49 protein-coding genes (2 of these 49 running past the window's edge) are annotated in these 57671 nt (G+C 61.6%); 30 read left to right on the forward strand and 19 right to left on the reverse strand.

Annotation, left to right across the window (positions count from 1 at the left end; genetic code table 11):
* The 3 genes in view from ACR9ZN_RS07780 to ACR9ZN_RS07790 are tightly spaced (at most 3 nt apart) and all read right to left on the reverse strand, a layout consistent with a single transcriptional unit that may run on beyond the window.
* On the reverse strand, positions 1-263 hold the 5' end (the start) of the coding sequence (locus ACR9ZN_RS07780; protein ID WP_434959958.1) for an ABC transporter ATP-binding protein. Its footprint begins 541 nt before the window's first position; only the first 263 of its 804 coding nucleotides appear in the window; the start codon lies at positions 261-263; its stop codon lies beyond the left edge, outside the window.
* A complete protein-coding gene (locus ACR9ZN_RS07785; RefSeq protein WP_454816933.1) occupies positions 260-1447 on the reverse strand; it encodes a branched-chain amino acid ABC transporter permease in 1188 nt (395 codons plus the stop codon). Before ACR9ZN_RS07785 ends, ACR9ZN_RS07780 begins: the two co-directional genes overlap by 4 nt.
* A 3-nt stretch (positions 1448-1450) precedes the next feature.
* A complete protein-coding gene (locus ACR9ZN_RS07790) occupies positions 1451-2368 on the reverse strand; it encodes a branched-chain amino acid ABC transporter permease (protein WP_434959956.1) in 918 nt (305 codons plus the stop codon).
* Between the two features lie 255 nt (positions 2369-2623).
* Between ACR9ZN_RS07790 and ACR9ZN_RS07795 the strand changes: the two genes are divergently transcribed.
* The 8 genes from ACR9ZN_RS07795 to ACR9ZN_RS07830 all read left to right on the forward strand — a co-directional run bounded on the left by ACR9ZN_RS07795 (position 2624) and on the right by ACR9ZN_RS07830 (position 10265).
* Positions 2624-3760, forward strand: coding sequence for a branched-chain amino acid ABC transporter substrate-binding protein (locus tag ACR9ZN_RS07795; protein WP_481271833.1), 1137 nt, complete (start codon positions 2624-2626; stop codon positions 3758-3760).
* A gap of 186 nt (positions 3761-3946) precedes the next feature.
* Complete coding sequence (locus tag ACR9ZN_RS07800; protein WP_441771590.1) at positions 3947-5401, forward strand: 4-hydroxyphenylacetate 3-hydroxylase family protein; 1455 nt, start codon at positions 3947-3949, stop codon at positions 5399-5401.
* A gap of 23 nt (positions 5402-5424) precedes the next feature.
* On the forward strand, positions 5425-5844 hold the full coding sequence (locus ACR9ZN_RS07805) for a RidA family protein (RefSeq protein ID WP_210249950.1): 420 nt from the start codon (positions 5425-5427) through the stop codon (positions 5842-5844).
* 11 nt (positions 5845-5855) lie between these two features.
* Entirely contained in the window at positions 5856-6533 is a 678-nt protein-coding gene (locus ACR9ZN_RS07810; protein ID WP_481271834.1) for a DUF1028 domain-containing protein, read from the forward strand.
* 62 nt (positions 6534-6595) lie between these two features.
* Positions 6596-7765 carry an acetylornithine deacetylase gene (argE, locus tag ACR9ZN_RS07815; RefSeq protein ID WP_454816926.1) on the forward strand — a complete coding sequence of 390 codons (1170 nt, stop codon included), beginning with the start codon at positions 6596-6598 and terminating at the stop codon, positions 7763-7765.
* A 188-nt stretch (positions 7766-7953) separates the two neighbouring features.
* A complete protein-coding gene (locus tag ACR9ZN_RS07820; RefSeq protein ID WP_454816924.1) occupies positions 7954-8907 on the forward strand; it encodes a LysR family transcriptional regulator in 954 nt (317 codons plus the stop codon).
* Positions 8908-9091: 184 nt separating this feature from the next.
* Entirely contained in the window at positions 9092-9835 is a 744-nt protein-coding gene (locus tag ACR9ZN_RS07825; RefSeq protein WP_481271835.1) for a glutathione S-transferase family protein, read from the forward strand.
* Entirely contained in the window at positions 9828-10265 is a 438-nt protein-coding gene (locus ACR9ZN_RS07830; RefSeq protein ID WP_454816920.1) for an acyl-CoA thioesterase, read from the forward strand. The genes ACR9ZN_RS07825 and ACR9ZN_RS07830 overlap by 8 nt, the downstream gene beginning before the upstream one ends.
* 50 nt (positions 10266-10315) lie before the next feature.
* On the opposite strand, the gene ACR9ZN_RS07835 is transcribed toward ACR9ZN_RS07830, so the two are convergent.
* From ACR9ZN_RS07835 to ACR9ZN_RS07855, 5 genes are all read right to left on the reverse strand, one after another.
* Positions 10316-11410: an RHE_PE00001 family protein gene (locus ACR9ZN_RS07835; RefSeq protein WP_454816918.1), complete on the reverse strand. Its 1095-nt coding sequence runs from the start codon at positions 11408-11410 to the stop codon at positions 10316-10318.
* A 364-nt stretch (positions 11411-11774) separates the two neighbouring features.
* Positions 11775-13001 carry a plasmid replication protein RepC gene (repC, locus tag ACR9ZN_RS07840; RefSeq protein ID WP_481271836.1) on the reverse strand — a complete coding sequence of 409 codons (1227 nt, stop codon included), beginning with the start codon at positions 12999-13001 and terminating at the stop codon, positions 11775-11777.
* Positions 13002-13155: 154 nt separating this feature from the next.
* Positions 13156-14148, reverse strand: a complete 993-nt coding sequence (gene repB, locus ACR9ZN_RS07845; protein ID WP_454816914.1) for a plasmid partitioning protein RepB — start codon at positions 14146-14148, stop codon at positions 13156-13158.
* Positions 14149-14227: 79 nt separating this feature from the next.
* A complete protein-coding gene (gene repA, locus ACR9ZN_RS07850; protein WP_434959945.1) occupies positions 14228-15439 on the reverse strand; it encodes a plasmid partitioning protein RepA in 1212 nt (403 codons plus the stop codon).
* Positions 15440-16260: 821 nt separating this feature from the next.
* Entirely contained in the window at positions 16261-17070 is an 810-nt protein-coding gene (locus ACR9ZN_RS07855) for an alpha/beta fold hydrolase (RefSeq protein ID WP_454819248.1), read from the reverse strand.
* An 80-nt stretch (positions 17071-17150) separates the two neighbouring features.
* On the opposite strand from ACR9ZN_RS07855, the gene ACR9ZN_RS07860 reads away from it, so the two are divergent.
* Positions 17151-17759 (forward strand): CGNR zinc finger domain-containing protein, encoded by a 609-nt coding sequence (locus tag ACR9ZN_RS07860; protein WP_481271837.1) that lies wholly within the window; start codon positions 17151-17153, stop codon positions 17757-17759.
* Positions 17760-17941: 182 nt separating this feature from the next.
* On the opposite strand, the gene ACR9ZN_RS07865 is transcribed toward ACR9ZN_RS07860, so the two are convergent.
* From ACR9ZN_RS07865 to ACR9ZN_RS07875, 3 genes are all read right to left on the reverse strand, one after another.
* The gene (locus ACR9ZN_RS07865) at positions 17942-19216 is read right to left on the reverse strand and encodes a porin (RefSeq protein ID WP_441771586.1); all 1275 of its coding nucleotides are present in this window, start codon (positions 19214-19216) and stop codon (positions 17942-17944) included.
* Between the two features lie 606 nt (positions 19217-19822).
* On the reverse strand, positions 19823-20086 hold the full coding sequence (locus ACR9ZN_RS07870) for a hypothetical protein (protein WP_434959941.1): 264 nt from the start codon (positions 20084-20086) through the stop codon (positions 19823-19825).
* Between the two features lie 105 nt (positions 20087-20191).
* A complete protein-coding gene (locus ACR9ZN_RS07875) occupies positions 20192-20968 on the reverse strand; it encodes a LuxR C-terminal-related transcriptional regulator (protein ID WP_481271838.1) in 777 nt (258 codons plus the stop codon).
* Positions 20969-21418: 450 nt separating this feature from the next.
* Here ACR9ZN_RS07875 and ACR9ZN_RS07880 point away from each other — a divergent pair, with 450 nt between their 5' ends.
* The 11 genes from ACR9ZN_RS07880 (at position 21419) to ACR9ZN_RS07930 (ending at position 34424) form a co-directional block, all read left to right on the forward strand.
* Positions 21419-22171, forward strand: coding sequence for a DUF899 family protein (locus ACR9ZN_RS07880; protein ID WP_481271839.1), 753 nt, complete (start codon positions 21419-21421; stop codon positions 22169-22171).
* Positions 22172-22398: 227 nt separating this feature from the next.
* Positions 22399-23589 carry an aminotransferase class V-fold PLP-dependent enzyme gene (locus ACR9ZN_RS07885; protein ID WP_481271840.1) on the forward strand — a complete coding sequence of 397 codons (1191 nt, stop codon included), beginning with the start codon at positions 22399-22401 and terminating at the stop codon, positions 23587-23589.
* A 215-nt stretch (positions 23590-23804) separates the two neighbouring features.
* Positions 23805-24770, forward strand: a complete 966-nt coding sequence (locus ACR9ZN_RS07890; protein ID WP_441771583.1) for an HpcH/HpaI aldolase/citrate lyase family protein — start codon at positions 23805-23807, stop codon at positions 24768-24770.
* A 13-nt stretch (positions 24771-24783) separates the two neighbouring features.
* Positions 24784-25968, forward strand: a complete 1185-nt coding sequence (locus ACR9ZN_RS07895; protein WP_434959936.1) for a malate--CoA ligase subunit beta — start codon at positions 24784-24786, stop codon at positions 25966-25968.
* Positions 25969-25980: 12 nt separating this feature from the next.
* The gene (sucD, locus tag ACR9ZN_RS07900; RefSeq protein WP_434959935.1) at positions 25981-26877 is read left to right on the forward strand and encodes a succinate--CoA ligase subunit alpha; all 897 of its coding nucleotides are present in this window, start codon (positions 25981-25983) and stop codon (positions 26875-26877) included.
* 292 nt (positions 26878-27169) lie between these two features.
* Positions 27170-28141 (forward strand): 2-hydroxyacid dehydrogenase, encoded by a 972-nt coding sequence (locus tag ACR9ZN_RS07905; RefSeq protein WP_454819234.1) that lies wholly within the window; start codon positions 27170-27172, stop codon positions 28139-28141.
* A gap of 220 nt (positions 28142-28361) precedes the next feature.
* Positions 28362-29528, forward strand: a complete 1167-nt coding sequence (locus ACR9ZN_RS07910; RefSeq protein ID WP_481271841.1) for an aminotransferase class V-fold PLP-dependent enzyme — start codon at positions 28362-28364, stop codon at positions 29526-29528.
* Positions 29529-29594: 66 nt separating this feature from the next.
* Entirely contained in the window at positions 29595-30047 is a 453-nt protein-coding gene (locus ACR9ZN_RS07915; protein ID WP_434959932.1) for a cupin domain-containing protein, read from the forward strand.
* 79 nt (positions 30048-30126) lie between these two features.
* The gene (locus tag ACR9ZN_RS07920; RefSeq protein WP_434959931.1) at positions 30127-30954 is read left to right on the forward strand and encodes an alpha/beta hydrolase; all 828 of its coding nucleotides are present in this window, start codon (positions 30127-30129) and stop codon (positions 30952-30954) included.
* A 472-nt stretch (positions 30955-31426) separates the two neighbouring features.
* Positions 31427-32071 carry a LuxR C-terminal-related transcriptional regulator gene (locus ACR9ZN_RS07925; RefSeq protein WP_434961309.1) on the forward strand — a complete coding sequence of 215 codons (645 nt, stop codon included), beginning with the start codon at positions 31427-31429 and terminating at the stop codon, positions 32069-32071.
* 736 nt (positions 32072-32807) lie between these two features.
* Positions 32808-34424, forward strand: a complete 1617-nt coding sequence (locus tag ACR9ZN_RS07930; protein ID WP_454819231.1) for a GMC family oxidoreductase — start codon at positions 32808-32810, stop codon at positions 34422-34424.
* A 27-nt stretch (positions 34425-34451) separates the two neighbouring features.
* Here the strand turns inward: ACR9ZN_RS07930 and pdxR are convergent, their stop codons facing one another.
* Positions 34452-35945, reverse strand: a complete 1494-nt coding sequence (gene pdxR, locus ACR9ZN_RS07935; protein ID WP_481271842.1) for a MocR-like pyridoxine biosynthesis transcription factor PdxR — start codon at positions 35943-35945, stop codon at positions 34452-34454.
* 375 nt (positions 35946-36320) lie between these two features.
* On the opposite strand from pdxR, the gene ACR9ZN_RS07940 reads away from it, so the two are divergent.
* The 7 genes from ACR9ZN_RS07940 (at position 36321) to ACR9ZN_RS07970 (ending at position 44193) form a co-directional block, all read left to right on the forward strand.
* Positions 36321-37424: a mandelate racemase/muconate lactonizing enzyme family protein gene (locus tag ACR9ZN_RS07940; RefSeq protein ID WP_481271843.1), complete on the forward strand. Its 1104-nt coding sequence runs from the start codon at positions 36321-36323 to the stop codon at positions 37422-37424.
* On the forward strand, positions 37421-38902 hold the full coding sequence (locus ACR9ZN_RS07945) for an aldehyde dehydrogenase family protein (protein WP_481271844.1): 1482 nt from the start codon (positions 37421-37423) through the stop codon (positions 38900-38902). The genes ACR9ZN_RS07940 and ACR9ZN_RS07945 overlap by 4 nt, the downstream gene beginning before the upstream one ends.
* 129 nt (positions 38903-39031) lie before the next feature.
* Positions 39032-40111: an extracellular solute-binding protein gene (locus ACR9ZN_RS07950; RefSeq protein WP_434959926.1), complete on the forward strand. Its 1080-nt coding sequence runs from the start codon at positions 39032-39034 to the stop codon at positions 40109-40111.
* A gap of 77 nt (positions 40112-40188) precedes the next feature.
* Complete coding sequence (locus ACR9ZN_RS07955; protein ID WP_481271845.1) at positions 40189-41265, forward strand: ABC transporter ATP-binding protein; 1077 nt, start codon at positions 40189-40191, stop codon at positions 41263-41265.
* A gap of 5 nt (positions 41266-41270) precedes the next feature.
* Positions 41271-42140: an ABC transporter permease gene (locus tag ACR9ZN_RS07960; RefSeq protein WP_434959924.1), complete on the forward strand. Its 870-nt coding sequence runs from the start codon at positions 41271-41273 to the stop codon at positions 42138-42140.
* A 4-nt stretch (positions 42141-42144) separates the two neighbouring features.
* Positions 42145-43011 (forward strand): ABC transporter permease, encoded by an 867-nt coding sequence (locus ACR9ZN_RS07965; RefSeq protein WP_454819221.1) that lies wholly within the window; start codon positions 42145-42147, stop codon positions 43009-43011.
* A 105-nt stretch (positions 43012-43116) separates the two neighbouring features.
* Entirely contained in the window at positions 43117-44193 is a 1077-nt protein-coding gene (locus ACR9ZN_RS07970; protein WP_454819219.1) for an extracellular solute-binding protein, read from the forward strand.
* 15 nt (positions 44194-44208) lie between these two features.
* On the opposite strand, the gene ACR9ZN_RS07975 is transcribed toward ACR9ZN_RS07970, so the two are convergent.
* Both ACR9ZN_RS07975 and ACR9ZN_RS07980 read right to left on the reverse strand, forming a co-directional pair.
* Positions 44209-45291 (reverse strand): LacI family DNA-binding transcriptional regulator, encoded by a 1083-nt coding sequence (locus ACR9ZN_RS07975; RefSeq protein WP_454819217.1) that lies wholly within the window; start codon positions 45289-45291, stop codon positions 44209-44211.
* 363 nt (positions 45292-45654) lie between these two features.
* Entirely contained in the window at positions 45655-46467 is an 813-nt protein-coding gene (locus ACR9ZN_RS07980) for a response regulator transcription factor (RefSeq protein ID WP_481271846.1), read from the reverse strand.
* A gap of 436 nt (positions 46468-46903) precedes the next feature.
* On the opposite strand from ACR9ZN_RS07980, the gene ACR9ZN_RS07985 reads away from it, so the two are divergent.
* Both ACR9ZN_RS07985 and ACR9ZN_RS07990 read left to right on the forward strand, forming a co-directional pair.
* Positions 46904-48103 carry a DmpA family aminopeptidase gene (locus tag ACR9ZN_RS07985; protein ID WP_481271847.1) on the forward strand — a complete coding sequence of 400 codons (1200 nt, stop codon included), beginning with the start codon at positions 46904-46906 and terminating at the stop codon, positions 48101-48103.
* A gap of 23 nt (positions 48104-48126) precedes the next feature.
* Positions 48127-49239, forward strand: a complete 1113-nt coding sequence (locus ACR9ZN_RS07990) for a branched-chain amino acid ABC transporter substrate-binding protein (RefSeq protein WP_434959918.1) — start codon at positions 48127-48129, stop codon at positions 49237-49239.
* A gap of 96 nt (positions 49240-49335) precedes the next feature.
* On the opposite strand, the gene ACR9ZN_RS07995 is transcribed toward ACR9ZN_RS07990, so the two are convergent.
* Positions 49336-50739: an amidase family protein gene (locus tag ACR9ZN_RS07995; protein ID WP_481271848.1), complete on the reverse strand. Its 1404-nt coding sequence runs from the start codon at positions 50737-50739 to the stop codon at positions 49336-49338.
* Here ACR9ZN_RS07995 and ACR9ZN_RS08000 point away from each other — a divergent pair.
* Complete coding sequence (locus tag ACR9ZN_RS08000; RefSeq protein WP_481271849.1) at positions 50693-51511, forward strand: chorismate mutase; 819 nt, start codon at positions 50693-50695, stop codon at positions 51509-51511. The genes ACR9ZN_RS07995 and ACR9ZN_RS08000 overlap by 47 nt on opposite strands.
* Before the next feature lie 189 nt (positions 51512-51700).
* Here ACR9ZN_RS08000 and ACR9ZN_RS08005 read toward each other — a convergent pair whose 3' ends face one another.
* From ACR9ZN_RS08005 to ACR9ZN_RS08020, 4 genes are all read right to left on the reverse strand, one after another.
* A complete protein-coding gene (locus ACR9ZN_RS08005; RefSeq protein ID WP_156771536.1) occupies positions 51701-51910 on the reverse strand; it encodes a hypothetical protein in 210 nt (69 codons plus the stop codon).
* Positions 51911-52023: 113 nt separating this feature from the next.
* Positions 52024-53085 carry a sulfotransferase family protein gene (locus ACR9ZN_RS08010; RefSeq protein ID WP_454819207.1) on the reverse strand — a complete coding sequence of 354 codons (1062 nt, stop codon included), beginning with the start codon at positions 53083-53085 and terminating at the stop codon, positions 52024-52026.
* An 854-nt stretch (positions 53086-53939) separates the two neighbouring features.
* Positions 53940-57134, reverse strand: a complete 3195-nt coding sequence (locus ACR9ZN_RS08015; protein WP_434959913.1) for an efflux RND transporter permease subunit — start codon at positions 57132-57134, stop codon at positions 53940-53942.
* A 1-nt stretch (position 57135) separates the two neighbouring features.
* Positions 57136-57671 carry the end of an efflux RND transporter periplasmic adaptor subunit gene (locus ACR9ZN_RS08020; protein WP_434959912.1) on the reverse strand. It continues 589 nt past the right edge of the window, so 536 of the gene's 1125 nt are visible here — the last part of the coding sequence; the start codon falls outside the window, past its right edge; the stop codon is at positions 57136-57138.

The following is a 57671-nucleotide window of genomic DNA, read 5'->3' on the forward strand; positions in this document are numbered from 1 at the left end:
GTGATGCCGGCGGCTGCGATGCGGTGGGCGGGGTTGCCGGTAATGTCGCGTCCTTCCAGCGCCACCGTGCCCTTGGAGGGCCGGTAGATGCCGGTGATGACGTTGAACAAGGTGGACTTGCCCGCCCCGTTCGGCCCGATGATGCACAGGATCTCCGAGCGATCGAGCCGGAGGTCGACCCCGTCCACCGCCGTCAGCCCGCCGAATTTGATGGTCAGGTCCCGGGTCTCCAGAAGCGTCTGGTTTATGACCGGCTCCCTCATGGCTGGCCCCCATAGTTGCGCGCGCGCTGCGGGAAGAGGCCCTGGGGCCGCAGGATCAGGAAGGCGATCACGATGATGCTGACGAAGAGCAGGCGGTAGTCGGAGAACACCCTGAGCTTTTCAGGCAGCAGCGTCAGCAGGAAGGCACCGATGATCACGCCGAGCGTGTTGTCCATGCCACCCACGATCACCATGGTCATGATGGTGACCGACACCACGAAGGTGAAATTGTCGGGCGAAATGTAGCTCACATAGAAGGCGTAGACGGTGCCGGCGAAGGCGGCGAGGAAGGCATCGACGCCGAAGGCCAGGATCTTGTACCAGACCACGTTGATGCCCTGGCAGCGCGCCGCGAGCGGGTCGGCCCTCAAGGCATTCCAGGCCAGGCCCACCCGGCTGTGGTGGAGGCGTCCCGCCGAGAGGATGGCAAGACCCACCAGCGCCGCCGAAAGATAGTAGAAATTGGCCTGGCTCGGCAGCTTGTAGCCGAAGACATAGAGCGGCTTGATGAAGGAATGCCCGAAGAAGGTCGGCGCGGGAATGCCAACCAGGCCGTTGGGCCCTCCTGTCCACGACAGGTTGTTGAGCAATTGCTGGACGACGATGCCGAAGGCGATGGTTACCAGGGCAAGGTAGCTTTCCTTGGTCCGCATGGAGGGGAAGCCGAGCGCAAAGCCGAACAAGGTCGCCACCACCGCCGAGATCGGCAGGGTCAGCCAGAAGGAAATGCCGAAATTGATCGCTAGCAGCGCCGAAGTATAGGCACCAATGCCATAGGAGGCGCCCGTTGCGAAGTTCGGAATATTGGCGCTGCCGAGCTGAAAATTGAGGGCGAGCGCCAGCACCGAATAAAGCTGGGCAACGATGAGCAGATGCAGCGCGTAGCTGCTGCCCTGCATGAAGAAGGGAAACGCCAGGACGATGGCGATGCCGAGGACGGTGGCGCTGGTGCGATAGCGCCGGAAGGCCACGATGATATGCTCCTCGATCTGCGGCCTGAACTGCAGGGCGGCGAAGCCGGCCCCGAGCAAGGCCAACAGGGCGACGATGATCGAGGTCCGTTCGGCCAGGAGCAAGGTGCCGAGCAGAACGGCCCCGATGAGTTCGACGCCGAGAACGGTAGCCAAGGCGCCGAAGGAAGTGCCGGCGCGCGCCTGCGATAGATTATGCGTGGTGGCGGCCATGGCTCACACCTTCTCGAAGACAGGCTTGCCGAGCAGGCCCGAGGGTTTGAACACCAGCACGCAGATCACCAGGACGAAAATGCACACCAGGCGATAGGAGGCTCCATCCGCCAGCAAAGCCTGCGCCAGCATCTCGATGCCGGCGATCAGGAGACTGCCGAGGATGGCGCCCTGCATCGAGCCGAGGCCCCCGATCACGGCCGCCGAAAAGCCGATCAGGCCGAGCTGGATGCCGAAATCGAAGCGCACCACGCCGGCATGGCTGGCATAGAACAGGCCACCGATAGCGCCGACCGCCGAGGCGAGCAGGAAGGTGGCGGCGAACATCCGGCTCGGATTGATCGCCATCAGGCGCGCCGTGTTGCGGTCTTCGGCGACGGCCCGGATGCGCATGCCAAGCGGCGTATGCCGCATCAGGGCAAACAGGACCGCCACCATCGCGATGCAGAGGACAATCACGGTGAGGCTGAAGGCCGGTACTGTCAGGCCAAAGAGCGAGATTTCGCCCGTCACCAAAGCGGGAAACGGCTTGGGGTTGCTGCCTTGCGGATAGAAAGTGCGGATCAGCTCGCGCACCACGGTGCCGAGCGCCACGGTGGCGACCAGGGCCATCATGGCCGGGGCGTTGCGAAAGCGGCGGATCACCAGCCAGTCGAGCAGCACGCCGAGCAGGCCGACAAAGGCGATCGCGATCAGGCAGGCAATCAGGGCGGCCGGCACGGTATCGAAGCCCAGCATGCCGCCGGTCAGGATCTGGATCATCGCCAGGGCGACGAAGGGCGCGGTGATCGAGACGTCACCATGCGAGAAATGGATGACATTGAGCACGCCGAACAGCAGGCTGAACCCCAAGGCCACCAATGCATAGATACTGGCCAGCACCAGCCAGTTGAGCAGATATTGCGCGAGCAGCGCATCCATAGAATTCCCCTCCCGCCTCGTTTGCCGAGTGTCCGGTCTTCTTTTCTAGGCATAGGCGGGGCAGCGATGAAAGCCGGCGCTGCTTAGGCATTTCTGAGGCAGTGCTTCAAAAATTGCGACTTCTCGCTTTCGCAAAAACTTCGCACCCTTGCCTTCGTCCTCGGACAAAGCCGACCGGCCACGGACTCTCAAACAAGAAGACAAGTCCAGGCATCCCACCCGTGGTCCGGCGTACCATCGAGCAAGGGAATAGACATGACCATCTTCAACGCACGCCGGCGCCGCCTTCTCGGCAGTGTGCTGCTGCTGGCGACCGCCATGGCGTCACTGCCGACGCTGGCCTTCGCCAAGGATACCATCAAGCTCGGCTTCCTCGGCCCGCTCAGCGGTGGCAACGCGCCCCAGGGCCTGGGCGCCCGCAATGGCTTCCTGCTCGCCATCAAGCAGGTCAATGAGGGCAATTATCCCTATACGGTCGAAGGCGTGGCGCTCGATGATGCGTCCGACCCGCAGACCGGCGTGTCGGCCGCCATGAAGCTGGCTAACGATTCAGCGGTGGTGGCGGCCACGGGCCATTGGAACAGCCCTGTGGCGCTCGCCACCATCCCGGTCTTCCATCGCTTCGAGATGCCGATGATCGTGTGGGGCGCCATCGGCCCGAAGATCACCGAGCAGAACCTGGCCGAGATCACCCGCGTCACGCCCACGCTCGTGGCCGAGAACAAGCCGCTGGCGGACTGGGCCTTCAAGACGCTGGGCGCCAAGAAGATCGCCATCGTGGCCGATACCTCCGACTATGGCGTCTCCAATGCCGATGTCTTCAAGAAGTTCTTCGGCGATGCCGGCGGCCAGACCTCCTCGACCGACCTGCTGCCTGTTGGCACCACGGATTTTCGCACCATCCTCACCCGCATCAAGGGCGAAGCGCCGGATGCCATCTATTTTGGCGGCGTCATCACCGAGGCCGGCATCCTGCGCAAGCAGATGGCCGAACTCGGCCTGACCACGCCGATGATCGGCATCTCCGGCTTCTACGACCCCGAATTCATCGCGGTTGCCGGCAAGGCCGCCGAGGGCACCATGGTGAGCTATCCGGCTTCCCAGTCGAACCCTGCCCTGACCAAGATGGAGGCCGACTACAAGGCCCAGAACTACGCCGAGGCGCCCAGCCCTTACACCAAATATGCCTATGAGGCGACGCAGATCCTCCTGAAGGTGATCGCCGACAACGGCATCGAGGACAAGGCCAAGCTGGCGCAGGCCATCCGCTCGATCAAGCATGACGGCGTGCTGGGAACTACCTCGTTCGACGATCACGGCCAGACCCAGATCCCGGTCGAGATCGAGATCAAGGTCGTCAAGGACGGCGCCTGGACCACCAAGACCAATTAACCGGCTGTCGCTCACCGGTGTCGGCCGCAATGGCCGGCACCACCAACCTGCCGCATCACGGGGCGAGCCCTGCCTGCCCTGATCGACGGTTCGCGCCTTCAACGAGGCGCCCAAGCAAAGCGGGTCTCACCCGCCGCACACCTCGCGACATGCCTTCATGTCGCTGAAAACTTCGAAGGAAAGACGATGCTCAGAACGGGGCAGCAATACAGGGATTCGATCCGGGACGGCCGGCGTATCTGGATCAATGGCGAGCGCGTCAAAGACGTCACCGTCCACCCCCAATTCAAGCCGCTGGTCGACATCCGCGCGCGCATCTACGACCTCGCGCATGAGGACGCCACCCGCGACATCCTCAGCTATGAGGAAAACGGCGAGCGCTATTCCATCGGCCTCAAGCTGCCCCACAGCCAAAGCGATTGGCACGCCAAACGCCTGGCTACCGACACCATCCTGGAGGATGTCGGCGGGGTCGTCACCCGCGTCGGCGACGAGACGGCCGGCGAGATGTGGTCGCTCTATGACGGCCAGGACATCCTGAACGAGGTCGACCCGCGCTTCTCCGTCAATATTCGCAACCACATCCAGCGCGTCGTCGACAGGGACCCCTTCCACGTCTCGGCCAACACCGATCCCAAGGGCGACCGTTCCAAGCGGCCACAGGACCAGGATCCGGACATGCTTCTGCATGTCGTCAAGGAGACCGATGCCGGCATCGTGGTGCGCGGGGCCAAATACGAGACCGCGGCTGCCTATGCCAACCAGGCCTTCACCAAGCCAACCATCGCCAATTGGGGCAATTCGGAACTGTCCGACTATGCCGTCGGCTTCGTATGCGACTTCTCTTCCCCCAATCTGAGCTTCATCGCCCGCACCGGCTTTGCCGGCCGGGCCCCGGCCGAGGACTATCCGCTCGCCAATCGCTTCGATGAGGTCGACTGCCTCGTCATCTACGACAATGTGCTGATCCCCTGGGAGAACGTGCTGTTCTACCAGCACACCAAGGCGGCCGCCTTCATCCGCGCCACGCTGCATCGCTATTCGGCCTTCGCCTTCGTGCAGCGCAATCTCAAGCTCGCCGACATGCTGATCGGCGCGGCCCTGTGGAACGTGCGCCAGACCGGCCTGGAAAACCAGCAGGCGGTCCAGGAAAAGCTGGCGACGCTCGCCTGCTACCGCGAGGGCATCAACGCACATCTGACCGCCTCGATCACCAATGCCGAAAAGAGCCCGGGCGGCCTGATGATGCCCAACCAGTCTCTCTTGATGACGGGGCGCGTGCATGCCTGCTCGCAGCTCCACCACATGATGCATATCGCCCGCGAGCTCTGCGGCGGCCAGATCTGCGTCACGCCCGATGCCGCCAGCTTCGCCGACGAGGAAGCCGGCGTCTGGCTGAAGAAGTACTACACGCTCAACGAGAACTGGGACAGCAACGACCGGCGCAAGCTGCTGGCTTTTGCCCGTGACCTGCTGAACTCCGACTATGCCGGCCACCGTCTCACCTTCCAGCTCTTCGCCCAGTCGCCACCCTTCGCCCATCTCGGTGCCGTCTACCGCAATTTCGACTGGAACGACGCCCTGCGCTTCACCAAGAAATCCGCCGGCCTGTCGGACCGCATCCTCACCGCCCAGCGCTAATTCGGCATCCGGAGTACCCAATCATGATCCACAAGCGTCTTCGTCCCTTCAACACCAAGGACACCTATCCCGAGCAGAAGCTCAACACCGATCTCAGCCAGGGCGTGGTCGCCCGCGGCACCATGGTGTTCCTGCGCGGCCAGGTCTCCCAGGACCTCGACACCCGCGAGAGCCTGCATGTCGGCGATCCCCGGGCCCAGGCCCGCAAGTCCATGGAAAACATCAAGATGCTGCTGGAGGAGGCCGGCAGCGAAATGGCCCATATCTGCCGCATCGTGGTGTATCTGACCGATATCCGCTATCGCGAGGCCGTTTATTTGGAGATGGGCGAGTGGTTCAAGGGCGTCCATCCCTGCTCCACCGGCCTTGTGGTGCCTGCCCTGGCGCGGCCGGAATGGGTGGTCGAGATCGAGGTGACGGCCGTCATCCCCGACGCCGCCTGAGGGAGAGCCCGATGACCTTCTCGATCTCGGCACACTGCGCCCGGACCGGCATGTTCGGCATTGCCGTGTCCTCCTCCTCGCCCTGTGTCGCCGCCCGCTGCGCCCATGCGCGGGCCGGCGTCGGCGTCGTCGCCACGCAGAACATCACCGATCCCCGGCTCGGGCCGAAGGGCCTCGATCTGATGGCGGAGGGACTGTCGGCTGCGGAGGCGCTCGAGTGGCTCAAGGCGAATGCGCCGCATCTCGAGTTTCGCCAGCTCGCTTTGGTCGACAGCCAAGGCCGTACCGCCTCCTTCTCGGGCAGCCGAACGCTCGGTACCCATCGGGTGGTCGAAGGTTCCGGGGTCGCCGCGGCCGGCAACCTGTTATCGTCGCCGGAGGTGCCCGTCGCCATGGTCGCCGCTTTCAATGAGATGGCAGAGCATTCGCTCGGCGATCGCCTGATCGGCGCGATGCGCGCCGCCGTGAAGGCAGGCGGCGAGGAAGGGCCGGTGCATTCGATCGGCATGCTGCTGGTGCGGGACGTCGCCTGGCCGGTCGCCGACCTCAGGGTCGACTGGAGCGAGGGCGATCCGATCGAAGACCTCGACCAGCTTTGGCAGCGCTGGAAGGGTGAGATGGAAGCCTATGTCTCGCGGGCCCTCGACCCGAGCCGGGCGCCGAGCTATGGCGTACCGGGCGATCTCTGACCGGACATGATGATCGGGGCTCGGTCCACAGGACCGGGCCTCCTGCATTTGGCGATGACAGCATGGCAGCCGAACCGACGACTCTGGACATTCTCGCGCGCCTGATCGGTTTTGCGACCCTCAGCCGGCAACCCAACCGCGACCTGATCGGCTATGTGACCGGCCTGCTCGACGGGGCCGGCGTCGGCTGGGACCTCGTCGAGAGCCCGGACGGCACCCGGGCCAATCTGTTCGCGACCATCGGTCCCGCCACCGGCGGCGGGGTCGTCCTCTCCGGCCATACCGACGTGGTGCCGGTCGAAGGCCAGGCCTGGAGCACGGATCCTTTCAGGCTGCATGAACAAGACGGCCGCTATTACGGGCGCGGCACCGCCGACATGAAGGGTTTCGTAGCGGCCGCCCTCGCCGCTGCCCTCTATGCGGCCAGGCGGGATCTCAAAACGCCGCTTCATCTTGCCTTTTCCTATGACGAGGAAATCGGCTGCGTCGGCGTGCGCAGCCTGATCGAGCGGCTGGCGACCAGCCCGATCCGCCCTGCTTTGTGCATCGTCGGCGAGCCGACCGGCATGCGCATTGCGACCGGGCACAAAGGCAAAGTGGCTTTGCGAGCCTGCTGCACCGGCCGCGCCGGCCATTCGGCCCTGGCGCCGACGGCGCTCAACGCCCTGCATCTGGGCGCGGATTTCCTCGGCAGGCTGCGGGCGCGCCAGCGCGACCTCGCCGAGACCGGCAGGCGCGACGATCAGTATGAAATCCCCTACACCACCCTCCATGCCGGGCGCATGAGCGGGGGCCAGGCCCTCAACATCGTCCCCGAATGCTGCGAGATCGAATTCGAGATCCGCAATGTCGCTGGTGATGACCCCCAGGCCATCATTGCCGATCTGAAGGGCGACGCCGAGGCGATCGTCGCCCCCCTGCGTCCCGCCTTTCCGGAAGCAGCCATCGCGATCGACGAGGTCAATGCCTATCCGGGGCTGGAAACCCCCACGGATTCACCGGTGGTGGCACTGCTGCGCCTGATCACGCAGAGCCGGGAGCCAGCTTTCAAGGTGGCCTTCGGCACGGAGGGGGGGCTGTTCCAGGACAGGCTCGGCCTGGCGACGGCGGTATGCGGCCCCGGCTTCATGACACAAGGCCACAAGCCGGACGAATATGTCAGCGCCGATCAACTCGGCCGTTGCGATGCCATGCTCGCCGCGCTGGTTGATCGCCTTGCCGTCGGTCTCTGATCCTAGTCCAGTTTCCGGAGCAGCATGCGAGCGGAGCGGGATCAACGGCTATCGCCTCCCCTTCCGAGCGGCCAGTTGCCGCTTTGACCTGCCGCGCCGAACAGGGAATTTTGTCAAGCAGTATAATCGCGATCCAGGACCTGCAGAACTGGTGTCCATGCCATTGCAGGCCGCGTGAGGAGCAACCCATGCGTTTTACCTTGCGGCAATTGAGCTATTTCGTCGCCGCCGGCGAGACCGGCAGCGTCACCCGGGCGGCAGAGCTGGTGAACATCTCCCAGCCCTCGGTATCGGCGGCGATCTCGCATCTGGAGACCGAATTGGGCGTACAGATCTTCGTGCGCCAGCATGCCCAGGGCCTGTCCTTGACCACGCCGGGTAAACGCCTGCTCCGGGCCGCCAAGGAATCCCTGCGCGCGGCCTATGAACTCTACGACGTCGCCAATGCCGCCGGCTCGATCGTGTCGGGGCCGATCAATGTCGGCTCGTTCCGCACCTTCTCATCGCTGATCATGCCGGAGCTTTGGCGCGGCTTCGTGTCGAAATATCCTGACGCGCAAATGGTGGTGACCGAAGGAAGCGAGGCCGAGTTGCTGGAGGGCTTGCGCTCGGCGCGGATCGACATCGCGCTGACCTATCAGCTCAACCTGACACCGGATATGAGCTTCCAGCCTTTGGCCGAGATGCCCTCCTATGTGCTGCTGGCAGCCGACCACCGTTTTGCCTCACGCGCGAGCGTGCGCCTGGAGGAACTGGCGGACGAACCCTTCATCCTGCTCGACCTTCCCCTCAGCCGCCAATATTTCCTGTCGATGTTCGAGCAGCGCAGCATCACCCCGCGGATCGTCGCCGAGACGGCCAGCCCCTCGACCCTACGGTCCTATGTCGGTGCGGGCCTCGGCTTTTCCATGCTGACGGTGCGGCCGGTGAATATGATGGCGGAAAATGGCCGCCCCCTGGCCTATATCGAACTTGAAGGCAATACGGCCCCGATGGTGATGGGGCTGGCCTGCCTCAAGGACATGCGACGTCCGCGCATCGTCGACGCCTTCGAAGCCCATTGCCGCGAGGTCATCACGGTCGATCATATTCCGGGCATGCGCGGAACCGATTCAGGGCCGTCCCATGTTATAGGCGGCTGAAGCGTTTTGCGATTTGACGGAATCACCTAGAATCGCAAAGACGCGTCTAAATGCGACGTTGGAGCAAACGAGCGTTCAATCATGAACGCGCTTTTCTCTGGGTGCAATCGATCCTGATTCTCCGCCGATGCCTGTCCGGCTCGTCCCGAAACGACTGGATGCAATCTTGTGCATGGGAGATGGCATGAACGAGCCAAGACCTGCCAACGAACCAAGACTCATTCTCTACGAACTCGCCGGATCCGACCCGCAGCTTCGCTTCAGCCCGCATTGCTGGAAGATCCGCATGGCCCTGGCCCATAAGGGTCTTCAGGCCGACCGGCGGCCATGGCGTTTCACCGACAAGGAGGCCATTGCCTTTTCTGGTCAGGGGCTGGTGCCCGTCCTCATCGACGGCGCCCATGTCGTCTCCGATTCCTGGCGTATTGCACTTCACCTCGAAGAGCGCTTTGCCAACAGCCCTGCCCTCTTCGGCGCGCCGCAAGCAGCTGCCGTGACGCGTTTCGTCAATAGCTGGGCCGATACGGCCTTGCTGCCCGCTGTCTCCCGCCTGATCCTGCTCGACATCTACAATGTCCTCGACCAGAAAGACCGGGATTATTTCCGCGCGACCCGGGAACAGCGGTTCGGAAAGACCTTGGAGCAGGTCGTCCAGGACCAGCAGGTCCATCTCGAACGGCTGCGTCACACGCTCACACCCCTGCGCCATTTACTAGGCGGACAGGCCTATCTCGGGGGCAAGCAGCCCAATTACGCTGACTATTGCGTCTTCGGCATGTTCATGTGGGCCCGCTGCACCAGTGCTATCGAGTTCCTGGCGGCTGACGATACGATCTACGCCTGGCGCGAGCGCCTGCTCCACCTCTTCGACGGCCTCGCGCGCCAGGCTCCTCACCACAAGGCCAATCCGGAGTTGCCCAATGCCTGACCTGCCAGTTCCGGCGGACTACGACTTCATGACCACAGACAAGCTGCGCTATGGTGATACGGACCGGCAGGCCCATGTGAACAATGCGGTCTTTGCCACCTTCCTGGAAACAGGCCGGGTCGAGCTTCTTCATGATCTTGCCTCCCCCGTGGCGGACGCCGAAAGCTCCTTCGTGCTGGCCCGTGTCGTCATCGACTTCCGGGCCGAGGTGCTGTGGCCCGGTACGGTGGAAATCGGAACGAAGGTCAGCACTATCGGCCGCAGTTCGATCACGCTCGATCAGGCGGTGTTCCAGAATGGGGTCTGTGTCGCTCAGGGACAAAGTGTCGTGGTGCTCATCGATAACAGTACCCGTCGCTCGCGCCCTCTTTCTGAAGATGCCGTCAAACGCCTGCAGGACCTGGGTACTCCTCGGTCTCGATCGTTGTAGGGAACCCAGGCACTTTGCGGTTGCAGCCGATAAATGGCTGCTGACCACGCCTAGATGATTGCCCAGGCCCGATAGCGCCCTCGTCCGGTGATCTCTCGCACGCCCAGTTCCGCGATGAGATCCTGGGCCGCTCGTGGCGTGATATCGAGCCGCTTGGCAATGAGCTGTGCCGAGGCGAGCGGGGTTGTCAGCATCAGCTCGATCAAGGCCGGCAATTTCGAGGTGGAGCGGCGGCCGGCCAAATGGCGTTCGAGCTGGTGCCGAGCCAGGATCCAGCGGTCGTGATCCTTCAGTCCTTGTTCAGCGGCGGCCGCAATGGCTTCAATGAATGTCAGGAGGCGCGGCCCGGTGCCACGAGCAAATCGGGTCTCGCGCGGTAAAGCGCGCAATCCCACGCACAGGCAGGGCAGATGAGCGCGAGCCTTGTCCCGGGCCCGAAGGATTGCCGCCGCCAACACGCGCCCCAGCCAAGCCGCGGACTGCAAGGGTTCGATGTTCTCCCAGGCGATGATCGCCGCCGCCGCGGCCAGTACCGGCGGCAGATTGTCCAGGCGCTGGATATCGTCGCGCCATTCCTCGAGGCGGGCTTCCTCGTTCCAGTCGGCATCATCGATGTCCGGTTTGCGATTGGAGGGCGATGCGGCCTCTCCGGCCAGCACTGCCGCTGATCGAGAGACGATGGCATCGATTGCGGCGAGCTCGGCGGCCCAGGCCTGGTCTGCTGCCGATTCATCGGGCTCGACGAACGCAGGGTCCCTTTCCCGATGCTTTTGGTCGCGGGGTTCCCAAGAAGTGGGGGCCGATCCGCTTTGGGTGGGCAACTCCCTGCCTAAAAGACCCGCCAGCCCTTCCTGCGTGAGAGCCCAATCGGCAGGTGCGGAAGCAATGCGTCGTCGGGCCCGTAACACGGTGTGGGCACGCGTCAGCTCATGGGTCGGCGTGCGAGCGTCCATCGCCGCGTCATGCAGTACGAGGTCCTCGAGATGAACCAGTTCGCCATCGAGCCACAGGCTGCCGGCCGCGTCATAGAAGTGGGTGCGCGCGATCCAGCCTTCCCGGATGGAGCTGGTGCGTAACCTTTCATCAAGCCGTGCGAGCCTGTCCTCAGCGATCGTGAGCGGGACCGCGATTTCGCTCCAGGGCAACTTGTCGAGCTCTATACCAGCTATTTTCAAAGGCCTGATAACCCTAATGAAAAATCAAATAACGGAACCTAACACAGCTCTAGCCTCCGCCACATCGGGAAGCGTAATTTTCAGCCTTCGTCACTCAAGGGGCGTCGATTCCAACCTTGCCGATATTTAACACCATCCGGCCTTGAACCGAGAGTTGCCCTTCTCCATATCCGAATAGTCGGGAACGCGTCCCCAATCTTCCCCGGTGGGTCGATGGGTTCCCGGGGTTTCCTCCCAAGAGAAACTTCTTGGATGCCTATCCAAGCAACGGCCGGTTTTCCGGCCGTTTTTTTTGGAGTGGACATCGCAGTCCCGTTGAGATTTTGGCACCCATTTAGGCCCCTGGCTTTTGTGGTTCACGTGTGTGGATTTGCGCCATCAGGATGGGCCCGAGCGATAATTGTCCGGCTTCGGCCTTGCGAGTGAGGCTGCGCAAATAGCCACCGGCTGAGTTGATGTTGGCGGCTCTCTGCACAATGCAGGCGATGATGACGGCGGCCTGTGCCTCGCCCATCACGGTTTGCGCCTCCTCCCAGGCGCTCGGACTGATACGCAGGATGGAGCGGGCCAGGGTTGTGGCGCTGAGGAAATCACGCCAATTGGCGATACCGTTGCGGGTATAGTCGAGGATGCCGGGACAGGCTTGCAGGACAGTACCGAGCGTGTAGCTGCTACCGAGCGCTGCGGTGCGGCTTGCAGGTGTCGGTTCCGCATCGAGCCTAGCTGGGGTTACCGGTTCAGAATCAAGAAGGGATTCTGGATTTGATTTCTGTATGTGGCGCTCATTGCTGGACTCAATGGTGCTCACTTGTGCAGTTTTGATCTGTAATTCCAATCGGTTGAGGATGTCGTCGGCGAGCGTGGAGAGCTGGTCTGCCAGCATTTCGAGCTGTTCGAGCGTGGCGCGCCGCGGCATGCCTTCGATGAGATCGCGATATAGGGCGTGCAGGTCGAGCCAGATTTGGCTCTGCTCTTCCGCTGGGTTCTCCGCCATGAGTTCGCGCTGTGCAACGGCAATCATCTTGGAGATGTCGCGCCGGCAGATGGTAATGCGTTCGCGTGCGAGTTTGAGGGATCGGGCGGCGTCCTCCACCTGTGTGGCGAGCCGAATGAACTCGTCGGCGCGGGCAAGCAGCGGGGCGAGGTCGAAGCCATAGGCGAGTTCGATGCTGCCACCGCGGCCTCGGCGGGCATAGCGTTTGCCGTTGGGGCTGTCGCGCCGGATGATCAGGCCGGCTTCGACGAGGATGGCGAGATGGCGCCTCAGCGTCGAGGCTGGCATGCCGTGCGCACGGCGGCTGAGCTGTTCGTTGGAAGGAAAGACGATGATGGCCTCACCCGAGAGCGTGGTTTCGGGATGGAAGGTCAGCAGCGCATTGAGCACGGCCAGTGCGCGCTCGGAGATACCGAGACGCGCCCGTGCCGTGCACAGTGCCTGGTAGATTTCCCACTTCGGAAATGCGCGCGTTGTAGGGCGCGTCTTGGCGATCGCCTGGCTTGCAATCTGGGCAAGCGACAGCGTTCGCCGCCCAAAGGGCGACGTTGCACGATGAATCTGCACTCTCTTTCACCTTATCCAGGCAAAAGAAATCCGCTCGTCGAAGTACGACGCCTGAAACGCTTGACAGTGATTCGCGGAAATGAGATTCTCTGTTTGCTTACGACAGAAAAGGCTTCCGCGCGGCGACGCTCGGGGGCTTTTTTCTTTTGCGGGGTTAATCTCCTGCTTGGTTGCGTTGTTTCGCTTCCCTGAAGGCTTCGTAAAGCGCCTCCAGATTCGACGAAAGGTAGTGGCCGAACTCGCCCGCATCCTTCGATTTGAGCGATAGGCTGAAAGCCTTGCCGGTGTTTCGGTAGCTGGCTGCCACGCGTTTGTCCTGCGGGGACCAATTGCCGACCGATTGTGGTGTCGGTGCTGATCGGGCCGGCTTGCGTGCATGCTGAAGATGCGTCAGCAGCCGGTTGAAACGGGCAGGCGTATCGAGATGGCGAAAGTCCTCGGAAGCGAGAAGCTCTTCGGCCTGGCTGGCGGCACCAGGCCGAAGAAGGAGCTTCTTGAGATCTTCCCAGCGATCGCGGCCGATCGTCTTGGCGGCCCCGATTGCTTCGATAACTGACGAAGGCACGATTTCGGCCACGGATAGCATGCGCGACAGCAGCGTATCGTCGACGGTAAGGGCCGATTTGACCGTGTCCTTGCTTTGCCCCATGGCCAGCAGCCTGGCGGCGAACAACGCCTTCTCGATGAAGGACAAATCGGCTCTGCGGGTGTTTTCCTGACCCTGCGCGATGATATGGGCGATTTCCTCGACATTCTTGACCACAGCACGCACGCTGATGCCGAGTTCCCGCGCTGCGCGCGCCCGCCGATGGCCAAAGACGATCATATAGCGTCCGTCGCTGTCCGGATGGGGGCGGACAAGGATGGGCTGAAGCTGCCCCTCCTTGTCGATTCCCTGGCGGAACAGGGCGAACTCCTCTTCATCATCCTCGATGCGATCGGAGACGAAGGAGGCGTCGAGAAGATGGGGATCGAGCGCCACGATGGTTTCGCCGGCGGTGAGGCGCTTGGCGCTCTCGGCCAGTTCCTCGATCGACAGCATCATGGAGCGCGATGCGCCGCGTGTAGCGTAGTCGGAACGCGTTTCATGCGCCGTTCGATCCGCAGCGGGGCCGGTAATGCTCGCTAGAAGATTCTTGCGTGCCAAAGCGCCCTCCCCTTCTTTCGCTCAACATATTGAAAATATGCGATTTTTTGCCGATCTGCACGGCTGTCAAAAATCAGGTTCATCGCCGACCCCATGCCTTGTGGACCAGAGTGGTGATCTCCTCATTCACGGCATTGAGAGCCTCGATCGCACGGTCATAGGTCGATCGGATGAATTGGGAGCGGTCGACCTCGTACAAGGTTTGATTGGTGATGCCGGCATCCGAAATCGCCGTGGATTTCAGCATCGGACTTTTCAGCATCTGTAGGGGAAACAGGGCCTGCATGAAGCCGACCATCTGGGTCTGCGGCCCGTCTATGGGTTCGAAACGCGTAACCAGATACCGGAACCATTGCAGGCGCACTTCCGCCCCCGCCTTGCTGATCGAGCGCAGTACGCCGCCCAGCATCAACAGGAACTGGCTCATCGACATGACGTCGAGCATCTGGGGGTGAATGGTGATCAGCACCGAGGTCGATGCCGTCAGCGCCGTCAAGGTAAGATAACCGAGCTGTGGCGGACAATCGATCACGACGACGTCGTAGCGGTCCTCTACCTCCTTCAGCGCGTTGGTGATGCGCGTGAAGAACAGGCGCCCGTCCGGTGAAGCACGGTTTGAGGCGGCAAGCGGCGTGTCGTACTCGTACTCCTGCAGCTCCAGATTGGCCGGCACGATGTCGAGGCCGGGGAAATTGGTCGGTCGGATTACCTGTGTGATCGGCTTCCTCTGGTCATCGTAACGAAGAGCCTCATAGAGCGAGAGGTTCTTGTCGAGCTCGGGCTGGATGCCATGCAGGGCCGAAAGCGATGCCTGCGGATCGAGGTCGATAGCCAGCACCCGGTGCCCGGTGAGAGCCAGGTGCTGGGCGAGGTGGGCGGCTGTGGTGGTCTTGCCGCTGCCGCCCTTGAAGTTTACCACGGAGATGATCTGAAGCTTTTCGCCGGCCCGGCGATGGGGGACATACTTCTTGAAGTCCGCGCGGCCATGCCGGTCGAGATATTGCCGCAATTCCAGCATCTGCTCGGCCGTATAGCTGCGCCGGCCGGAGCTGGAAGTGGTCGGGATCGGGCCCTTGCCTTCTAGATGCAGCTTCTTGACGTTGGATTGGGTAACGCCGAGGAAATAGGCGACCTCCGCCAGCGAAAAGGAGCGCAGGCTCTTCATCGCATTTGGCGGATAGTGTTCGACCCGAAGCATGTTGAGCTTGTCCGAGATCAATTCCCCCTGCTGGAGAATGGTCTCGTGAAAGCTGAACGCCTCCAGGTCCTGGTTAGAAATCGACATGTTCATCGACTACGATTCTCGGAATAACGCTTTTTCGCGTGAAACAACATTTCAAGCGGGAATTATGCCCGATTCTCGCGCAGCGGCAATGAATTTTAGGTTAATGAAAGGTTAACGCCGAAATAGTGTCTCGAATCACTTTCGGCATCGCCCGTTTTGATTCTAACTTTTTGTATTATCGCTTGTTTTTCGCGGTTTGCACGGCTGTCAAAACGAGGGCTGGGCCGGGGAAGAAAAATAAAAGATTTGCGCCACTGCCTATTGACGGGAATCGAAGTCTGACTCCTAGGGATTCTATCCTCTCCGAGGCAAATATCTCGAAATGAGTGGGCGCCTTGTGCTTGCCTCAGCCAAAGTCGTTTTGCCGAGGGGCTTTCGACCGCGGGAACTATGATTCCACGATCTGCAGCAAGCACGACCATCGATCGATTGCAGGCGACAAGGTTCGCTCGCGAACTCTCTTTTCTGAGACGCGAGGGAGTGGGCGGGGCAGGGCAGGCCCATAGCTGCAATGCCAATCTCGGACCGGAGGTTGGAAGGGAGGCGTCCAGGACCCTCTGTCGAGTAAGGTACGCCCCGCTGAAAGGGCCCGGCTGGTCGATCGCCGATGGTCGCAATATGCAGGCGAGCTTGGCAGCCCGAGCATGTATGGCTGCAGAAGCGTCGGCTTGGCTCTCGGAAAATGCAGAGAGGGAGCTGCAGAGAAGGGTATCGATGCTGGATGTTCCGGGGACAGGCTGATTCCGTCGCCTCCAGACATCCAGCCATGCGTTACAGTTTCCGCCCTCCTTCAAGTCCTCGCTTCGGCCAGGGGGCGGCAACTTTGCTCAAGGGCGATCGTCCAGGACCGCAGCGATGATGGCCTCCGGCGCGTCCTCCTGAACGAGATGGCCGGCCCGGGGCACGGGGATGAGGGTGCCACCCGTCAGGCGGTCAGCGAGCTTGCGTCCCTGGGCGATGGGAATCCAGGCGTCATCCTCTCCCCACAGGATACGCGTGGGAAAATCCGGATGCCGATAATGCGTCTCGACTTCCTCGATATAGCGTTGGCTCATCTGCGCGATCTGGCGATAGAAGGCGCTTTGGCCGATGTCGCCTAGCCAGGGGTCCCGATAGACCGACAGCACTTCCTCGCTGAGTGGCCGTGCGACGGCGTTGCCGATATAGGCCGAGAGGAGGGCGTGGTGGGCATAGGCCGGCAGCCCTGCAAAGGCGGCTTCATAGCGGCCGACATGCATGACGAAGGGAGATCCTTGCGGAGCGATCGCGACGGGATTGATCAGGGTCAGATCGGAATAGGCGACGCCGTCGATAAAATGGGCACGCAGCGCGGTGGCGCCGCCGAAATCATGCGCAAGCATCTGGGGCCGCTCGAGGCCCCACTCGCGCAGCATGGCACCGAGAAGGCGGTTCTGCATGCCGAGCGAGACATCCTTGTCAGGCATATCGGATTGGCCGTAGCCGAGCAGGTCATAGAAAAATACGCGCCGCTTCCTCGCGAGCCAGGGCGCGATACGGCGCCAGACCTGCGAGGAAAAGGGCGTGCCGTGCACCATCACCAGCGGTGGCCCATCACCCAGCATGTCCCAGGCGATCTGATTGCCTTCGAAGCTGAAACGGTTCGCGAGTTCGAGCATGGTGTCCTCCGAATAACCATTTTTTATATTATTATAGGTTACGCTGGATTTTTCAGGGCGCAACCCCTAAACTGCAATTAATGGTTATTTCTGAGTCTCAGAGCCGATATGCCGAAGGGTGGAGCGAGGCCGATTATGTCGGCGGCCACCCTGCGCTCGATTTCATCAACACCGTCGCCGACACCGGCAAGACCCGCCTGAGCGACAAGATCGGCAACTGGGATGCCGTGCGGAAGTGGGCTGGTGGGGCAGGCCTGTTGTCGAGGCCGGAACTTGCTGCTTTTTTCCAGGACGCGTCGCTCGACGATGATGACGAACTGGCCAGGCTGCATCGGTTCCGGGAGCAGGCTTATGAAGCGGTACTCGGCCTTGTCGGTCAGACGGATACCGGTTCCCAGAGCGTGATCGATTTGGAGCGTTCGATCCGCGATGCCATGGGGCGAGGCGCTTTTTCAGGGGAGGGGCGGCAATTTCGCTGGCAGCCGGACGCCCGCAGCCCTCAGCGCTGGCTGGATGCCGTCGCCTTACGCTTCGAGGAGTTCTTGCGCAGTGAGGACGTCACGCGCCTGCGCCAATGCACTCGCTGCACCTGGTTCTTCGTCGATCGCGGGCGGGGTGCCGGCCGGCGCTGGTGCGACATGCGCACTTGTGGCAATCGCGCCAAGGCCGAAGCCTTTCGCTGCCGATGACAAGAACTTTATCTATGATAATTAGCCAGCTATTCTATACTGCTGAAGTTATACCAACGTTGGATTCGTGGGGTGGTGATCTGATCGGCGAGTTTTTTCTCTGCGAGGCGATTTCGGCGGTGCCTATCAAAAAAAGGCCCGGACGAAGCCGGGCCTCTTCATCGTTGACTGAAGATAAAGCTTTAGAACACGCGCTTCAAACGAATGCCCACCTGCCAGACATTGTAGTCCTTCACAGGAGCTGTATTCGTTCCGGTTGAAACTCCCGACCAATTGTCGAATTTTCCATGAGTGTAGGCAACCTCGGCGGCTGCCGTCAGACCCTTGACGATCGTGTAAGTGAGGTTACCGGCGAGGGTGTATTCCTTCAGGGAAGATGATGCATCCGTCGTAAGCAGATCATCATACTTGGTGTCAATATACGCTCCAACCAGATTGGCATTCAGGACAGGCGTGATATTGCCACCAAGTTCAGCGGTGACGGACCAGCCCTTGCCAGAACGGATATTGGCATTGGAGTTCAAGAAGTAATCACTGTTGGCATACCAGGTGTTACCTGCGCCGAGATAATCCAGGGCACCGTCGGCATACTGACCTTCAACAATGAAATGACCACCGTCAATGAACGGGAGCTTGATCAAAGCCGTTCCACCGGCTGCCCAGCCATATTTGCTCTTATTTGGCGAGGCAATCGGAGCGCCGGTCGTATCAAAAAGCTGAGCCGAACGGAATTGATGGCCGGCTGCCTGAACAGCCAGAGAGCCCCAGTTCTGATCCCAGCGCAACTGGCCGACAACGTCCGGAACCTGCTGGCCGCCTTGTGCCGCATAATAGGTGTTGGTTGTGGCAAAGCCGTTTACACGATGGTCGCGACCATCTTCGATCGACAGTGTGGCGCTGAAGCCGCCGCCGAACTGGGCGGTGTAGGCAAGTAAGTTGACGGTGTTGACTTCGGTGTAATAGGGCGCCCAGATCGTATCGCCGTATTCGTTGTCGTAGAAGCCGAAGAAGGAATGGGCATAGCCGGCCGTCAAGCCACCAAATTGGATGAAGGCTTTGTCGATTGTGAAGGTGTTGCCGTTATACCCACCGCTTGCCCGGCCCTGCTTCGAGATGGGGTGCGAGTCAGCGTCGATCTGGAAATAGGAACGCAGCATACCCCAATCGGTCTGGGTGCGGGCGTCGAACCAGATACGCGCCTCGGTGTTGAAGGCCGACCGATTATCGTTGCGGCTGAAATTTTTGCCGCCGAAGGCACGATAGTCGGCGCGGATCTCGCCGCCGATCTTCAGGCAGGTGTCGGTGCCGGGGATATAGAAGAAGCCCGGGCCGAAGGCCGTGCAGACCTTCACATATTCGACGGCCTCGCCCTTGGTCATGGGCAGATCGGCGGCTTGGGCGGCGCCGATGACAGCGATGCCGGCGATGGTTCCTAGAAGCAGAGATTTGGTCGTCATGCGACTCCCCCGTTGAGGTTGTTACCGGGAGTGAGCTTGCGACACTTCCTGAGTCACCGCAAAAGGAATCCAAGCCATATGGTAGTTGATGTAGCCTTTTTGGATGTTTGTGTAACAAAAAGGCCACAATTTAATCAGTGTTCGAGTGAGAAACTAAGAAGATATCTTTAAAATTACAACCAAAACTTAGAAATTAAACTGCAAAAAACGACCTCTGGTTGTGTTATAGTCAAAGATAATTACACGCGATATCTATCCAATTGCGAATCAATACAACCTCGTGCTTGTGGTGCCACGCCGAGTGATTCCCTAATATCGTCTTGGGTTCGCGAGACCCTGAGCTATTGGAGCCCGGCCGGGAATTGACCTCCCCGGTCGGGTTTCGCTTTGGGCGAGGAATTCAGGGGCCAGGCGGAGCGCAACAGAGCCAGGGGCGCTGAGCCAATGTTCCTGCTACCGGTTACAGGAGGCGAGTCCCCTTGTTATCGGCGACAAATGCAACGCATGACTTGTCGGTGCATGAAGGAGGTCCGGGACAGAAGTCTCAGGCCGATCCCCGGTGCGCCCGTCGCCAATGTGCTTGTGGGAGCTGCCGCGTCCTTCGCTCTATCGCGAGGCAGGCGGCCATTGCCGCCCGATGGCTGCCAGGCCGGAGATCAGAGCGTCGAGATTCTTGCCTCCGCCGGCGATCTTCTGATCGGATTTGTAACAGGTGTATTCGACCCGCTCGTCTTCGAAGACGTCGATCTCCAGGCGGTTTTCCTCGATCGTCACCGTCAGGGTGACGGAATCAGAACCCAGACGATCCATCATGAACCAGAGCCGATGCCGCTCCAGTGTTCGCAGCAATGAATAGAGCTTGTGGGGCATGGGCGCTTCCGGTCTGTGTGGCAGGCGGTTGATCGCTGGGGCAGACTCGCTGCGTCCGGCTTTCCATCCCGGGCAATGGCGAATGAAAAGTACGGGATGAGCCGGCTAGCGAGCTTGATCGACGGTCGCAGGCGCTTCCATGAACGCATGGGGCCGAGCAGGTGGGAACTGGAGATCATTCGTTCTCGCCACGACTTCGGCGCGGCTGCGCGCCTTCAGCCTGCGCAGGATGTTGCGGACGTGTACTCTCACGGTGAATTCGCTCATCTGCAGCTCGTGGGCGATGTCCTTGTTGGACGAGCCCTTGCGCAATTCGTGGATGATTTCGAGTTGCCTCGGCGTCACTAGAGCCTGCCAAGATTGCTCCTGCACCTCAGGATCACGTGTACCGGCTTTCCTTCGACCCGCTTCCAGAAGAGGAGTGAACAATCCCCCTCGACGGACGAGGCGGACGGCAAAGATGACGTTGTCGATCGTCGATTCGGAGGGGACGACACCCTTTGCGCCCTGCTTGAGAAGAGCGATCAGCATGGCCTGGGTGGTGACGTCGGCGAGCACGAGAATGCGGGCTGCAGGTGCCGTCTCCAGTATTGCTCCGATGTCTCGGCCGATCGCGGTGATGCTGAGTGGATGCTCCGAGGCAATCAAGAGAATATCGGTGGCACGAACGGCAGCTGCCGCCCAGGCCTCGACATCCTTGAAGCCTTCCGCCGCAAGGGCTGTTTCCGACCCCTCGAGGCAGCGCATCAGAGCCGTGCGGTTGAGGCCGCAGCCGCCGATGAGGTCGATGGAGAGCGGAGGTATGTTGGTGTGTGTTCGAACATCTGCTCGTCCGGTGATACCATATGAATAGAAGGTGCGTTCAGCCTGCAGGGCTTGCAAGCAACGTCCTTCATCCACGCGAACCCCGATTAGAATCTCTGTCGGCGATAAGGTCATGCGGGCCTTGAAACCATCCTGGTGCTTCTTCCGGCAAATCAGTCCGAAAGTGCGGCTCGCCCCCAAGCCAATTCATCTCAGTCGAGGATTGAGCTCCCTCCACCGTGTCACGAAATCTATACCGACTTTTTTTACTGATTGTTTCTGTCGGTACTATACGTTGGTATTATACCGGTCTGCGAGATCTGGGCTCCTGGGTACTCGCAATGGTCGAGTGCTGCCTTCATCGGGCCGATCTTCCACTCGGCTCGTTCCAGGGATGCGTGCTGACACATCAGGTGCGGATCGTGGACAGGCTAGGGTATCGAAATCCCGTCACACTTGTAACTCGCGGCGTTTCGAAATCCGGCGCTAGCCTTGTCGCCATCGACGCAATCAGCGAAGGCGAGAACGATGATCAACGACAGCACCGAGGATCGGCTCGGAGCCCCCGAAATAGTCGATCGCGATATATTCCAGGCAAAGCTGGAGGCGTCGCGGGTCCGGGAAAAGGCCCATACCAGGGAGGGGGACGCCATTGCCGCTGCCCGCCGACGGCTGCCCATGGTCAAGATGGATGGTGCACTCCCTCTCATCGGCGACCAGAGGACAGTGACCTTGCTGGATGCCTTCGAGGGGCGCCGCATGCTCATCGCCTATTACTTCATGTGGCATACCGGCCACCCCGCGCCGGAGCAATGCGAAGGCTGTACCTGGGTCACATCGCAAATCCGCGAACTGTCCTATGTGCATTCGCGCGATGTCACTTATGCCACTTTCTGCCAGGCCCCCTATGCAGAAAGCGCCAGTTACCGGGACTTCATGGGCTGGCAAATGCCCTGGTATTCGCCGCCTCGCGCCTCGCTCGATGCGCTTCTGGTCGGACGCCGGCTAGGCCTGATGTATATCGGCTGTTATCTGCGGCAGGGATCGGATGTCTTCGAGACCTATTGGACGACGTGGCGAGGCGTCGAGGCGATGGACAACAATTACCGGCTGCTCGACCTGACTGTCTACGGGCGGCAGGAGGCATGGGAGGATTCGCCGGCCGGATGGCCGCGCCGCCTCGAAGGGGTTGAAAGGGTACGTGTCGATGGACGCCCTACGGCCCAATGGTCCCGTCTCAAGGCCGGCTATTCAGACGATCTGGGATCCGCAGGGCACTGAGGCGCGCCCTCTCGCTGGTTTGGCAGAACCCCCTTGGGGCGGTTCGGGTAGGATTCCGCCTATCCTATGGGGCGCCCGAGGCTCTGAAAGTGTAGGGGGCGTCCAACGCCCTCAGGCTCATGAATTTATCCCGACAGGTGTTGTGGGCAGGACCCCCCTCAACCGATCATCACCCTCGAAAGCAATCGGCAGGCTCAGGACCCGCCGCACATTTCGGGAGGATTTAGATGGCCGGCTTCACCCAGCTTTTCGTTCCAGGACCGACCAATGTCCCGGAAATCGTCCGCCAGGCGATGAACATGCCGATGGAGGACATGCGCGCCCCGGATTACCCGGCCTTCACTCGCGGCCTGTTCACCGACCTGATGAAGGTGTTCCGCAACGAGACCGGCCGCGTCTTCATTTTCCCCTCTTCAGGCACGGGTGCCTGGGAATCGGCGATTACCAACACGCTGAGCCCCGGTGACCGCGTGTTGATGTCGCGCTTCGGCCAGTTCTCGCATCTGTGGGTGGATATGGCCGAACGCTTCGGGCTCGACGTCGACGTGGTCGATGTCGAATGGGGCACGGGCTGTCCGGTGGAGATCTATGCCGAGCGGCTTCTCCAGGACAAGGAACACCGTATCAAGGCTGTTTTCATCACCCACAATGAAACCGCCACCGGCGTGACCAGCGATGTCGCCGGCGTGCGCGCCGCGCTTAACGCCGCCAGGCATCCAGCCCTGCTCTTTGTCGACGGCGTCTCCTCGATAGGCTCGATCGATTTTCGCCAGGAGGAATGGGGCGTCGATTGTGCCGTCTCGGGTTCGCAGAAGGGCTTCATGCTGCCGCCTGGCCTCGGCTTCCTGTCGGTCAGCCAGAAGGCGCTCGCAGCGGCCAAGGCAGCCGGGCACAAGCGTTGCTATTTCTCTTTCGAGGACCAGATCCGCGCCAATGACACCGGCTATTTCCCCTACACGCCGGCCGTGCAGCTGCTGCGCGGGCTTCGCGCCGCTCTCGATCTTCTCCAGGAGGAAGGCCTCGACAATGTCTTCGAGCGTCATAACCGACTGGCCACCGGCGTGCGCAAGGCGGTAGAGGCCTGGGGGCTGAAGCTCTGCGCCAAGGAAGCCAAATGGAACTCCGATACGGTGAGCGCGGTGCTGGTGCCCGAAGGGATCGACAGTGCCGAGATCGTGCGGCGGGCTCATTATGGCTACCAGACTTCCCTGGGCGTCGGCCTCAACAAGGTTGCCGGCAAAGTGTTTCGGATCGGGCATCTCGGCTGGGTCAACGACGTGATGATGTGCGGTGCGATCTCGGCGGCCGAAATGGCATTGCGCGATTGCGGCGTGAAGGTCCAGCCCGGTTCCGGTGTCGGCGCGGCCCTCGAGCATTATCGCCTGTCGGCTCAGCCCAGCCTGGCCAAGGCGGCCTGAGGCCCAACCTTACCCTCCTCTTGATGGGGAGGGTCGACACGCAGTCTCGGGGTGGGGTGACCCTTTCGCAGGAATTGGTCGCTCCTCTCGTCAGGACCTGAGTTCGTTCACCCCACCCCGGCCTTTCAGGCCGACCCCAGACCATTCCAAGAGGAACGGTCGACCCCATCGAGGGGAGGGTAAAGGGGCCGCCGCCATCCCAAGGGACACCCATCATGAGCCATACCATCCATCACCTGCGAAAACTGCGCCTGCAGCGCAGCGAACTCGCGGTACCGGGTTCCAATCCGGAGATGATCCGCAAGGCCGCCGATGGCGGGGCGGACTATATCTTCCTCGATATCGAGGACGCAGTTGCACCGCCCGATAAGGAACGGGCGCGCAAGAATATCATCGAGGCGCTCAACGAGATCGACTGGCGCGCGCGCGGCAAGACCATCTCGGTACGCATCAACGGGCTCGATACCCATTACATGTATCGCGACGTCGTCGACGTGATGGAGCAGGCGGGCGACCGGCTCGACACCATCCTGGTGCCCAAGGTCGGCGTGCCCGCCGATCTCTACATGGTCGAGGCCATGGTCAATCAGATCGAGACGGCCAAGGGCTTCAAGACCCGTGTTGGTCTGGAGGGCTTGATCGAAACGGCGCTCGGCATGGCCAATGTCGAGGCGATCGCCGCTTATGGCGGAAGGCTCGAGGCACTGCATTTCGGGGTGGCCGACTATGCTGCGAGCTGCAAGGCGCGAACGGTCTCGATCGGTGGCCTCAACCCGGATTACCCCGGTGACCAGTGGCATGCGGCCCTGTCGCGCATGACGGTGGCCTGCCGCGCCTATGGCCTGCGCGCCATCGATGGTCCGTTCGGCGATTTCTCCGATCCGGAAGCCTATGTCGCGGCGGCCAGGCGCGCTGCAGCACTCGGCATCGAGGGCAAGTGGGCGATCCACCCCACGCAAATCGCGCTCGCCAATGAGGTGTTCTCGCCGCCCGAAAAGGAAGTGAACCGTGCCCGCCGTATCATCGAGATGCTCCGGGAGGCCGAGGAGCAGGGCAAGGGTGCCGCTGCGCTCGACGGCAAGATGATCGATGCCGCGTCCGAACGCATGGCCCGCAATGTCCTGGTCATGCACGAGGCCATCCAACAGTCGACCCAGCCGCGCGCCGGCCTGCCCAACTGACGAGGTTACCGACATGGATATCCATGAATACCAGGCCAAGGAACTGCTCTCGCGCTACTCGGTGCAGATCCCGCGCGGCGGACTTGCCTACAGCCCGGAGCAGGCGACCTATCGCGCCAGCGAGATCGGCGGCGACAAATGGGTGGTCAAGGCCCAGATCCATTCCGGCGCCCGCGGCAAGGCCGGCGGCATCCGCATCTGCAAGTCCGACACGGAGGTGTCTGATGCTGCCGAGGCCATGCTCGGCCGCAAGCTGGTCACCCACCAGACCGGCCCGAAGGGCAAGCTCGTCTCGCGTCTCTATGTCGAGGAAACCGTCGACATCCGCCAGGAACTCTATCTGGGCATCGTGCTCGACCGCAAATCCGAGCGCGTGATGATCGTGGCCTCCGCCTCCGGCGGTATGGAGATCGAGGAAATCGCTGAAAAGCAGCCTGACTCCATCATCCGCGCCATCGTCGACCCTGGGGCGGGCATGCAGCAGTTTCAAGCCCGCGAGATCGCCTTCGGCCTCGGGCTGGAGAACAATTTGATCGGCAAGGCGGTGGATACGCTGCTCGGCTGCTATCGCGTTTTCCGCGACTACGACGCTTCCATGCTGGAGATCAACCCGCTGGTCGTCACCCGCGACGGGCATCTGATCGCCCTCGATGCCAAGATGTCCTTCGACGAGAACGCTTTGTTCCGCCGCGCCGAGATTTCGGAACTGCGCGACAAGTCGCAGGAAGACCCGCGCGAGACCTTCGCCTCCGACCGCGGCCTGTCCTATGTCGGGCTCGACGGCAATATCGGCTGCATCATCAATGGTGCGGGCTTGGCCATGGCGACCATGGACATGATCAAGATCGCCGGCGGCGAGCCGGCGAACTTCCTCGACATCGGCGGCGGCGCTTCGCCCGAGCGTGTCGCCAAGGCGTTCCGCGCCGTGCTTGCCGACAAGAATGTCGAGACCATCCTGGTCAACATCTTCGCCGGCATCAACCGCTGCGACTGGGTGGCCGAGGGTGTGGTGAAGGCGATGCGCGAGGTCGGCGTGAACGTGCCTTTGGTGGTGCGCCTCGCCGGTACCAATGTCGAAGAGGGGCGGCGCATCCTCGCCGAGTCCGGCGAGAAGGTGATCGTGGCCGACACCCTGGCGGAAGCGGCCGAAAAATCGGTCGAGGCGATGCAGGCCTTTTCCAAATCCAAGAAGCATTGAGGGGGAAGCGAAATGGCAGTTCTGTTGAACCGCAAAACGCGTGTCATCGTCCAAGGCTTGACCGGCAAGATCGGCTCCTTCCACGCCCAGGACATGAAGCGCTACGGCACCAATGTCGTCGGCGGCGTCACCCCCGGCAAGGGTGGGCAGGACCATCACGGCATTCCGGTGTTCAACACGGTCAAGGGCGCCGTGCGGGAGACGGGCGCGGAGGCCTCGATCGTGTTCGTGCCGCCGCCCTTTGCGGCTGATTCCATCATGGAAGCCGCCGATGCCGGCCTGAAGTTCTGCGTCTGCATCACCGACGGCATTCCCTCCCAGGACATGATGCGGGTGAAGCGCTATATGCGCCGCTTCCGCTATGAGGACCGCATGCGTCTGATCGGCCCGAACTGTGCCGGCGTGATCACGCCCGGCCAGGCACTGATGGGCATTATGCCCGGCAATATCTATCTGCCGGGTCGCGTAGGCATCGTCGGCCGCTCGGGCACGCTCGGCTACGAGGCGGCCTCGCAGATGAAGGCGCTGGGCATCGGCGTTTCCACCAGCGTGGGCATTGGCGGCGATCCCATCAACGGTTCGTCCTTCAAGGATATCCTGAAGTTGTTCGAGGAAGATCCGGATACCGACGCCGTGGTGATGATCGGCGAGATCGGCGGACCGCAGGAAGCGGAAGCCGCCGAATGGGCCAAGCATCATATGCGCAAGCCGCTGATCGCCTATATCGCTGGCCTGTCGGCGCCCAAGGGCAAGCGCATGGGCCATGCCGGCGCCATCATCTCCGCCTTCGGCGAGTCGGCCCAGGAAAAGGTCGAGATCCTGCGCGAGGCCGGTGTCGCGATCGTGCCGACGCCGGCAGCCTTTGGACCAGTCGTGGCAAGCGTGCTGGAGAACAGGAAAGCGGCCTGAACAGGTTCCAGAGCGCTTTGCGATGAGGCGCGATCGCCAAGAATCGCAAAGGCGCGTCGGAACGAGAAGCTGGAGCAAGCAAGCGGTCAGACATGAACGCGCTTTGCTCCTGGGGACGCGTGGCCGTGGCCATCTCGGCGACCGCGCGTGCCTCGGTGCCATCTTGTTTCGATTGCGGGCCGCTTCGAGGCCGTCATGGCGAGCAGGGTGAGGCCTGTTTATACTTTGCTGGCTTATTAATTGCTCTGCGCCACCCATCCTCGTCGAATCGAGGGTGTCGTAAGGGGGAAGCGTGATGAAACCTCGGATACTCGTGACGCGGCGTTGGCCCGCCTCGGTCGAACGGATTCTGGCCGATAGGTTCGACACGACGTTCAATCGGGACGACACGCCGCTGAGCCCATTGCAATTGAGCGATGCGCTTGGCCAGTTCGATGCCGTGCTGCCCACGGTCAGCGACAGGCTGCCCGCTTCGGTCTTTCCCGAGGCGGACGTGCGCACCAGGCTTCTGGCCAATTTCGGAGTCGGCTTCAGCCATATCGACATCGACGCGGCGCGTGCCCGCGGCGTGACCGTGACCAATACGCCGGGCGTGCTCACCGACTGCACCGCCGACATCGCCCTGAGCCTGCTGCTCGCCGTGGCGCGCCGGGCCGGGGAGGGGGAGCGCCAATTGCGCGCCGGCCAATGGACGGGCTGGTGCCCTACCCACATGATCGGCGCCAAGGTGAGCGGCAAGACGATCGGCATCATCGGTATGGGCCGGATCGGCAAGGCAGCGGCCAGGCGCGCCCATTTTGGTTTCGACATGAAGGTCGTCTTCTACAACCGCTCGAAAGTCGACGACGAAGCTGTCAGCGCCATGGGCGCACGGCAACTGGCAAGCGTCGAGGAGGTGCTGGCCGAGGCGGATTTCGTCTCCCTGCATTGCCCCGGCGGCGCCGAGAACCGGCATCTCATCAATGCGGCCCGGTTGCGGGCGATGAAGCCGAGCGCCTTCCTGATCAACACCGCGCGCGGCGACGTTGTTGACCAGCAGGCCCTGGTCGACGCGCTCGAAAGCGGGACGATCGCGGGCGCGGGCCTCGACGTCTATGACGGCGAACCGGCCGTTCCTGCCGCGCTGATGCGCCTGGAAAATGTAGTTCTGCTGCCGCATCTGGGCAGCGCCACGGAGGAAACCCGGGTCGCGATGGGCATGCGGGCAGTCGACAATCTCACCGCCTTTTTCGATGGCAGGGCGGTACCCGACAAGGTTGCCTGAAGCAGGGAGTTTTAGGAAAAGCGCGGCCTGCGGTTTGACGAACGGCATTGGTATTCCCGGCTCCCGCGAGCCGGGAATTTTCGTTTTGGCCTGATTGATCGCAGCAAGCGATCGATGTCCCCGAAGAACCGCCGATTCCTTCGTTCGAGCATGCTTGGCGGCTGGCCCAATTGCTGTAGTGTCTCGCCATCCGGATGCACATTGCGCCAAAAGGAAATGGATGATGACTGCCCTGCTGCCGACCGTGGACCCCGATGGTCTCCTCGAATATTCGGTCGTGTTCACCGATCGCGCGCTCAACCACATGTCGCAGGTCTTCCAGGGTGTGATGCGGGACATTTCGCAAACATTGCGCCGGGTCTACAACACGGAAGAAGGTGGGGGCGTGGCCCTGGTGCCCGGTGGTGGCACCTATGCGATGGAGGCGGTCGCGCGCCAGCTCGCCCACGGCAAGAAGGTGCTGGTCATCCGCAATGGCTGGTTCTCCTATCGCTGGACGCAGATATTCGATATGGGCGCCATCCCTGCCGAGAGCATCGTGCTGAAGGCGCGGCAGACGCAATCGGAATCTGGGGCACGCCAGCAACCCTTCCAGCCTGTGCCGATCGAGGAGGCCGTGGCCGTCATCGAGGCCGAGCGTCCGAATCTCGTCTTCGCGCCGCATGTGGAAACCGCCTCCGGCATCATGCTTCCCGACGGGTACATGAAGGCAATTGCTGACGCGGCTCACAAGGTCGGGGCGCTTTTTGTCCTCGATTGCATCGCTTCTGGCTGTGTCTGGGTCGACATGAAAGCGGTCGGCGTCGACGTGCTGATCTCAGCGCCGCAGAAAGGCTGGAGCGCTTCTCCCTGCAGCGGCATCGTCATGCTGAGCGAAGCCGCCAAAGCCGAGGTGAAGGCCAGCACCAGCTCTTCCTTCGCCTGCGACCTCAAGAAGTGGCTCGAGATCATGGAAGCCTATGAGAAGGGTGGCCATGCCTACCATGCCACCTTGCCGACCGATGCTCTGCGCGGCTTCCGCGACACTGTGCTGGAAACCGAGGCGAGAGGCTTCGAAAAGGTGAAGGCGGCCCAGCTCGAACTCGGCGCTCGGGTGCGGCAGCTCTTCGCCCAACGCGGTTTTGCCAGTGTTGCCGCGTCGGGTTTCGGGGCACCTGGCGTCGTCGTCTGCTACACCGACGATCCTGGCATCAAGTCCGGTGCCAAGTTCGTTGCCGTCGGCGTGCAGGCGGCAGCCGGGGTACCGCTGATGTGCGATGAGCCCGTTGACTTCCAGACCTTCCGTATCGGCCTTTTCGGCCTCGACAAGCTCGCTGATATCGACCGCACGGTGGGCAATCTCGAACGGGCTCTGGGCGAGGTCGTGGGCACGGCGAACGTGCGGTAGTTGCAAAGCCGAGCAGCGCCAGCTTTTCCTGCAAACAATGAGTCCAACAAGAGGGGAGGGATCGTCATGACGATGGAATTGGATGGCGGCATCACGCCGCACGGCGAGGGGTATGAGCAGGTCGAATGGAACATTCTTGGCCAGCGATATTTTCCGAAGGCCGATTGCGGGTCGGCCTTCGCCTTCGAGACGAATTCCGAACCCGGCCAATTCGTACCGGTCCATGTCCACCCGACACAGGAGGAATTCATCTTTCTGCTGGAAGGCCAGCTGGAGCTGAAACTCGACGGAAAATGGCTGACGGCGAAACCCGGCGACCTGGTGCGCCTGCCCCGCGGCATCCCGCATGGCTATTTCAACAAGTCGGACCAGCCCGCTCGAGCGCTTTTCTGGGTGTCTCCTGCCGGCAGGCTGCGTGACCTGTTCAAGACTTTGCACAATATGTCCGATGTCGAAGCGGTCATACGCGCTTCCGCTGAACACGACGTCGACTTCCTGCCTCCAGAGGCCAACGACTGAGCGTTGGCCATTCCGGAAAGCGGGAGCGGGGTGTCGCAAGTGCCTGCTGCCCGGGTGCGGGCCTGAAAGCGAGAGAGAGATGCAATACCGGGTGGTCGACTGGACCTGGGCCTACGACAACGCCGCGAACATCCCCAAGAGCGAAGCGTGGCCGAACGCCTGGGTGGAGCCAGCCCGGGTGGCTCGCGACGCGCTGGTTGCTGACGACCGTGCACGGCTGGAGCTCACCTATGGCAGCGATCTCCGCCAACGCCTCGACCTGTTCTATCCGAAAGGGAGCCCGGCGGGCCTGGTCGTCTTCGTCCATGGCGGATTTTGGATGGCACTCGACAAGAGCTTCTGGTCGCATCTTGCAGGGGGGCCGCTGGCGCACGGATATGCGGTGGCGATACCCAGCTACCCGCTTGCTCCGAATGTGCGCATCTCCGACATTACGAGGTTCATCGGTCAAGCCATCGGCGCTGCCGCCAGCATCGTCCCCGGACCGATCCGTCTGGTCGGTCATTCCGCCGGCGGCCAACTGGTGACGCGCATGATCAGCCAGACGACGCCCCTCCCGGACGAGTTGCATGGCCGGATCGCTGGGACGCTCTCTGTATCCGGCCTGCACGATCTTCGGCCGCTGATGAATATCGCGCGCAATGCGACGCTGAAGATCGACATGACCGAGGCGAAAAGCGAGAGCCCGGCCTTGCTCGAGCCATTGCCCGGAAGCCGGCTGATCTGCTGGGCCGGTGCGCGGGAAACGTCCGAATTCCTCCGGCAGAACGCGCTGCTCGGCAATATCTGGCGGGGACTCGGCGTCGAGACGGACGTCGTCGAAGAACCGGACCGCCACCATTTCAACATCCTGGATGGGTTGGCGGACCCCGACCACGCGATGACACGCGCCCTGTTTTCCCTATGAAAAGCGCGGCCCGGCCTGCAGTTGCGCACCCAGGCGCCGAAGCGACGCGTGACGGCAAGGCCGAAGAAAGACCGATCGGATGCAACGCGATGCAATCAGATCCGGGGGATGAATTCCGTCCTTGACCGACCGGCGGTCGCGAAAACGATACGACGCCCTCGGAGCGGATTTTTTGTCTAAGGACAAACTATGTTGCGATTTGCGGACAAAGATTGGTTCATTGCGGACAACCAATGGGGGAATGAAACGGCTCCGGCACCCTGAAATCGAAGAATGAACTGGAATGAAAAAATGTTTCACTGTATGAATATGAGAGGCGGAAGGAACTGGATCGTCGTCGTGGCTTGAAACGCCCCGAAACACAGAAGGCCCAAAACAGAAGACGTCGGATCAGAGGTGGCGCGCGCCGCAAATCGGGGGGCATATGAACGCCGAGGGGAAACGCCAGCGTCAGGGCATCGAGGTCGATAGGATGCGGGGAGCTCCGGAAGGCCTGTTCAGGGTGCTGATCGCCGAGCGCAACCCACTGGTGGTGGCTGCCCTCGGCGACATGATCAAGAATGATGTGCGCTTCGAGCTGGTCGGCAGCATGCAGTCCGGTGAGGCTTTTCTCGCGGCTGCGGCCGAGCCAAAATTCGACGTGGCCGTCCTTGGCTGGAAGCTCTCCGACATGAACGGCGCCGAGGTGCTGGAAGAACTGCGTCAGCGCAGCTTGCACGTGCGTGTCGTCATGTTCTCGAACGACCACGACGTCGCCATTCTCAAGCAATGCGTGCGCCTGGGTGTGCAAGGCTATTGCTATCAGTTCGACGATCCCGCCATCTTGTTCGACACGCTGGTGGCGGTCGCCCATGGCCGGATCTGCATCCCTTATCTGGACGTGTCGAAGATCAATGACACGCCACTCTCGCGCCTGACGACTCGCGAGCGCGAACTGCTTGCCGTGCTGGCGGATGGCTGGACCAATCTGCAGATCGCCGCACGCACGGGGATCTCGGAAAACACGGTCAAATATCACCTCAAAAATCTCTACGACAAGCTCGAGGTGCGCAATCGCGCCATGGCGGTCGCGCTCTACGCCACCGAGAAGAGCAGAGGGCCGCAAGCCAATTCCTGAAGCGAGGGCGGCGCTTGGCTCGCTGGGGTCCCAGTTCCGCATGCTCGACTGCGATCGCAAGGGCTCGCGTCATCGGCCTGTCATGCCGGCAGGGCAGAAGGCCGCCCGTGTGAGGAGAGCGACGTAATGACCATCGAACTTTGGCCCTTTCTGGTTCTACCCCTTGCCGGGCTCGTGGCGGGGGCGGGCATTGTTCGCTTCGTCATGGGGCCGGAATGGATCGAATGCCTGCGCGAACGCCGCTAAGGGGTTTTGCTCAAGGGCCATCGCGGCCTCGCAGAGCCATTATTTGCTTCTGTCCAGTTCAGATGTGCTGTTGAAGCCCGGGCTGTGCAACACATCGAGAATGGACGATCGAAACATCCATCGTGGCTCGCTGTCGATCTCGCCCAAAGGAGCCCGCAAGATCGCGCGGGCATCCGGATGAGGGCGGTCCAAGGCCTTCGATGAAGAGGCGCTGCCCAGTCAGCTATCGCATTTCCATGCGTCCCCTCGGGAGCTTGCACGTCGGGGCCTCCTTCGCTCGCGCGCATGAAAGAAGCCGTGGCAATGGCTCTACCCTATTGTGGCAATGGCTCCTGCCCCGCCCGGTGACACCATGTAAAAACCCGCTCGTGAGGTCTTGAGCAAAGCACGTTCACAACTGAACGCTTGTTTGCTCTAACTCTTTGTTTCGACGCGTCTTTGCGATTCTGGGTGATTCCGTCTAATCGCAAGACGCTCTGGGAGACGGTGCGTGGCGGATTTCGATTTCATTGTTGTCGGGGCAGGATCTGCCGGTTGCCTGCTTGCCAATCGCCTGACCGCCACGGGTGAATTCAGCGTGTTGCTCCTGGAGGCTGGCGGAAGCGATCAACGGTTCATGATCCGCATGCCGATCGGCTATGGCCACAGCTTCTACAATCCGAAGGTGAACTGGAAGTTCGAGACCGGGCCGCAGGAAGCCCTGGCGGGACGCACGAGCTATTGGCCGCGCGGAAAGGTTCTGGGCGGCTCGTCTTCCATCAACGCCATGGTCTATGTCCGCGGCCAGCGAAACGATTTCGAGGATTGGAAAAGCGCCGGCAATCCCGGATGGGGCTGGGACGATGTCCTGCCCCATTTCAAATCGATCGAGACGTTCGAACGGGGAGGCGATGCCTGGCGCGGTGGATCGGGCGAACTTGATGTCACGGACATGACGCCATCCGTGCACCCGCTTTGCCAGGATTGGCTTCAGGCGGCGGAGCAGGCCGGCTTTGCCCGGACACCGGACTATAACGGCCTGAACCAGGAAGGTGTCTCGGTCTACCAGATCACCACCAGGAAGGGCTTTCGCGCGTCATCCGCAACGGCATTCCTGCATCCGGTTGCCAGGCGCTCCAATCTGAAGATCGTCACCGGCGCCTTTGCCACCCGCATCCTGTTCGACGGCCTGCAGGCGAGCGGGGTCGAATATCAGTGCGACGGACAAAAGCATGTCGTTCGGGCCCGGCGCGAGATCATCCTGGCGGCCGGCGCGGTGCACTCGCCCATCTTGCTGCAGCATTCGGGGGTCGGCCCTGGGGACCTGCTCAGGAAATTCGACAAGGCTGTCGTGAAGGACATCGCCGCGGTCGGGCAGAACCTGCAGGATCACCTCGGCATCGACTATCTCTATCGCTCGCGCAAGCCAACGCTCAATTCCCTGCTGCGTCCGTGGTGGGGCAGGGCGATGCTCGGCGCACGCTACCTTCTGTTTCGCGACGGACCGCTATCGCTCAGCGTCAACCAAGCTGGCGGTTTCGTCAAATCCAGGCCCGATGCCAGGCGGGTGGACATGCAGCTCTACTTTTCGCCAGTCAGCTATAGCAAGCCGACGCCAGGCGTGCGGCGATTGACCCTGCCTGATCCGTTTCCCGGCTTCTTCATCGGGGTCCAGCCCTGCAGGCCCGAGAGCCGTGGCTCCATTGCCATCGGGTCGCCCGACCCAATGGCTGCGCCTGTCATCGAGCCGAACTATCTGTCGACGGCCGGCGATATCGAGGAGATGCTGGCAGGCGTGCGCCTCATCCGGACGATTGCCGAACAGCCCGCCATGCGCGCCGTCATCCTCGATGAGATGAAGCCTGGCCCGAACATCCGCAACGAAGCCGATCTGGTCGCGGATATTCGCGCCCGCTCAGGCAGCGTCTTTCACGCCTCCTGCACCTGCCGCATGGGGCCGGACGACGGAACCAATGTCGTGGACGATCGCTTGCGTGTGCATGGGTTGCAGGGGCTGCGTGTGGTCGACGCTTCCATTTTCCCGAATGTCACCTCGGGCAATATCAATGCGCCGACCATGATGGTGGCCGAAAAGGCGGCGGGAATGATTCTCCGGGACAATGGCTAAGGCATCTTCCCGGGAACTTAAAAATGCTCAGGGGCGCTGCTTTGCCAGGACGCCGGCCAGCGTCTCCACGCCCTTGCGTATGGTGCGCTCGTCGATGGCGCTCACGCCGAGCACCAGCCCGCGATGGATCTGCGCCTGGTTGAGGCAGAACCGGCTGATGGGGGAGACCTGGAGACCGGCTGCGTCTGCGTCCGCCGCGACAGTCTCGTCATTCATGAACGGGGCTGCAAAGCGACCGACCGCGTGAAATCCGGCAACCGAGCGGTTCGTGTGCAACAGCCCCCCGAGATATCCTTCGGCTGCTTCGTGGAAGACGGCATGGCGAGCGGCATAGATCTCCCGCATGCGGCGCAAATGGGTGGCAAAATGGCCTTCGTCGATGAAGGCGGCCAGAACCGCCTGGATGCTCGATGGCACGCCTTGCAGGAACGCGCCGCAGATGCGCTGGAAGATCGGCACCAACGGTTTGGGCACGATGTAGAAGCCCAGACGCAGTGCCGGAAACATCGTTTTGGAAAACGTCCCGACATAGATGACGCGTTCGCCGGTATCGCCGCTTTTCAGGGTGGGGAGTGGGCGGCCATCGTAGCGAAACTCGCCATCATAATCGTCTTCGATGATCCAGGCATTGTTCTGGTTGGCTGCCGCCAGCAATTGCGCTCGTCGTGCGAGGCTCATCTCCGCCCCCGTGGGATGCTGGTGCGACGGGGTGACGAAGGCAAGGCGGAAGTCGGGCGCCAGAGTGAGCCCCGCCTCCACGGAGAGCCCTTCCTGGTCGACGGGAACGGGCACGATCGAGGCGCCGCAGGCAACCAGGCTGTTGCGGGCGCCGATGGCGCCGGGATTTTCGAACCAGACACGGTCGCCCGGATTGAGCAGGACGCGGCCGATCAGGTCGAAGGCCTGCTGGGCGCCGTTGACGATGAAGATCTGGTCGACGTCACAGGAAAGGCCGCGATTGGCGCGGAGGTGCTCGGCAATCGCCAGACGCAGGCGCGGATGGCCGTTGGCGTCGGAATAACCCATCACCTCTTCGCGGGGCTCGCGCCAATGCTTGGCGGTTAGGCGGGCCCAGACCGCCATCGGAAATGCCGCATAATCCGGCAGGCCTGTCACAAAGGCGCGGATGTGATGCGGATGGGACAGTCTCTGGAAGAAGCGCGGCGAGGCATCGGCAATGATGTCGGCGAGCTTGGCGGAGACGGGGCCAGGAGAATGCACCACCAGGGCCTGTTCCGGCTTCCTGGTTTCGGCAAGCTCCGAAACATAGGAGCCCGACCCAGTTCGCGAAACGATCAGCCCCTCCGAGGTCAGGCGTTCGAACACCGTCATCGCGGTGGTGCGCGAGATCCCCAACTCCCTTGCCAGCGTGCGGCTCGACGGCAGTCGCTTGCCGGCGGGCAGATGGCTCGCCGCAATCAGCTGACGTATCGCATGATAGACTTGGGTGGTGATGGATTTGTCCAGAGAACGGTCAACGGCGATCGAAAACAGCAATTCGCCCGAAGACCGCTTGACCATTGACCATGTTTCCCGACGGTTGGAGCGCAAGGCCGCGGCGCACCGCGACAAATGCCGGCAGCCGCGCTCGCTTTTTCTTACGGCTTCCTAGAGCAAAACGCGTTCAAGCGTGAACGCTTGTTTGCTCTAACTCTTTGTTTCCAAGCCAATCTAAAGGATTGGCTAGAGCGTCTTTGCGATTTGAGGTGATTCCGCCTAATCGCAAAACGCTTAAGCACAGGCTCCAGCGGTTTCGCTTCGGCCCCGGTGAACATTTGGTTCACCGATCCGCCATAACCGGCTTTCAGGTTTTTCGAAAGTGGACCTTATGACCCACGGACCGGTTTGATAGGTCAGTCTCGATCGCATTGGCTGGCATTTTCAGGAAGAGCGGACTTGAAGATCAAACGCATCGAGACATTCTCCACCCAATATGTCGGCTTCGTCCGCATCACGGCCGAGGACGGAACCCAAGGACTCGGCCAGGTTTCGACCTATCATTCCGACATCACCTCGACCGTATTGCACCGGCAGGTTGCTCCCTATGTGCTCGGCGTCGACTTCGACGATATCGATGCGCTGACCGACAGGGTGATCGAGCGCGAGCACAAATTTCCTGGCTCCTACATGAAGCGGGCCCTTGGCGGATTGGACACTGCGATCTGGGACCTGCGCGGAAAGGCGGCCGGATTGCCCGTCGTCAGCCTGCTCGGCGGGACACCGGGGAAATTGCGTGCCTATGCCTCCTCGATGAAACGCGACATCACCCCGGCCGCGGAAGCCGAACGTTTCAAGCGCCTGCGGGACCAATTCGGCTTCGACGCCTTCAAGTTCCGCATCGCCGCCGAATATGGCCATGACGTCGACGAATGGCCGGGACGTACCGAGGAGATCGTTCCGACCATCCGCAAGGCGCTCGGCGACAAGGTGTCCCTGCTGGTCGACGCCAACAGCGGCTTCTCGCCCAAGCGGGCGATCGAAGTCGGGTCCCTGCTCAGGGACAATGGCATCGAGCATTTCGAGGAACCCTGCCTCTATTGGGAGCTCGAGCAGACCAGGGAAGTCACTGACACGCTCGACATCGCCGTGACCGGCGGCGAGCAGGATTGCGAGATCCCGACCTGGCGGCACATGATCGAGATGCGGGCCGTCGATGTCGTGCAACCCGATATCCTCTATCTCGGCGGCATCAGCCGCACCCTGCGCGTCTGCGCCATGGCGAGAGCCGCAGGATTGCCGGTGACGCCCCATAGCGCCAATCTCGGGCTGGTGACGCTGTTCACCATGCATTTGCTGCGTGCCATCGAGGGGGCGGGCAAATATCTGGAGTTTTCGATCGAGGGGCCGGACTACTATCCCTGGCAGGAAGGACTTTTCGTCAAATCGCCCTATGCGGTCGAGGATGGCATGGTCACCGTTTCGAACGAACCGGGCTGGGGCGTGGAAATCGATCCCGAATGGCTTGCCCGATCGAGCTACCAGGTCAGCGAGGTGGCATGATGACCAACGCATTCGCAACTGTTGCGGCGGAACTCGAACCGCTGCCGTCCCAGCACTTCGTTCATGGCGGTTGGCGCCAGTCGGCCTCCGGACAGGCGATAGAGACCTTCGATCCCGGCCGAGCGGAGCCGCATGCGCGATTTGCTGCCGGAACGGCCGAGGACGTCGCCGAAGCGGTTTCCTCCGCCAGGCAGGCCCAGCATGGCGAATGGGGCAGGGCGACGCCGGCCGAGCGCGGGCGTGTGCTGATGCGTGCGGCAGAGCTGATCCGCGAGAACATCGAGCGCCTGGCTGTTGCCGAAGTGCTGGACAGCGGCAAGACCCTCACCGAAGCCCGCGGCGACGTGCGCGGCTCCGCGCGGGCCTTCGAATATTATGCCGGCGCCGCCGACAAGCATGAAGGCAAGGCCTATCCGCTCGGGCCGAACTACACCTCCTATTCGATCGAGGAGCCGGTCGGCGTCACCGCGCATATCGTGCCCTGGAACTACCCGCTGTCGACCACCTGCCGCTCGATCGCGCCGGCCCTTGCCGCCGGCTGCACCGCCGTGGTGAAGCCGGCGGAACAGACGCCGATGACGGCGCTGCTGCTGGCCGAGATCCTGGTCCTGGCTGGACTGCCCGATGGGGTCTGCAACGTCGTGACCGGCACCGGCATCGCGGCTGGCGCCCCGCTGGTTTCGCATCCTGATATCAGGCACGTCACCTTTACCGGCTCGACCGTCACCGGCATTAATGTGATGAAGGCGGCAGCCCAGAACATCGCCTCCGTCACGCTTGAGCTCGGTGGCAAGTCGCCCAATATCGTCCTGGCCGACGCCGATATCGATCTGGCGCTCGACAATGTCGTCGGCGCGATCTTCGAGAATGCCGGGCAGATCTGCTCGGCCGGTTCACGGCTGGTCATCGAGCGCTCGATCCATGCCCAGTTCATCGAAAGGCTCGTCGAACGCGCCCGTCGCCTCAGGATCGGCCACGGCCTGACCGAGGGGGTCGATTTCGGCGCGATCAGTTCGGCTGAGCATCTGGGCAAGGTGGCCTCTTATGTCGAGGGAGCCAAGGCAAGAGGGCTCGAGATCGTCACCGGCGGCAAGGTGACCGTGGATCCGGCGACCGGCAAGGGCTGGTTCTTCGAGCCGACCATCGTGGACGGCGCAGACTGGGACGATCCCATCGTCCAGGAGGAGATCTTCGGGCCGGTGCTGGCTGTGCAGGTCGTCGATGGCGTCGAGCAGGCCATCGCAGCGGCCAATTGTACCCAATATGCACTGGTTGCCGGCCTGTTTACCCGCGATCTGGCCAAGGCGCATCGCATCGCCCGCGATGTCGATGCCGGCCAGGTGTTCGTCAACGAGTATTTCGCAGGTGGCATCGAAACGCCTTTCGGCGGCAACCGCCGATCGGGTATCGGCCGGGAAAAAGGCCTGCTTGCGCTCTCCGCCTATACCAGGACCAAGACCGTGACGCTTCGGATCTGATCGCCTTTCCGGCAAGCGGCCTCATCATTGATCGAGAGTGGACCTTATGCGCCGCAGCCAAGCCTTTCATAGTCTTGCCGGGAGGCAGGCTGACGGGTCGATCGGCCGCTGACAAATCTGGAGGGAGTTGTGATCTTGAAGAAACTTATCGCCGCGCTTGTCGGCGCCACCGCCGCCATGGTCGTTTCGAATATTGCCAGCGCCGAAACCCTTCGAATTCTGACATGGGGCGGCTATGCGCCCGACAATGTCATCCAGCTGTTCGAGAAGGAATATCCCGACATTGATGTCGAGGTGACGCTTTCCAACAATGAGGAAATCATCGCCAAGCTGCGCGCGACCGGCGGGGCCGGTTTCGACCTTGCCCAGCCGAGCCATGATCGCATCTTTGCGGCGCAGCAGGAATATAACATCTACAAGCCTCTCGATCTGTCGAAGATCGATACCGCCGCCATGCAGGACAATCTGCTCGAAGCGGTGAAGACCAACGCCACGATCGACGGCAAGGTCTATGCCGTTCCCCATCAATGGGGCACTTCCGGCCTGGTGGTCGACGCCTCGAAAGCTGCCGGCATCAAGGGCTGGGGCGACCTCTGCGATCCGCAGTACAAGGGGCGGACGTCGATGCGGCTGAGGCGCACCATCCTGCTCGGCATGGCCTTTTCGCTCGGCAAGGATCCGTTCGCGCTCTATGGCGACAAGGCCGCCTACCAGAAGATGCTGGATGAGGTGACCGAGAAGATGATCGCCTGCAAGAGCAATGTGAAGACCTACTGGAATGGTGGCGACGATCTGTCGACGCTGTTGCTGTCGGGCGAGGTGGTTGCGTCGGAAGCCTGGGATTCGACCGCCTTCAAGCTCTACGGCCAGAACAAGAACCTGGTCTATGTGCCGCCGCAGACTGGGGCCCTGGCCTGGATCGACACCTTTGCCATTCCGCGCAAGGGCAAGGCTGATGAAGCCGCCTATAAGTGGATCAACTTCGTCCTGCGTCCCGACATCGTCAAGCTGATGTCGGACTCGACAGGTGCGATCTCGGCGGTCAAGGGCGGTGTCGATCTCCTGCCGGATGACAAGAAGGCAGCCGTGAAGGTGGCCTTTGACGACAAGGCGCTGGCCAATCTCAAGTTCTTCGCCAATATCCCGGCGGGGCTCGAGGATCTGGAAGGCAAGGCGCTGGAACGCATCAAGGCGGCCGCCTCCAACTGAGACGCACCCACAATGAAGAAGTCCGCATGGGCTAGTGCCCTGCGGACCGGCAATTCAGCCCAAACCGACGAGCTTCCATGCACGATCTTGAATGCGAGAGCCTGACCAAGAAGTTCGGCCGGTATGTTGCGGTCGACGATGTTTCGTTCGAGGTGCCCCGCGGCTCGTTCTTTTCGATCCTGGGGCCGTCCGGCTGCGGCAAGACCACGCTCATGCGCATGATCGCCGGGTTCGAAGCGCCGTCAAATGGCGACATTCGCATCAAGGGCAAGTCGGTTCTCTCGGCGCCGCCGAACAGGCGCAGCGTCAAGATGGTCTTCCAGCATCTGGCCTTGTTCCCGATGATGAATGTCGGCGAAAACATTGCCTATGGTCTGCGCTGCCGCGGCGAGAACAAGGCTGATATTGCGCGCAAAGTGGCGTCGGTGCTGGAGCGCATCGGCCTGCCGGGCGTTGCGGAAAAGCAGGTGTCGCAATTGTCCGGCGGCCAGAAGCAGCGCATCGCCATCGCGCGCTGCATGGTGCTGGAACCCGATGTCCTGCTGCTCGACGAGCCGCTCGGCGCGCTCGACCTCAAGCTGCGCGAACGGATGAAGATCGAACTGAAGCAGTTGCAAAACCAGTTCAACACCACCTTCCTCTACATCACGCACGACCAGTCCGAAGCCCTGGTGATGTCCGACAACGTGGCCGTGATGAATGCCGGCCGCTTCGAGCAGATTGGCTCGCCGCAAGAGCTCTACAACAATCCAAAAACGGGTTTCGTTGCTGGCTTCGTCGGCGATGCCAATCGCTGGCCCGGCCGAGTGACAGCCTTCAGCAATGGCCAGGCCCGTGTCGAGCTCGACGATGGCGGCGAGGTCATCGCCATGGCGCGAGACGACAAGGTGGCTGCCGGCGCGAAGGTCGAGGTCTTCGTTCGTCCCGAGACCATCGCCCTGGGCGAATCTCGGGATGGCAACCGACTCCCCGGCACGGTCGACAGCCTGTTGTTCAACGGCGCCAACAGCCGCGTGCTGGTGCGGCTGGCGGGAGGCAGCCTAGTTGAAGTCGGCCATGCCGTCATGGACGGTTCCTCACCGGTCAAGCCGGGCGACAAGGCCGACATTTCCTGGCGCAGAGACCACTGCCTCTGCTTCAGCCAGGCGGGGTAGACGCGATGCCCCGTTCCGACGCCGGCAAATTGTCACTGATCCTGTTGTTCACGCCGTTTGCCCTGTGGATGGTGCTGCTCATCGTCCTGCCACAGCTCGGCATCGGCTACCTGTCGCTGCGCGAGAAGCTGGGCCCGGGCGAATATAGCTTCGGTTTCGCCAATTACACCGACTTCCTGCGCGAGCCGGTCTACTGGAACACCCTGTTGCGGACCGCCTGGATGTCGATCCTGGTGACGGCCCTGGCTTTGGTCGTCGGCTTTCCGGTCGCCTATTACATCGCCAAGATCGCCAGACAGCGCTCACGCGCCGCCCTGTTCCTGATGTGCCTGATCCCGCTCTGGGTCAGTGACCTCGTACGCGCCTTCGGCTGGATCGTTCTCCTGCGCGAGACCGGCCTGATCTCCGTCCTGTTGCAGCATACGGGTCTCGTCAGCGGCCCGATCGAATTGCTCTACAACGACATCACCGTGGTGATCGGACTGGTCTATACGGTCGTGCTGTTCATGATCGTTCCCCTGGTCTCGACCTTGGACGGCATGGACAACTCGTTGATCGAGGCCGGCTACAATCTGGGCGGCAGCCGCTTCACCGTATTTCGCCGCATCGTCGTGCCCTATGCCATGCCGGGCATCGTCGCCGGCTGCATCATCGTCTTCATGCTGACGGCGGGAAGCTATCTGACCCCGATCCTCCTCGGCGGCAAGAACAGCATGTGGTTCACCGAGCAGATCTACGAGCAGTTCGTGACCCGCTACAATTGGGAATCCGGCGCCACGTTCGGCGTGCTTCTCCTGGTCTTCACCTCGCTGGTCGTCTGGCTGGGGCTTCGCCTGACCGGACAGAGTCTGGCTTCCACCGTGGCGAAAGATTGAACCCATGAACGTCGCCGCGCCGCAATCTCTCCTCCTGCGCTGGATCTATGGCGGCTATATGCTCGCCTTTTTCCTCTACCTCGCCGCGCCATTGGCCGCAGCAGCCATCTTTGCCTTCAACGATTCGATTTTTCCGGCGCTTCCCTGGAAAGGGTTCACGCTGGAGTGGTTCTTCGGCACAAGCGGGCCGAAGCTAGGCATGTTCCACGATCGCCGGCTCATGGAAGGCCTGTGGAATTCACTTTATATTGGACTGGCCGTCTCGGCTTTGTCGGTCGTGGTCGGCACCTGCAACGCCTTCTTGTTCGAGCGCAAGCAGTTCCCGGGCAAAAGCCTGCTCTATGTGCTGATGATCGTGCCGCTGGTCATTCCAGGCGTGATCCTCGGCATCTCCATCCTGGTATTTGCGAGTGCGATCGCCAATGGCCTGGAGGATGCGCTTGGCCTGGAGTGGGATTTCCTCCGGCCGGGCACCTTCCTTGTCATACTGGGCCAGTTTTCCTTTCTGGTCACCATCACTTCGCTGGTGATTGCGGCGCGCCTGCGCAAATTCGATCAGGCCCTGGAGGAGGCGGCACTCAATCTGGGGGCTTCGCGCCTGCGGGTGCTTCGCACCGTCACCTTGCCCTATCTGGCGCCGGCGCTGTTCTCTGCCTTCGTGGTGGCCTTTCTCGTCTCTTTCGAGAACTTCAACACGACCTTGATGCTGGTGGGATCCGATGCGCCGCTGACGATCACCATGTATGATCGCATGGTGAAGGTGGGCTCGACGCCGGTGTTGAATGCCGTCTCCGTCTTCCTGATGGTTGGATCAGGCGTGCTGGCGCTGCTCAGCATTCTCGTGCAGCGAGGCAAGGAACCGAAAGGCTAAGCGAGCCGCGCCACGGTCCAAAGTGGATACCCAAACTTTCGGGAATGGCGCTGGCCGCCATCGCACCCTTCTTCCTTGATGGTTTTCTCATCGGGGAGGGGAAAAATGTTCATACGCCGGGTTTCAAAACTGGTGATGGCCACGCTCGCGGCGACGACCATTTCGGTCGCCGGGGCCCAGGCGGAGAAATTGCGTATCCTGACATGGGGCGGCTATGCTCCGGATGAAGTGATCTCGCTGTTCGAAAAGGAATATCCCGACATCGAAGTCGAGGTGACCTTGTCCAACAACGAGGAAATGATCGCCAAGCTCCGCGCTACCGGCGGATCGGGCTTCGATCTCGTCCAGCCCGGGTTCAACCGGGTCGCCGCCGCGCAGGCCGAATACAACATCTACAAGCCGATCGACCTGTCGAAAGTAAATGTCGACGCACTCGATCCGATGCTGCTGGACAAGGTCAAGGCCGATGCTTCCCTCAAGGGCGAGGTCTATTCCGTGCCGTTTGACTGGGGCACCTCCGGCCTGATGGTCGACAAGACCAAGGCCGCGGAGGCTCGTGACTGGCTCGACCTGTGCGACCCGAAATTCAAGGGCCGCACCTCGATGCGGCTCAAGCGTACCATTCTGGTCGGTACCGCTTTTGCGCTCGGCAAAGACCCTTTCGCAGCCTATTCCGATCTCGATGCCTACAGGAAGATCCTCGATGAGGTCGCCGACAAGCTCATTGCCTGCAAGCCCAATCTCAAAGCCTATTGGCAGGGTGGGGACGACCTCTCGGCCCTGATGCTCTCTGGCGAAGTGGTCGCGGCCGAAACCTGGGACTCCACGGCCTTCAAGCTGGTCACCCACAATCCCAATATCGTTTATGTGCCGCCGAAATCGGGGGCGCTCGGATGGATCGATACCTTCTCGCTTCCACGCAAGGGAAAGGCTGACGAGGCCGCTTACAAGTGGATAAACTTCGTCTATCGCCCGGATATCGTAAAGAAGCTCTCGGCTTCCACGGGGTCGATCATCGCCGTGAAGGACGGGATCGATCTGCTGCCGGACAATGTCAGGGCCTCCGTGAAGGGCTCGTTCACCAAGCAGGATCTTGCCAATATCCGTTTTGCCGCCCCGATCCAGCCGGGGGTGGAAGATCTTGAAGGCAAGGCGCTCGAGCGCATCAAGGCGGCGAACTGAAAGCCGGGCCGGCGTTCAGGTTGAACCGCCGATCTGCACCGCCACCGGGAACAGATGTTCGCGCGTGGCGGGCGGGTTGCCGTGCAGGGTATCGAGCACGATCTCGCCGGCCTTGGCGCCCATGGCATAGGCCGGTGAGGAGACGGTGGTGAGTACCGGATCGGTATATTGCCAGGCGTCGAAGGCGTTGAAACCGCTGACAAGGATATCATCCGGCACGCGCAGGCCACGGCCCGCCAGCCATTTCAGGGCCGCGATGCCGATCTGGTCGTTGCCGCCCATCACGGCCGAAGGCCAGCCGGAGGCGGCGGTCTCCTCCGCCAGCGCCTGGTGGGTGGCCGCAAAGCCGCCGTCACCGCAGATGACGACCTTGTACGCTTCGGCGCGGCCGGCATCGGTCATGGCAGCCCGCGCACCCGCGACGCGCTGTTCGATCGCCGGCCAGGAGACCTCCGGTGCGAGGAAGACGATCCGTTCGACGCCGCGCTCGAGCATATGCTCGGCCAATGCCCTGGCGCCGCCGAAATCGTCCTGGCGGATGGAGTGCAATAAGGGCTTGTCAGGAACCGGTTCCTGGAACACCACCACGGGCTGATCGAGCGCCGCGAAGCGGGCGATCAGCTTGCGGCGCGATGCCTGCGGGCCCGACAGAAACACGCAGAGCGCATCCGTCTCATGCCGCTTCATCAGAGCGGCTTCCTGCAACTGCTCAGCAGACATGCCCTGGACGACCAGGCCGTAGTCGCGCTGGTTGAGATAGTTGCTGAGGCCGGCGATCAGATAGGTGATGAAAGGATCGGCCAGGAAGGTCGGCGATTCATCGATCACCACCACGCCTATCGAGAAGCGCTTGGCAAGCTTGAGGCTGCGGCCGCTGGCATGGGGGCGATAGCCGATCTCGCGGATAGCCCGCTCCACGGTCGCCCGGGTCTCCTTGGTCATCGAGCCGAACCGCTCGTTGACCACGTTCGACACGGTCATCGAGGAGACGTTGGCGGCGCGCGCTACATCGGCCACCGTGGGCCGGCGCCCGGGCCTGTGGAAGCTTTGGCCTTCCGATTGTCGCGCCTCGCCAGGGGCCTTGGGATCGTCAGTCAAGAAACATCACTCATATGCCGGATCAATCGTGGGGGCGCCGCCACCCCGCCAGTGAATCGCCAATGCCTGCTCAGGAAGGCCGAGAATAGCCGCGAGTCAATCCGCTGGCAGGACTTGTGCGCTGACTTCGATCATCACGAAGAGGGTGTATCGCTCGAACGCGCCCCGGATTTGCGCGCCATGATCGGGAATCCGCGGGATCGGGGCTGATTGGAACCTGCTTGCCGATGTCGCGGCGCCCCAGCGATCGCCATGGGTGGGATCGCTGGCTTCAGTTCCGCCGACGGCAGCTCAAGATATTTATTAGCCGGCGAAGTTAACTTGCGGCGCTTCATTCCGAAACCAAACGACCAGCGAGTTTCGTCAGGCCTGAAGGCGTCCCGTGCCGAAAAAACGGGTGAAGATCTCGGCCTGGCTGGAAATGCCGAGTTTCTCATAGAGGTTGCGCCGGTGGACCTTGGCCGTCTCCGGCGAGATGCCGAGATGGATGGCAATGCCCTTGTTGCTCTGGCCTGAAAGCAGCAGCAAGGCGACCTGGATTTCACGCTCCGTCAGGTGGGGGCCGTCATGGGCGCGCAAGCGCTGCTCCAGATCGGCGGTCGAGGAGATGTCCGGCCTGTCGGCCGGCACCTGGGTGTCTGCGAGGGCGCTGCGCGCGGCCATGCCGATCAGCGGCAGCACCCAATGACTCATCAACGAGAGCAGGCCGTAATCCTGTTCGGAAAAGCGTTGTTCCGATCCCAGCGAGAGGGACAAGATCCCCCGACGTTCTTCTCCTTTTCCGAACGGCATGAGGAACTGCAATTCATCTTCGACAACATTGTACCGGAAATAGTCACGGAAATAGGCGGACGACCGAAATTGCGGGCTGGTGATCTCGTCAAGCCGATAGATCCCTGGCGAGAAGCCCCCCAAGGCGAAGCGATAGAAGGGGTCATCGGTGAAATAGCGGCGCAGATAGCTGCCGAACAGCTCGTCGACGACATTGTCGAGGTCGCCCTCATGCACGAGCAGGGGTGAATGGGCCTTGCGGAAGATCAGCACCACCCAGGAATCGAAACGCACGCTCTCGCGCAGGAAGGCGGCGAATCGCGGCCAGAAGGTTTCGCTCTCCACCTGCTCCAGGAGATGGCCGAAACGCCGATGAGAAGACAAATCTTGCGTGGTGAATCGCATAGTCTACCCACTTCAGGGTATCGCTTGAGCCGGGAAATACCCTGGTTGTGGCATGGTATTCCACCGAGAGCTCGATCATCCTCCCCCGGAAACTACAACCAGCTCATAAGCTTGGCCATAGCAAGAAAACAAGGGGGAACCATGCACGCCCCGTCGGGTCTCGGGAAAAGCGCCTTCATGTCGGAAGGCCCGTTTGCTCCAATACTTTGTTTCAACGCGCCTTTGCAATTTCAGGTCACTCGGCCCAGGCGCAAGGCGTCTTAGACCCCTCCTGTTCTCGTCGAGCCGAAAAAGACAGGTTGGCTGGCTGGGGTAGCCGTCGGCCGCCGAGATGGAGCCGCTCACCATCACCGCTGATTGCATTGCCGCCGGCAGGGGCCGGCCATGCACGATTGCGCCTGCGACGGCACGCTCATTCTCACTGGAGAGGAACCTCATGGCACAGAATACGAAACGGCTCCTTGCGAAACGCCTCTTGGGTGCGGCAGGCGCGATCGCCCTGGCATTCAGCCTCGGCACGGCCCTCGCCGCCGAAAAGCCCCGCGCTCGCGATCTCGGCATTCCTTTCAACGGTACGCCCGGATCGAACAACGCCATCACCGATGTCGCGGGTGTAACCGTCGGCTATTCCACCATCATCGAGGGCCATGGCAAGCTCAAGGTCGGCAAGGGGCCGGTCCGCACCGGCGTGACGGCAATCCTGCCGCGCGGCAAGAAATTTGATCCTGTCTACGCCGGCTGGTACTCCCTCAACGGCAATGGCGAGATGACCGGAACGACCTGGGTCGAGGAAAGCGGCTTCCTCGAAGGCCCCGTCATGATCACCAATACCCACAGCGTCGGCGTGGTGCGTGACGCGGTGATCTCATGGTCCGCCGAGAACAAGCTCGTTGCCCCGCTGCTGCGCGACCTTTATTGGGTCCTGCCCGTGGTCGCCGAGACTTGGGACGGCATCCTCAACGACATCAACGGCATGCATGTGAAGAAAGAGCATGTCTATGCTGCGCTGGATTCGGCGAAATCCGGGCCGATTGCCGAAGGCAATGTCGGCGGCGGTACGGGCATGAACCTGTTCCGCTTCAAGGGCGGCACGGGTACCTCCTCGCGCAAATTGTCCAAGGAAGACGGCGGCTATACGCTCGGTGTGCTGGTACAGGGCAATTTCGGATCCCGTCCGGATCTGACCATTGCGGGCGTGCCGGTCGGCAAGGAAATCACCGACCTGATGCCCGACGTGTCCTGGCAGCGCAAGGAATCGGACGGGTCGATCATCGTCGTCGTCGCCACCGACGCACCGCTGCTGCCCAATCAGCTTAAGCGGCTGGCGCGCCGCGTGCCGGTCGGCATCGGCAGGACCGGCGGTTTCGGCAGCAATGGCGACGGCGATATCTTCATCGCCTTCTCCACTGCGAACTCTGGTGCCTTCTCACGAGAAAAGATAAACACAGTCGAGACGATGTCCAACGACAAGATGGACCCGTTGATGCGTGCAACTGTAGAGGCAACCGAGGAGGCGATCATCAATGCCATGATCGCGGCGGAAACCATGAAGGGGCGCGACAACAATGTCTCCTTCGCCATTCCGCATGATCGTCTCAGAGATATCCTGAAGAAATACAATCGACTCACGAATTGATCGAACGAAACGGGTATTTTTCCATGAGAAAATCTTTACTGATTGGCGCAGTATTTGCAGCCTCCCTGGCCCTGGGTGCGAGCGCGCAGGCGCAGGTCAAGCTTGGCGTGGCTGGTCCGATGACCGGCCCCAACGCCGCCATCGGCGCCCAGTTCAAGAACGGCGTCGACATGGCGGTCAAGGATATCAATGCCGCCGGAGGCGTACAGGGCCAGCAATTGTCGGTTGCCATCGGCGACGATGCCTCCGATCCCAAGCAGGGTGTGTCGGTCGCCAACAAATTCGTCGGCGACGGCGTGACCTGGGTGGTGGGTCACTATAATTCCGGCGTGACCACGCCGGCTTCCAATGTCTATGCCGACAATGGCGTCATCGAAATCACCCCCGGTTCCACAGCTGAAGTGGTGACTGAACGCGGCCTGTGGAACATCTTCCGCACCTGCGGCCGCGACGACCAGCAGGCCAAGGTCTGGTCAGATTACGCGCTGGCCAACTACAAGGGCAAGAAGATCGCCATCGTCCACGACAAGACGACCTATGGCCAGGGGCTGGCTGACGTCGCCAAGAAGAATCTCAATGCCGCCGGTGTCAAGGAAGCGGTGTTCGAGGGCATCAATGTCGGGGAGAAAGATTATTCGGCGATCGCGACCAAGCTGAAATCCGCCGGTGTCGACCTTCTGATCTATGGCGGGCTCTATACCGAAGCAGCCCTCATCCTCAAGCAGCTGCGCGATCAGGGCTCCAACACCGTGATGCTCACCGGTGACGGCGTCGCTTCCGGCGAATTCGCCACCATCGGCGGTGATTCCGTGCTCGGCACGCTGATGACCTTCCAGCCGAGGCCCGAAGAAGACCCGGCCAATGCGGGCCTGGTCAAGAAGTTCGAGGCGACCGGCTTCAGGCCGGAAACCTACACGCTCTATGCCTACGCCTCCGTGCAGATCCTCAAGCAGGCGGCCGATGAAGCCAAGTCGGTCGATCCGCAGAAGATCGCCGAGGTCATGCATTCGGGCAAGGCCTTCAAGACCGTGCTGGGCGAACTCTCCTATGACAAGAAAGGCGACCTGACCAAGGCAGGCTATGTCCTCTACACCTGGAAAAAGGGTGCGGACGGCAAGCTCGACTACACGCGGTGATGGTGGGCCGGTCTTTTGACCGGCCTTTCCGCCATGGCCCGTGCCGCTCCTGCGAATGGCGCGGGCGAGCAGCTTCCCAGGCTGCAGCAGGAAGGATCAACTGCCGACGGGATCGACGACGGATGGTGGTCCGAAGGCAGCCTCGATGACCGCGCCGGCCGCGAGGCATAGATCTTCGCGAAAGCGCGGCGCGACCAATTGAACCCCGGTTGGGGTCCGCCCGTTCAATCCGGTAAAGACCGAGAGCCCCGGCAAGCCGAGGAAGGGCACGCCGATCTGCGGGATCTGGGCGTTCCAGACCCGTTCGAACGCAGTCCGGCCTTTGAGGTCCAGATCATCCTCAAAGGGTAGATCGGCCGATACCGGCAGCAGCACCACCGGATAGGCCTCCATGAAGAGCCGCCACTGCCGGATCAGGGTGGCGCGCCGGGTCAGCGCCTGGGAAAAAGAGGCAAGGGTCGTGGAGCGTCCAAGCGCCTGGTGACCCTGCAAAACGGCGAGCGCCCCCGGATCGTCCTCCTTTTCGGCGGCGGCCAGCTTGGCTTCGTAGCCTTCGCCGATCCAGAGCCGGATCTGCAACTCAGCTGCTTCGCGCAGCGGCGGCAGATCCTCGACTTCGTCGACGATCCAGCCGGCCGCCTCCAGATACCGGGCGGCCTCGCGCAACTTGACGCGGATCGGCTCGCAGGTGCCGATCTTGCCCGGATCGAGACAAAGGGCGACGCGCCTTGCCACTTCCGGTCCCCTCAGGGGCACGGGCGTCCACCATGGATCTCGCGCGTCCCGGCGCGACAGCACTCTGAGCGCGAGCTCGAGGTCGTCGATCGAGCGGGCCAACGGCCCGGATACCGCCGTGATCTGGCCGCCGATATCGCGCTCGGGGGACGAGGAATTATAGGCCGCCACGCGTCCGGGCGAGGGGCGCAAGCCGTGAACGCCGCAGGCATAGGCGGGATAGCGGATCGAGCCGGCGATATCCGTGCCATGGGCGATATGGCCGATGCCGCTCGCGACCGCTGCGGCCGCACCACCGGACGAGCCGCCTGGCGTCAGCGTGGGATCATGCGGGTTCTTCGTATGGCCGTGCAGGCGATTGTTCGTGAACCATCGATAGGAAAAAGCGGGTGTGTTGGTGCGACCGAGAAGGATCGCCCCGGCCTCGATCAGGCTATCGACCACGGGGCTGTTATCCGTCGCCAGCAGATCCTGCTGCAAGGTCACGCCGTTGGTGGTGGCATATCCCTTCTGGTCGACATTGACCTTGACGGTAACCGGAACGCCCGCGAGCACTCCGGTTTCTTCGCCGCGGGCAATGGCGGCATCGATCCGGCTGGCCTGGACCAGGACGTCTTCAGGCCGCATGTCGACCACGGCATTGATCGATGGGTTGACGGCAGACAGCCGCTCAAGTGCCGCCATCGCGACGTCGTGCGCAGACACCTGCCGGGATTTGATGAGCGCGGCGATTTTCATCGCGTCCAAGCGCCAGAGTTCATTCATCGCGGTTTTCCGATTCCCTCAATCATGGCATGAACGCACAAAGAGTGTCGGCTCGATGCGTGTGGAGCAAGAGGATCATGGCATCTCGCGCCGGCAGCGGGCGAGTGCGCTTCACGCGATCCGTGAAGTCGCCTCCACGATCGTGTGGATAGGTCGCAGCGCCATTCGGACGGTCAGCTTCAATCACCATGAGGATCCTGGATTGAACAAGTCACCTATCGGATTGAATCAGGCAATGGCGCGGCTGTTGCCAGTGCTGTTTGTGAGCCTGTTCTTGGCGGCTCAGATAAGCTCTTTTGCCGCCGAGATCACGCCCCTGGCTGAAAAGGTCAGCCATCGTCTCTCCTACATGAAGGACGTTGCTGGGTATAAAGCGCAAAATCATCTGCCGATAGAAGATCTGGCGCAGGAGGCCAAGGTGCTCGAGAGCGCCAAGTCGGAGGCTGCGAAGCTGGGACTGGATCCCGTCACGGTGGAACCCTTTATCATTGCCCAGATCAACGCTGCCAAGGCTGTCGAATATCGCTATCTGGCAGATTGGCTTGCGCAGCCGGAGGCGGGATGGCAACCGCGTCCGCTCGACAAGGTGCGTCAGGACATTGCCCAGTTGAGCAAGGAGATTTTGCAACAGGTGGCGCAAGACCTCAAGAGCGGGCCGTTCACGCCGAGTGAACGAGCCAGCTTCTTCAAGGTCGTTCACGAGCCCAATCTGAAGGAATCGGACAGGCAGCAACTGTTCAGTACGTTGCTGGCGATAAGGTTGGCGAAGTAGGTCGCAGGGCAAGGTCGCAGGATTTCGTGGAGCGGCGTTAGAGCACCGTGTCGAAAAGTGGCCGCCCGATTTTCGGCAAAAATGATGCTGCTACAAGAACCGGCGGCATCGGGCCGATGCCGCAGAAAGCGCCCGCGATTTCCGCGAAATCGCGGTGAGCACGACGCCTCCCGGCGCGAACGCTCGGGCTCAGGCCGGTTGACGCCAATGGCGGTTCGACTGCCATCTCGGTTTGAAATGCTGACACCAATTGCCGGCACTCGGCGTCCAGTGTTTGGGCAGTCGGCCGGCGCGGGCGCAATCGGTGGCACTGTAGGGGATGCCGCGCTCCGTCGCGCAGGCGCTCAGTCCGATTGCCAGGCTGGCGGCCATCGCGGCCAGAATCAGTTTCGTGCGCATGGAAAGTCCTTCATTTTCGCGACGCATCGGTGAACCTGAACCGGACGCCGGGGGTCGTCAAGTCAGCCCGAGCCGATGAACGAGCCGCACCTGGACCGCCGTCCTTGATTGGCTTATCCCGCGTGGGATTGCGTACGCGTCTCGAAGAAATAGTTGCTCGGAAATCTCTGGCGTATCGCCTGATAAAGCTTCAGGTCATGGGCCAGTCGAGGGCCGAGACGCTCTGCGACCTCGTTCTTGTCGAGCGCCGCCATCTCATCCGACGCCGGTGTGACATTGTCGACATGATGCGGCAGCTCCTTGCCGAGGTAGAAGCTGATTGCCTCCAGGCTTTGCCTGTAATTTTCGACCGTACCGATATAGGCAAAGTCATTGTTGACGTTTTTCAGGGCTGTCTCGAACTGCGCTGGGCCCACTTTCTGTTGGTCTGCATACCCGGCCAGATATCGCGTGATGTAATTATCGAATGTCACGTCGTCGACATTGTCGAATGCATCGAAGATCGACGAGCATGTGACGATCCGCGTATCCCCAACGACATACTTCATGTAGAGGTAACATGAGATGGCGTGGTCGATCGGATCTCTCACGATGGAGACATATTGGTGGGCCCGGCCGGAATGTCTGTGAAGCCCATACATATAGTGGCCGAATACGATGTCGACATCATCAAGGGCGCCGTTGGTGAAGGTGGCGAACTGCTCTTCATGCAGGCATGGGTACTGGTGATAGACCTGCAGTAGTTGGATATCCGGGTCGCTTTGCAGGGCACGCCGCGTGCTGGTTCCCGCCGTCTTGGGGATATGCATGAAATAGATGGCTGGCCGCGCCGAATTGGGGCGTGGGTCATAGCGATGATAACGGCGCTGAACGACGTTGCCATTGACCGCAACCTCGACCAGAATCGTGCCGAGTTCACCGATCAAATGTTTACGGGGTTCGAAATAGACATTCCAGCCGAGTGCGTGCGGGCGGTTGGTTGCAACGGGAACGTCAGGCCGCTCGCAGGTATCGACATAACCGAGCTGCTGCCGATTGACGAAGACCGAAAATGAATCAATCGGCTGATCTGACGACACCCATCCCTCGATTCGGGCAATTCTGTCGCGCAGCGGATTTTTGTATTCCGTATCGATATAGGCAATCGCAGAACAATTATCCGTCATTGTTTCCATCTGGATCGTGTTTGGCCAACTCAACCTATGAAAGCCCTATTTTGGCCATATTCTCTACATGGTTGCTCCATTCATGCAAAGGAGAAAAGAAAAAACATTCGTCCTTTCCATAGATTCCAGATGCTGTACTTGCGGTCTCGTCTGCGCGTGCTGTCGCATGCAAGAACAACAATGGACGAGTTTGGCGCAGGGGGATGGATTTGACCGGTCGCCGGGACAAGATTGGCCTGAAGATCTATCTTGTTGAAATTCAATGAGAAATTCTAAGCGAAAAACGCCGGGAGGAATGTTCTCGCAAAGACCCCGGCATTTTTGACGGGTAGACTTGTGAGCGTGTTGCCGTAAGATCCTACCCAAGCTAGCAGAGGCGCCAAGGCTAGCGACTGCGTTGCGGGGTTGTGGGTGTTCTTCTGCCGGGCGGTGCTTCACGTAGCATCCAAGCGTAGATTTCACCTGTGAGAACTCGACGTTGATGAATTCAGGATCGGAGGAATTGAGTTGCAGGCTCATTCCTCCGTTTTCTTTTGTAGATCCTGTTCTAGCCAGGTGTACCGGACTGCTTGATGCACCGGCCGCGTTCAGCTCCTTCGCCATTCGCTATTTCGTTTTTTCCGCCTGCGCGGCGCGGATTCGCTCGCACCGACCGTCATGTCCTCAAATCCTTGCAAACGGTGCGGCGGGGGCGCATTGGCAAAACGGGTCGTATATTTCCCGGTTGAGGCCGCAAAGCTCCCCCGCAATAGAGTAAGGCGCGCCCCAAGTTGCCAGATCCGTTCTTTCCTTTGCCCATTCAGGCATGAAAAACCCCGCCACGTTGCCGTGGCGGGGGATGTAGCGCTGCGGAAGGGCCCAGCTTAATGGGAGGGTGTATCCCCCGACGCATGGGCCTTGCCGCCGAAGCGGGCCTTCACCCATTCGCGCAAGCCCTGAAAGAAGACGTAGAGCATCGGGATCAGGAAGATGCCGAGGATCGAGGCGCCCAGCATGCCGGCGAACACGGCGGTGCCGACGGCGCGGCGGCTGACCATGGCGGCGCCGGTGGCGATCACCAGCGGCACCAGGCCGAGGATGAAGGCAATCGATGTCATCATCACCGCACGGAACCGCATCTTGGCCCCGAGAATGGCGGCATCCCGGATCGGCAGGCCCGCTTCGCGCTGCTCCTTGGCGAACTCAACGATCAGAATGCCGTTCTTGGCGGCGAGCGCGATCAGCACCACCAGACCGATCTGGGCGTAGACGTCGAGGGAGAGCGTGGCGACGGGCATGCCCGTTATGGAGCCGACCCAGGCTAGGAATTGCGGGATGAACAGAATGCCGAGGAAGGAGGTGAACACCGCCACCACCACCGAGAGCAACACCGGTATCGGAATCACCCAGCTCTCATAGAGAGCCACCAGGAAGAGGAAGGCGAACAGCACGGCGAGGCCGAGGATGATGCCCGTCTGGCCGGAGGCCTGGCTTTCCTGGTAGGAGGTGCCGGTCCACTCGAAACCGTATCCGGGTGGCAGGGTCTTGGCCGAGACCTCGGCCATCGCCGTCATGGCATCGCCCGAGGAAATGCCGGGCTTGGGTGAACCGTTGACGCTCACGGCGCGATAATTGTTGTAGCGCGCGATCGTCTGCGGCCCGAGTTGGGTCGAGATCGAGGTGATGGAGCGCAGTGGCACCATCTCGTTCTTGTTGTTGCGGATATAAATCTTCCACAACGCCTCGGTATCGTTGCGATCACCGATCTCGCCCTGGATGTTGACCTGCCAGGTTCGGCCGTAAAGGTTGAAATCGTTGATATAGGCCGAGCCCAGTGTCGCCTGCAGGGTGGCGAACACGTCCGACATCTGCAGCCCCAGAGCCTGCGCCTTGTCGCGATCGATATCGAGGAAGATCGAGGGATTGTTCGCGCTGAAGGTGGTGAACACGCGCGACAATTTCGGATCCTGGTTTGCGGCCGCGATCAGGCCTTGCGCGACGCCGGCCATGGCTACCGGCTCGGCACCCTCCAGATTCTCCAGCATGTACTGGAAGCCGCCGGTGGTGGAGAGGCCGATGATCGGGGGCACGTTGAGCGCGAGCACCTGGGCGGTGTTGATCGCCTGCGTCGCGCCGAAGACCTTGCCAATCGCCGTTTGAGCCGAGTCCGTCGCCTTCTTGCGATCCTCGAACGGCTTCAGGCGCGCCACCATGAAGGCGCTGTTCGACTGGGCGGCGCCGTCAAGGAAGGAGAAGCCGACGATCGCCAGATTGTCCTGGATCTGCGGCATCTGCTTGAGGATGCCTTCGACCTGCTCCACCACGGCGGTAGTCCGGTTGACCGAGGCGCCGTCCGGCAATTGCAGAACGATGAAGAAGGCGCCCTGGTCTTCCTCCGGCACGAAGCCGGTCGGCGTCTTCTGCGAGAGGACATAGGTGCCCACCGCAAAGGCGGCGACGGCGACCAGGCTAAGCACGGAGACGCGCACCAGCCTCGTCACCACGGCGGCGTAGCCGTCGCGGACATTGTCGATCCGCCGCATCACCCAGGCCATGATGCCGCGCTTCTTGCTGTGGCGCAGGAAGACGGCGCACAGAGCGGGCGACAGCGTCAGGGCGTTGAGGGCCGAGATCAGCATGGCGGCCGAGATGGTGACGGCGAACTGGCGGAAGAGCTCTCCCGTCAAGCCCGGGATGAAGGCGATCGGCACGAACACCGACAGCAGCACCAGGGTGATCGCGATGATCGGCGCGGTGATCTGGCTCATCGCCTTCTTGGTGGCGGCGACCGGCGACAGGTCCGGCTCTTCCTCCATCACGCGTTCGACGTTCTCGACCACGACGATGGCGTCGTCGACGACGATGCCGATGGCGAGCACCAGGGCCAGCAGCGACACCGTGTTGGCCGAATAGCCGAGCGCCAGCATGACGGCGAAGGTGCCGACCAGACTGACGGGCACGGCGATGGCCGGAATGATGGTGGCCCGCAGGCTGCCCAGGAACAGGAAGACGACGATCACCACCAGGATGAAGGCCTCGATCAGCGTCCGGATCACCTCGCCGATGGTGTCGGAGACGAAGGTCGAGGTGTCATAGACGATGGTGGAGGACAGCCCCTTGGGAAAGTTCTTTTGAACCTCCGCGAGGGTCTTCTGGATTTCCTTGGAGGTCGCGACGGCATTGGCGCCAGGCGACAGATAGATGGCGACGGCGACGGCCGGCTTGCCATTGAGGCGAGCGGTCTGATCGAGGTTCTGGGCTCCCATCTCGACGCGAGCGACGTCGCGCACGCGCAGCACGGAGCCGTCGGGATTGGCGCGCACCACGATATTGCCGAACTGCTCGGGCGTGGCCAGGCGTCCCTGAGTCTGCAGATTGAGCTGCAATTGCTGGTCCGCTGCTGCAGGCTGGGCGCCGATGCGCCCGACCGGCGCCTGGACGTTCTGCGCCTGGATCGCGCTAGCGATATCGGAGGGCTGCAGCCCCAGATTGGTCATGCGCTGGGTATCGAACCAGATCCGCATGGAGTAGTTCTGGCGGCTGAACAAGCTGGCCTGGCCGACGCCGGGCGTGCGCGACAGCCGGTCGAGCACGTTGATCGCCAGATAATTGGTGATGAAAAGAGGATCGAGCTTGGGATCGTCCGACGAGAACATGACGAACTGCAGGATCGAGGACGAGCGCTTCTGCACCGTCACGCCCTGGGTTCGCACCGTATCCGGCAGCTTGGCGAGCGCCGCCTGCACGCGGTTGTTGACGTTCACCGTGTCGATGTCGGGATCCGAGCCGAGCGCGAAGGAGACGGTGAGGCCGTAGCTGCCGTCGTTGCCGCTGTTCGACTGCATGTACAGCATCTTGTCGACGCCGATGATCTGCGCTTCCAGCGGCTGGGCCACGGAGGATTCGACCACGGCGGCCGAGGCGCCCGGATAGGTCGCGCTGACCGAGACCTGCGGCGGCACCAGGTCGGGATATTGGGCGACGGGCAGGAAGCCCATGGCGAGCGCGCCCGCCAGCGTGATGACGATTGCGATGACGACGGCAAGACGCGGCCGGTCGATGAAGACGGATGAAAACATCTTACTTGGCCGCCCCATTGTTGGAGGCGGGGGCCGGCGAGGGGGCGACCTTGATGCCGGGACGGACCTTCTGGATGCCGTCCACGATCACCTTCTCGCCCTCGTTGAGGCCGGCCGAGACCATGGCGGTTGCCGGCGTTGTCTGGCCGAGCTGAACGCGCCGTTGCTCGACGGCGTTGTCGGGACCGACGACATAGACATAGCTGCCCTGCTGGTCGGTCAGTACGGCACCGCGCGGGATGCCGAGAACCTGGATCGGCTCGACGCCCTCGAGCAGGACGGTGACGAACTCGCCGTCGATCAGCGGCCGGCGGTTGATTTCGCCGGGTTGGGCGCCGGCGATGGTCGGGTTGGCGATCTCGCCGCGAAGGGTCACCGTGTCGGTGCCGTTGGCAATGGTCGGGTCGACATAATTGAGCTTGCCGTCCTGCTCATAGGTCGATCCGTCGGGCAGCTTCAGCTTGATGCGCACGGCGGCAAAACCACCGCGGCTACCGTAATATTTCGACATTTCCAGGAATTGCGGCGACGGGACCG

The organism is Labrys sp. HAY1-8F (genome assembly GCF_056754975.1).

Excerpts from the sequence above, each read along its gene's own strand:
- ACR9ZN_RS07825 (WP_481271835.1), top strand. The coding sequence starts at position 9,092 with ATGAACGAGCCAAGACCTGCCAACGAACCAAGACTCATTCTCTACGAA.
- ACR9ZN_RS07800 (WP_441771590.1), top strand. The coding sequence starts at position 3,947 with ATGCTCAGAACGGGGCAGCAATACAGGGATTCGATCCGGGACGGCCGG.
- argE (WP_454816926.1), top strand. The coding sequence starts at position 6,596 with ATGGCAGCCGAACCGACGACTCTGGACATTCTCGCGCGCCTGATCGGT.
- ACR9ZN_RS07855 (WP_454819248.1), bottom strand. The coding sequence starts at position 17,070 with ATGCTCGAACTCGCGAACCGTTTCAGCTTCGAAGGCAATCAGATCGCC.
- ACR9ZN_RS07995 (WP_481271848.1), bottom strand. The coding sequence starts at position 50,739 with ATGAATGAACTCTGGCGCTTGGACGCGATGAAAATCGCCGCGCTCATC.
- ACR9ZN_RS08005 (WP_156771536.1), bottom strand. The coding sequence starts at position 51,910 with ATGCGCACGAAACTGATTCTGGCCGCGATGGCCGCCAGCCTGGCAATC.
- ACR9ZN_RS07895 (WP_434959936.1), top strand. The coding sequence starts at position 24,784 with ATGGATATCCATGAATACCAGGCCAAGGAACTGCTCTCGCGCTACTCG.
- ACR9ZN_RS07885 (WP_481271840.1), top strand. The coding sequence starts at position 22,399 with ATGGCCGGCTTCACCCAGCTTTTCGTTCCAGGACCGACCAATGTCCCG.
- ACR9ZN_RS07955 (WP_481271845.1), top strand. The coding sequence starts at position 40,189 with ATGCACGATCTTGAATGCGAGAGCCTGACCAAGAAGTTCGGCCGGTAT.
- ACR9ZN_RS07865 (WP_441771586.1), bottom strand. The coding sequence starts at position 19,216 with ATGACGACCAAATCTCTGCTTCTAGGAACCATCGCCGGCATCGCTGTC.
- ACR9ZN_RS07860 (WP_481271837.1), top strand. The coding sequence starts at position 17,151 with ATGGTTATTTCTGAGTCTCAGAGCCGATATGCCGAAGGGTGGAGCGAG.
- ACR9ZN_RS07965 (WP_454819221.1), top strand. The coding sequence starts at position 42,145 with ATGAACGTCGCCGCGCCGCAATCTCTCCTCCTGCGCTGGATCTATGGC.
- repA (WP_434959945.1), bottom strand. The coding sequence starts at position 15,439 with ATGAACATGTCGATTTCTAACCAGGACCTGGAGGCGTTCAGCTTTCAC.
- ACR9ZN_RS07925 (WP_434961309.1), top strand. The coding sequence starts at position 31,427 with ATGCGGGGAGCTCCGGAAGGCCTGTTCAGGGTGCTGATCGCCGAGCGC.
- ACR9ZN_RS07970 (WP_454819219.1), top strand. The coding sequence starts at position 43,117 with ATGTTCATACGCCGGGTTTCAAAACTGGTGATGGCCACGCTCGCGGCG.
- ACR9ZN_RS07910 (WP_481271841.1), top strand. The coding sequence starts at position 28,362 with ATGATGACTGCCCTGCTGCCGACCGTGGACCCCGATGGTCTCCTCGAA.
- ACR9ZN_RS07960 (WP_434959924.1), top strand. The coding sequence starts at position 41,271 with ATGCCCCGTTCCGACGCCGGCAAATTGTCACTGATCCTGTTGTTCACG.
- ACR9ZN_RS07945 (WP_481271844.1), top strand. The coding sequence starts at position 37,421 with ATGATGACCAACGCATTCGCAACTGTTGCGGCGGAACTCGAACCGCTG.
- ACR9ZN_RS07985 (WP_481271847.1), top strand. The coding sequence starts at position 46,904 with ATGGCACAGAATACGAAACGGCTCCTTGCGAAACGCCTCTTGGGTGCG.
- ACR9ZN_RS07870 (WP_434959941.1), bottom strand. The coding sequence starts at position 20,086 with ATGCCCCACAAGCTCTATTCATTGCTGCGAACACTGGAGCGGCATCGG.
- ACR9ZN_RS08010 (WP_454819207.1), bottom strand. The coding sequence starts at position 53,085 with ATGGAAACAATGACGGATAATTGTTCTGCGATTGCCTATATCGATACG.
- ACR9ZN_RS07785 (WP_454816933.1), bottom strand. The coding sequence starts at position 1,447 with ATGGCCGCCACCACGCATAATCTATCGCAGGCGCGCGCCGGCACTTCC.
- ACR9ZN_RS07990 (WP_434959918.1), top strand. The coding sequence starts at position 48,127 with ATGAGAAAATCTTTACTGATTGGCGCAGTATTTGCAGCCTCCCTGGCC.
- ACR9ZN_RS08000 (WP_481271849.1), top strand. The coding sequence starts at position 50,693 with ATGAGCGCGGCGATTTTCATCGCGTCCAAGCGCCAGAGTTCATTCATC.
- ACR9ZN_RS07830 (WP_454816920.1), top strand. The coding sequence starts at position 9,828 with ATGCCTGACCTGCCAGTTCCGGCGGACTACGACTTCATGACCACAGAC.
- ACR9ZN_RS07980 (WP_481271846.1), bottom strand. The coding sequence starts at position 46,467 with ATGCGATTCACCACGCAAGATTTGTCTTCTCATCGGCGTTTCGGCCAT.
- ACR9ZN_RS07795 (WP_481271833.1), top strand. The coding sequence starts at position 2,624 with ATGACCATCTTCAACGCACGCCGGCGCCGCCTTCTCGGCAGTGTGCTG.
- ACR9ZN_RS07920 (WP_434959931.1), top strand. The coding sequence starts at position 30,127 with ATGCAATACCGGGTGGTCGACTGGACCTGGGCCTACGACAACGCCGCG.
- ACR9ZN_RS08015 (WP_434959913.1), bottom strand. The coding sequence starts at position 57,134 with ATGTTTTCATCCGTCTTCATCGACCGGCCGCGTCTTGCCGTCGTCATC.
- ACR9ZN_RS07880 (WP_481271839.1), top strand. The coding sequence starts at position 21,419 with ATGATCAACGACAGCACCGAGGATCGGCTCGGAGCCCCCGAAATAGTC.
- ACR9ZN_RS07805 (WP_210249950.1), top strand. The coding sequence starts at position 5,425 with ATGATCCACAAGCGTCTTCGTCCCTTCAACACCAAGGACACCTATCCC.
- ACR9ZN_RS07810 (WP_481271834.1), top strand. The coding sequence starts at position 5,856 with ATGACCTTCTCGATCTCGGCACACTGCGCCCGGACCGGCATGTTCGGC.
- ACR9ZN_RS07890 (WP_441771583.1), top strand. The coding sequence starts at position 23,805 with ATGAGCCATACCATCCATCACCTGCGAAAACTGCGCCTGCAGCGCAGC.
- sucD (WP_434959935.1), top strand. The coding sequence starts at position 25,981 with ATGGCAGTTCTGTTGAACCGCAAAACGCGTGTCATCGTCCAAGGCTTG.
- ACR9ZN_RS07790 (WP_434959956.1), bottom strand. The coding sequence starts at position 2,368 with ATGGATGCGCTGCTCGCGCAATATCTGCTCAACTGGCTGGTGCTGGCC.
- pdxR (WP_481271842.1), bottom strand. The coding sequence starts at position 35,945 with ATGGTCAAGCGGTCTTCGGGCGAATTGCTGTTTTCGATCGCCGTTGAC.
- ACR9ZN_RS07820 (WP_454816924.1), top strand. The coding sequence starts at position 7,954 with ATGCGTTTTACCTTGCGGCAATTGAGCTATTTCGTCGCCGCCGGCGAG.
- ACR9ZN_RS07915 (WP_434959932.1), top strand. The coding sequence starts at position 29,595 with ATGACGATGGAATTGGATGGCGGCATCACGCCGCACGGCGAGGGGTAT.